This window comes from Streptomyces zhihengii (assembly GCF_016919245.1).
Taxonomy (GTDB): domain Bacteria; phylum Actinomycetota; class Actinomycetes; order Streptomycetales; family Streptomycetaceae; genus Streptomyces; species Streptomyces zhihengii.
Map to the genome: position 1 here is coordinate 2563015 of NZ_JAFEJA010000001.1, position 57671 is coordinate 2620685.

Genomic DNA, 57671 nt, shown 5'->3' on the forward strand with positions numbered 1-57671 from the left:
GACGCGTTCGCGCGGGACCTCGCGGCACATCCGGCCGATGACCACGGCCAGCTCGGCCTCGTGGTGGAGCTCCTCGGAGAACGAGGGGTACTCGATGGCGTCGCCGGAGCCGATCACCGAGGTGGTCGGCTTGAAGAAGGCGACCGGGACCTCGGGGACCTCGTTGCCGAGCTCCGCCGCGTGCTCCGCGTAGTTGCGGCCGATGGCCACGACCTTGTTGGGGAGCACGGGGGGCAGCAGACGGACCTTGCTCAGCGGGACCTTGGTGCCGGAGAGCTCGAAGTCGGCGTACGGAATGCCCTTGATGATGTCGAGGAGGAGGCCGTCGGGGCCTTCCTCGACCGCGCCGAAGGCGACATTGCCGTCGATGGAGAACCTGGCGATGCGCACGGGATGCTGTCGCCCCTCACTTCTTCTTCGCTCGCTGAGCTGGCCTGGAGACTGACGCTCCAGGCTAACGCGACGCGGGGGGCGCGCACGGCGCATCACCCTCCGTGCGACCTCGCGGGGCGGGGTGCGGGCGGTGGCGGATGCGTGGCGATGCCCGGGGGCGCGTGCTCCGGGAGCCCTGCCGTGCCCCCGTGGCGAGTGAGCCGAAGGGGCGCGGGCGGTGTCGAAAGGGAGAGCGCGCGGAGGTCCCGAGGAACGAGGGATCGAGCACGGTCGACCGTCGACACCGTCTTGAGCGCCCCGGAGGCGAACCGAGCCCTAAGAAACGGGCGCGTCCATGAGGACGGTGCGGCGGGGGTTGGCCGTCTGGGCCGGGAGTTCGATGGTGTGTTCCGGCTGGTCCGGCGTCCGCAGCTCGTCGGCGTCCTTGAGGTGCGCGAGCGTGGTGCGGCGGGGGTTGGCGGTGCTGCGGAACATCATCGTCGTCTTCATCGGTGGTTTCAGACCCTGTCGGCGTAGGAACGCTCTGTCGAGCGTGGTTGACGGTTCGGTCATCCCTGTAAAGCGTCAGGCTAAACATCGGATTCCCGTCGAAAGCCAGAACGAGACAGGCTTGATCGTGTGAGTTTGCTCACGAGATGAGCCCCAATGCCGACATTGCGGACAGTGGATCTCTGTCGCGAGAACGGACATTACGCCACTGAACCAGTCATTCCGCTCCTGATCATGGCGACTGGGACACCCCTCACCCGCCTGGGACTCGTACCACTACGCCCGATTTCTCCGCCATCACTTCCCACAGCTCGTGACACCGCGCTCACAAAGTGTCACTCACGTCACAGGGCGGTACGCGGCCCTTGTTGGAGATCCTGCACTGTGCTGGAATTCCACGCACCGCCGCGGGTTTCAATCCGGCGCGCAAGGGCGCAACGCAGCGCCGGGGTGGCGGCGGAGAAGGGGGAGCAGCGCCGGTCACTCAAGACCACCAGGGGTAAACGACTCATTACCCCGAGACGCCGACACCGTCCCGCCGTGACAGCGGAGGGACGCCTGGTCCAGAGGTTGCGACGCTAGTGCAGGGACGTTTCAAGAGGGATGGCGTGGGGCGTCCCCAGGCCCGCCAGGGCCAAGGGGACGCTACGGCGGAACAGGAGCCGCGCGGCACGGACCGCGGTTCCTCGCCCCAGCGCACCCACACCCAGGGACCGGCCGCGTCCGGTGACAGCGGCGACCGCTCCGCGCGCTCCGGCGTGTCCGCCCCCGCGCCCGACGGCGCCAAGGGCGCGCCGGCCGCGGCCGCGAACCCCACGGAGACCGGATCGCGAATAGCGCTGCGCAACTGGCGCATCAGCACGCGTCTGGTCTCCCTGCTGACCCTCCCCGTCGTCGCGGCGACCACGCTGGGCGGACTCCGTATCCAGGAGTCCATGGACGACATGCGGCAGCTCGACCACATGCAGCTGCTGACGGAGATGACCCGGGCGGCGACCGACCTCGCCCAGGCGCTCCAGTCCGAGCGTGACCTCTCCGCCGGACCGCTGGCCAACGGCTCCCCCGTCACGGACTTCAAGGTCTCCGGGCCCCGTACGCAGACCGACCGCGTCAAGAAGGCGTTCCTCGACGCGACGCGCAACATCCCCAACACGGACGACGACGAGGCGCTGGAGAGCATCCGCGCCAACGCCAACCAGATCGCCGTGCAGGTCAACGGTCTGAACAAGATCCGTTCGACCGCCTACGCCCCCGGTGCGCCGAACTCCCAGACCGTGGAGAGCTACAGCCGGCTCATCGAGTCGCTGCTGAGCCTCTCCCAGGACATGGCGCAGGCCACCAGCAACCCCGACATGATCAAGCGCACGCGTGCGCTGGCGGCGTTCTCGTCCGCCAAGGAGTACGCGTCGATCCAGCGCGCGATCATCGCCGCCGCCCTCCCCGGCGGCGACGACGCCAAGGCGCCCGGCCTGACCGAGCCCGACCGCCTGTACGGCAAGGCCGCCGTGGAGAACGGCGACTCCGAGCTGAAGGCGTTCAAGGCGCTCTACGAGTCCACCGGCGGCGACGCCGAGGAGCTCACCGCCTCCCTGGACGGCGGCACCGACCCGACGATCGCGGCCTCGGAGCTGTACGCCAAGCGCGTGCTCGACAACCCGAACGGCTTCGAGCGCCGCGCGGAGCGTTCGCACCTGGACTGGACCGACGACTACTCGGTCCGCATCAACGCGATGAAGCGTGTCGAGGCCTCGCTGCTCGGCGAGATGGAGGCCAAGGCGCGTGAGCTGCGCGAGGAGTCGCAGCAGGACGCCATCATCAACGGTGCGCTGATCCTCGTCGTCCTGGGCGTGTCCCTGGTCGGCGCCTTCGTCGTCGCCCGGTCCATGATCCGCTCGCTGCGCCGACTCCAGGACACGGCCACCAAGGTCGCCCAGACCCGTCTGCCCGAGCTGGTCAAGCAGCTCTCGGAGTCGGACCCGCAGGACGTCGACACCTCCGTCGAGTCCGTCGGTGTGCACTCGCGCGACGAGATCGGCCAGGTGGCCGCGGCCTTCGACGACGTGCACCGCGAGGCGGTCCGCCTCGCCGCCGAGCAGGCCCTCCTGCGGGGCAACGTCAACGCGATGTTCACCAACCTCTCGCGGCGTTCGCAGGGCCTCATCCAGCGTCAGCTCTCGCTGATCTCCGAACTGGAGTCCCGCGAGGCCGACCCGGACCAGCTCTCCTCGCTGTTCAAGCTGGACCACCTCGCGACCCGTATGCGCCGGAACGGCGAGAACCTCCTCGTCCTCGCCGGTGAGGAGCCGGGCCGCCGCTGGACGCGTCCCGTCCCGCTCGTCGACGTGCTGCGCGCCGCGGCGTCCGAGGTGGAGCAGTACGAGCGGATCGAACTGGCCGCCGTGCCCGCGACCGAGGTCGCCGGCCGCGTGGTCAACGACCTCGTGCACCTCCTCGCCGAGCTGCTGGAGAACGCGACGTCGTTCTCCTCGCCGCAGACGAAGGTCCGGGTCACCGGTCACGCGCTGCCCGACGGGCGGGTGCTCGTCGAGATCCACGACACCGGCATCGGCCTCTCCCCCGAGGACCTCGCCGCGATCAACGAGCGGCTCGCCTCGCCGCCCACCGTGGACGTCTCGGTCTCGCGCCGCATGGGTCTGTTCGTGGTCGGCCGGCTGTCCCTGCGACACGGCATCCGCATCCAGCTCCGTCCGTCGGACTCCGGCGGCACCACCGCGCTCGTCATGCTGCCCGTCGACGTCGCCCACGGCGGCAAGAAGGCCCCGGGCAAGCCCGGTCAGCCGGGCGGCGGCCAGGGCGGTCCGCAGAAGCCCGGCGCGGGTGCGCCCGGCGGTCTGCCGGGCCGGCCGGCGGGTCAGGGCGGCGGCCGTCCCGGTCTCGCGGGCGGTCCCGGCGGCGGCGCCGGCCAGGGCGGTCTGCTCGGCGCCGGTGCGCCGCGCGGCCAGGTCGGGGCGGCACGGCCCCGCGTGCCGCGCTGCCGGGACGCGACGGCGGACCGCAGCAGGGCAACGGCGGCCAGCCGTCGGGCGGCGGCAGCCTCTTCGACTCCGGCCGCGGCCAGCAGGGGGCTCCGGCTCCCGTCCGCGGTGACGCGGGGCAGGGCGGACGCCGCTCCGCGCCGCAGCAGCAGCCCGGCGCGGGCGACCGTGCGCGGCAGCTGCCGCCCACCGGCGGTCCGCGGGCCGAGCTGCCCGGCGGTCCCGCCCGGCCGGAGGAGCCCCGCCAGCAGCGTCCGGGGACCACGAGCTGGGGCAACGACCAGGGGGTCCCGCAGCAGCGTCCGGCCTCCGACGCACCGCGCGGCCACGACGACCACGACGCCTCGCGCGGCATGACGGGCACGGCCGAGTTCGCCCGGCCCGACTTCGGCGCCCCGCAGGGCGGCGGCCGGCCCGGCCAGTTCACCCGCCAGGACGTCTTCGGCGGCCAGGGCGGTCCGTCCGGCGCGGGCCAGTACGGCCGGCCGGAGCAGGGCGGGCAGCAGGACCCGGCGTCGACCTCGCAGTTCGCGCGGCCCGACTTCCAGGCACCGCAGCAGCCCGCACCGCACCAGGCACCGCAGCAGGACCCGGCGTCCACCGCGCAGTTCGCACGGCCGGACTTCCAGGCCCCGCAGCAGGACCCGGCGTCGACGTCGCAGTTCGCGCGGCCCGACTTCCAGGCTCCGCAGCAGCCCGCACCGCAGCGCCGGGACGAGAACTTCGCCCCGCCGCTGCCCGCGGCGCCGCTGCCCGCACCGCAGCAGCCCGAGGCGCTGCCGCCGGCGTCCGGTCCGGGGGACGGCCGTACGCCGCTGTACGACACGCTGGAGACCAACTGGTTCCACGGGGCCGGCGCGCAGGGCGGCGAGAGCCGTCCGGCGGCACCGCAGCCCGAGCGGCCGATGCCGCAGCGTGCTCCCGCGTCCGGCGCGGCGGCCCCGGGCGGGGCTCCCGCGGCGTCCGGCGCGGCGAACGGCGCCGCCACGTGGCGCTCCTCGCCCAACGACGAGCTGGTGCGCCAGGCCGAGCGGGTGCGCAAGCCCGCCGCGGGCGGCATCACCACCTCGGGTCTGCCCCGCCGGGTCCCGCGAGCCAACCTCGTACCGGGCACCGCGCAGGAGCAGAACCACCAGTCCGGTCCGCAGGTCTCGCGAGCCCCCGACGACGTGCGCGGGCGGCTGACGAATCTGCGCCGGGGCATCCAGCAGGGCCGGCAGCAGAACGGCACGACCGGCAGCTTCGACCTCGGCCCCACTCACCAGCAGGAGCGTTAGTTGAGCCCGATGAGCCAGGCGGCCCAGAACCTGAACTGGTTGATCACGAACTTCGTGGACAACACCCCCGGGGTGTCGCACACGGTGGTCGTGTCGGCCGACGGTCTGCTGCTCGCCATGTCCGAGGGGTTCCCGCGGGACCGGGCCGACCAGCTCGCCGCCGTGGCGTCCGGACTGACCTCGCTGACCGCCGGGGCGTCCCGGATCTTCGAGGGCGGCCCGGTGAGCCAGACGGTCGTCGAGATGGAGCGCGGGTTCCTCTTCCTGATGTCGGTGTCCGACGGCTCCTCGCTGGCCGTCCTCGCCCACCCGGACTGCGACATCGGCCTGGTGGGCTACGAGATGGCGCTGCTGGTCGACCGCGCGGGCAGTGTGCTCACGCCGGACCTGCGCGCGGAGCTCCAGGGAAGTCTTCTGCACTGACGGGAGGGACCGGTGACCCCACTCGCCGGTCCGCCGAAGCCACCCGACCGACAACCGAACGGCCGCCCCAAGGCCCCCCACCGGCCCCATCAGACGGCACAGCCGACCACTTGCTGTCACGCCCGGAGGATTCATGACCCCGCCCCCCGCCTCTCACGATCCGTACGGAGCGTCAGTCGACGCGTACGGGGACGAGGGCGACCAGCCGCTGGTGCGTCCGTACGCGATGACCGGCGGCCGGACCCGGCCGCGCTACCAGCTCGCCATCGAGGCGCTGGTCAGCACGACCGCCGACCCGGCCATGCTGGCCGGGCTGCTCCCCGAGCACCAGCGGATCTGCCACCTGTGCCGGGAGGTCAAGTCGGTCGCCGAGATCTCGGCGCTGCTGTCGATGCCGCTCGGTGTGGCGCGGATCCTCGTCGCCGACCTGGCGGAGGCCGGCATGGTGGCGATCCATCAGCCCGGCGGCGACGATGCCGCGGGCGGCCAGCCGGCCGTGACACTGCTCGAAAGGGTGCTCAGTGGACTTCGCAAGCTCTAGCGGCGGTGCGGCCCGGTCGACCACCAGCGCGAAGATCGTGGTGGCGGGCGGCTTCGGCGTGGGCAAGACCACGTTCGTCGGCGCCGTCTCGGAGATCAACCCGCTGCGTACCGAAGCCGTCATGACGTCCGCCTCCGCGGGCATCGACGACCTCACCCACACCGGCGGCAAGACGACGACGACCGTCGCCATGGACTTCGGCCGCATCACCCTCGACCAGGACCTGATCCTCTACCTGTTCGGCACCCCCGGACAGGACCGCTTCTGGTTCATGTGGGACGACCTCGTACGCGGCGCCATCGGCGCCGTCGTCCTCGTCGACACCCGCCGCCTCGCCGACTGCTTCCCCGCCGTCGACTACTTCGAGAACTCCGGGCTCCCCTTCGTCATCGCCCTCAACGGCTTCGACGGACACCAGCCCTACAACCCCGAAGAGGTCCGCGAAGCACTCCAGATCGGACCCGACACCCCCATCATCACCACCGACGCCCGCCACCGCGCGGACGCCAAGAGCGCACTGATCACCCTGGTCGAGCACGCCCTCATGGCCCGGCTCAAGTAGACGACGCCATACGGTAGTTGTCGTAACTTGCGGAGTGGCGGGCTGTGTCGTTCGACACGGCCCGCCCGCCTGTTCATAACATTTCGACAGAGAATTCCCGCCCGGCGGCCACCCGGTGCGCACGATCGGTGCCACTGCGCTCACCTGAGCCTCGCCTTTTGACGGGGCTCGTTCTTTATGCCCGTTTTATCGGCGGGTACGATCACCCGGAACCGGGGATTCCAGGTGTTTGGAATGGGGCGGCTCGGCATGCTGCAATTCGTCGAACTGCCGAGTAGTACGGCTATGAACGAATCACGGCACAGCGTAGGTGCCGACGCCGAGAGGTTGTTGGTCGAGTGAGGCGAAGCAATACGAGCTCCGCAGAGCACCAGGCGCGGGGCAACTTCACCCCGCCGCGCACAGCGGCATCGCCTGCGGATGCGTCGGGTGCTTCGAGCGGTCCCCCGGCCCCGGGCAACTCCAGCAGGATGTCCCCGCGCAACTGGCGGGTGCCGACGCGTCTGAACGCGATCCTGCTCATACCCGTGCTCGTCGGCCTGGTCATGGGCGGCTTCCAGGTGAAGCAGTCCATCGACACCTGGAGCGAGGCGCAGGATGCCGAGAAGACCGCGCTCATCGTGCGGGCCGCCGCCGAGTACGGGCAGGCCCTCCTCAACGAGCGCGACCTCACGGCCCAGACCCTGCTGCTCGCGACCAGCGAGGCCGACCGCAAGGGCCCGCAGGTCACCGAGGCCTACGAGACCACCGACGCCGCCGCGGACAAGTTCCGCGAGTCCGTCCGGGACATGCCGCCCGGCCAGGGCCTGGAGCGGCGTCTGGAGCTCTTCGACAAGGAGGAGCCCAGCCTGGAGAAGCTGCGCGAGGCGGCGTACTCCAGGGCCCTCGACCCGGTGAAGACCGAAGAGGGCTACGTCAAGGTCCAGCACGTGCTGATGGAGTTCGCCAACGAGCTCGGCCTCGGCACCGGCAACGTCACCAGCTACGGCCGGACCGTCTACGCGATCCAGCTCTCCAAGGCGGCGGCCTCCCTCCAGCGCTCGATCGGCACCCACCTGCTGGTCCGTCCCGGCTCCGGCGAGGTGCTGGCGCAGCAGAAGATCGCCTTCAACTCGTACAACTACCTGGAGCAGATCGCGCTCGCCGAGTACGTCTCCGGCGGCACCGAGGCCGACACCGCCCGTCTCCAGCAGGTGATGGCCGGCAAGGCCGCCGAGGGCGAGAAGCGCCTGAAGGCGGCGGGCCTGAACCCGCCGGTGGGCCCGGACAAGTCGGTCTTCACCGGTATGGCCACCGCCATCGGCTCCGGCTCCACCCCCGCCCAGCTCCGCCGCCAGGACATCACGGCCGAGACCTGGATGGGCGCCGCGACCGCCAAGTTCGACGGCTACTCCGAGATCGAGAAGGACCTCGTCGACCGCGCCGTGTCCGAGGCCGCCGCGATCTCCGACGACGCCCGCAACGACGCCATCACCACCGGCGCCATCGTGCTGGTGGCCCTGCTGGCCGCCTTCGTGCTGGCCGGCCTCATGGCCCGCCAGATGAGCCGCTCGATGCGCGAGCTGCGCACCGCCGCGTTCGGCATCGCCGAGCAGCGCCTGCCGATGCTGGTCGACCAGCTCTCGCGCACCGAGCCCGGCCGGGTCGACACCCGCGTCCAGCCCATCCCGATCGACTCCCAGGACGAGATCGGCGAGGTCGCCCGCGCCTTCGACCAGGTCCACCGCGAGGCCGTGCGCCTCGCCGCCGAGCAGGCCATGCTCCGGGGCAACGTCAACGCGATCTTCACCAACCTGTCGCGCCGCAACCAGTCGCTGATCGAGGGCCAGCTCACCCTGATCACCGACCTGGAGAACAACGAGGCCGACCCGGACCAGCTCGAGAACCTCTTCAAGCTGGACCACCTGGCCACCCGTATGCGCCGCAACGGCGAGAACCTCCTGGTCCTCGCCGGCGAGGAGCCGGGCCGCCGCTGGAACCAGCCGGTGCCGCTGGTGGACGTCATGCGCGCCGCCTCCTCCGAGGTGGAGTCCTACGAGCGCATCGAGCTCACCGGTGTCCCCGAGACCGAGATCCACGGCCAGGCCGTGACCGACCTCGTGCACCTGCTCGCCGAGCTGCTGGAGAACGCCACCACGTTCTCCTCCCCGCAGACCAAGGTGCGCGTCACCGCCACCCGGCTGCCCGACGGCCGCGTGATGATCGAGATCCACGACAAGGGCATCGGCCTCACCGCCGAGGACTTCGCCGACATCAACCACAAGCTGGCCAACCCGCCGACGGTGGACGCCGCCGTCTCGCAGCGCATGGGCCTCTTCGTGGTCGGCCGCCTCTCCGACCGGCACGGCATCCGCGTCCAGCTCCGCCCCTCGGGCGAGCAGGCCGGGACCACCTCGCTGGTCATGCTCCCCGACGCCATCACCCACGGTGGCGGTGGCGAGGCGCTGCCCGAGGACGACTTCACGGTCTCGCAGATGATCCCGCAGCAGCAGTCCTTCGACAGCAGCCCGATGCGCACGGCCGCCGAGCTCGGCTTCGACGACTCCCGCTACGACGCCGAGCAGGACGCGCCCACGCAGCTCGACCCGGTCAACCGCTCGCTGATGCGCGGTGAGCGCCGTGCCGCGCTGGAGGCCCAGACCCACGGCGGGGAGCGCCCGCTCTTCCGTGACGAGGCCGGCTACCAGCAGGACACGCAGGACCAGCAGCAGGAGTACACCGGCGAGTACGAGCAGGGCTACGCGGCCCAGGGCTACGCGCAGGACCAGCAGGGCTACGACGGACAGCAGTACGACGGGCAGCAGCAGGGCGCGGCCTACGACGGGCAGGGCTACGGCGACTACCCGCAGCAGGGCGGCGGCTATGCCGGCGACCAGGAGCAGCAGCACCTTCACGGCGCATATGCGGAGGGCGACTACCAGGCCGCCCAGGCCGCCGCGGCGCAGTTCGACGGTTCGTACGACAACAGCTCCCACCAGGCTGCCTGGCCGGATCAGAGCGGCTACCAGGCCGGATACGAGCCCGAGTTCCGTCCTGAAGCGGAATCTGCCCAGGGCGCTCCCGCGAACGGCTCCGACCGCGTAGGCTTCGATCGTCCGGGTCCGGCTCCCAGCGCCAGCCACGAGCTGACCGCCTCCGGCCTCCCGCGTCGCGGCGGCGGCCAGCAGCAGGCGCCCGGCCGGCAGCAGCCCCAGCAGCAGTCCGGGTGGCAGCAGCAGCCCGCCGAGCAGCAGGCCGCGGCGGCTCCACAGGGCGGCCAGGGCGCAGACAGCGGTCAGGCCGGCGGTTCCGAGGGTTCCACCGAGGACTGGCGCTCGGCCAACGACGAACGCTGGCAGCGGGCGGAGAAGCTTCGCGACCCGAAGGCCGGCGGGGTGACCTCCTCCGGTCTCCCCCGGCGCGTGCCCAAGGCCAACCTGATCGAGGGCACGGCAGAGCAGACTCCTCAGGGAGGCCCACAGGTCTCTCGCGCCCCCGAGGACGTGCGCGGCAGGTTGAGCAACCTGCGCCGCGGTGTCCAGCAGGGACGCACCGCGGGGTCGGACACGAACGGACCGGCCACTTACGATCGACACAGTGGCCCGGGTAGTACCTACAACCAGGAGCGTTAGTGTGAGCCCGATGAGCCAGGCGGCGCAGAATCTGAACTGGTTGATCACCAACTTCGTGGACAACACCCCCGGGGTGTCGCACACGGTGGTGGTCTCCGCCGACGGACTCCTGCTGGCGATGTCCGAAGGTTTCCCGCGGGACCGAGCCGATCAGCTCGCGGCGGTCGCCTCAGGGCTGACCTCGCTGACCGCGGGAGCGTCCCGGATCTTCGAAGGCGGCGCCGTCAACCAGACGGTGGTGGAGATGGAGCGCGGCTTCCTCTTCATCATGTCGATCTCCGACGGATCGTCCCTGGCCGTCCTGGCCCACCCGGAGGCCGACATCGGTCTGGTGGGCTACGAGATGGCCCTGCTGGTGGACCGTGCGGGCAGCGTGCTGACGCCGGACCTCCGCGCGGAACTCCAGGGAAGTCTTCTCAACTGACAAACGGACAGTGCATTTCCCGCCACCGCACCATAAGGTGCGGTGGCGCGACCCCACAGGGACAGGGACCGGTGACCGGCGGTCGGAGGAGGAAACGTGGCAACACCCCCAGGCGGACACCCGTATGACGGTGCTCACCAGCCCCAGGGTGAGCACTCTCAGAACCGCTTCAACTTCCCCTCGACGCCGAGCGGAGGGGGCGGCGCCCAGCCGTACCAGCAGCCGCAGCCCTCGGGGACGTCGTCCTACGACCCGTCGTACCAGCCGTACGACCAGCCGTCGTACGACCGGCCCCAGGCACCGCGCGTCCAGCCGGTGGCACCCCGGCGGGCACCCGAGCCCCAGGCGGCTCCGGAGCAGAACCGGCACAACCCCCTGGTACGTCCCTACGCGATGACCGGCGGCCGGACCCGGCCGCGTTACCAGCTCGCCATCGAGGCGCTGGTCAGCACCACCGCGGATCCCTCGCGGCTGCAAGGGCAGTTGCCCGAGCACCAGCGGATCTGCAGGCTGTGCTTCGAGATCAAGTCGGTCGCCGAGATCTCGGCACTGCTCTCCATCCCCCTCGGCGTTGCCCGGATCCTCGTCGCCGACCTGGCGGAGGCCGGCCTCGTCGCCATCCATCAGCCCGGCGGCGACGATGCCGCGGGCGGCCAGCCAGCCGTGACACTGCTCGAAAGGGTGCTCAGTGGACTTCGCAAGCTCTAGCGGCGGTGCAGCCCGCTCAACCACCAGCGCGAAGATCGTGGTGGCGGGCGGCTTCGGCGTGGGCAAGACCACGTTCGTCGGCGCCGTCTCGGAGATCAACCCGCTGCGTACCGAAGCCGTCATGACGTCCGCCTCCGCGGGCATCGACGACCTCACCCACACCGGCGACAAGACGACGACGACCGTCGCCATGGACTTCGGCCGCATCACCCTCGACCAGGACCTGATCCTCTACCTGTTCGGCACCCCCGGACAGGACCGCTTCTGGTTCATGTGGGACGACCTCGTACGCGGCGCCATCGGCGCCGTCGTCCTCGTCGACACCCGCCGCCTCGCCGACTGCTTCCCCGCCGTCGACTACTTCGAGAACTCCGGGCTCCCCTTCGTCATCGCCCTCAACGGCTTCGACGGACACCAGCCCTACAACCCCGAAGAGGTCCGCGAAGCACTCCAGATCGGACCCGACACCCCCATCATCACCACCGACGCCCGCCACCGCGCGGACGCCAAGAGCGCACTGATCACCCTGGTCGAGCACGCCCTCATGGCGCGTCTGCGGTAGCGCTTCGCCGGGTGGGGGTCCCTGCCCGCCCGGCCGGCCCCGTGCCCCGCTCCTGCCGGAGCGGGGTGCGGGGCCTTCGCGCGTTCCGGGGGGGCGCCGGTGGGCGGGCGCGGGGTCGCTGCCGGTGGGCAGGTGCGGGGCCGCTGCCGGTCGGCCGGTGCGGGCCGTCGTGTCCCGCACCACGCTGCGCGCGGTGTCCTCAAACGCCGGACCGGCTGGAAAGGCGGCCAGGCCTCCGACGCAAGGTGCGGGGACCTCAGAGGAGCGAGGGGAACGCCGAGGCCCCGCACACGGGCGTGTGCGGGGCCTCGGTGGCGTCGTGGGTCAGCCCTGCCAGCTGTGGGAGGGCTGGAAGCCGCGCTGGCGCTCCAGGCGGCGCCAGCCGGCCGTGGTGCGGCCGCGGTGCGGGGCGGGGGCGGCGTCCTGGCGGGAGGCGGCGCGGGCCATCAGGATCGCGGTGATGGCCGCGAGCTCCTCGGGGTCGGCGTGGCCCTTCTCCACCCGGAGGAGGGAGAAGGGGTCGGAGGGAGTGCTCATCGGTGGTCTCCAGTCCTTCGCAGGGTCACTGCGGGGGGTTGCCGTGCTTGCGGGACGGCAGGTCTGCGTGCTTGGTGCGGAGCATGGCGAGGGACCGGATGAGGACCTCGCGGGTCTCCGCCGGGTCGATGACGTCGTCGACCAGGCCGCGCTCCGCGGCGTAGTAGGGGTGCATCAGCTCGGCCTTGTACTCCTTGACCATGCGGGTGCGCATGGCCTCGGAGTCCTCGGCGTCGGCGATCTGGCGGCGGAAGATGACGTTCGCCGCGCCCTCGGCGCCCATGACGGCGATCTCGTTGGTGGGCCAGGCGTAGGTGAGGTCGGCGCCGATGGACTGCGAGTCCATGACGATGTACGCGCCGCCGTAGGCCTTGCGCAGGATCAGCGAGATCCGGGGCACGGTGGCGTTGCAGTAGGCGTAGAGCAGCTTGGCGCCGTGGCGGATGATGCCGCCGTGCTCCTGGTCCACACCCGGCAGGAAGCCCGGCACGTCGAGGAGGGTGACGATCGGGATGTTGAAGGCGTCGCACATCTGCACGAAGCGCGCGGCCTTCTCGGACGCCTCGATGTCGAGGACGCCGGCGAGGGACTGCGGCTGGTTGGCGACGATGCCGACGACCTGGCCGTCGAGGCGGGCGAGCGCGCAGATGATGTTGCGGGCCCAGCGCTCGTGGATCTCCAGGTAGTCGCCGTCGTCGACGAGCTCCTCGATGACCTTGTGCATGTCGTACGGGCGGTTGCCGTCGGCGGGGACCAGGTCGAGGAGGACGTCCGAGCGCCGGTCGGCGGGGTCGTCGCCGGTGGTGGTCGGCGGGTTCTCGCGGTTGTTGGAGGGGAGCATGGACAGGAGGTAGCGGACCTCCGCGATGCAGGTCTCCTCGTCGTCGTACGCGAAGTGCGCGACGCCCGAGGTCTCGGCGTGCACGTCCGCGCCGCCCAGACCGTTCTGCGTGATCTCCTCGCCGGTCACCGCCTTCACCACGTCCGGACCGGTGATGAACATCTGCGAGGTCTCACGGACCATGAACACGAAGTCCGTCAGCGCCGGACTGTAGGCCGCACCGCCCGCGCACGGACCCAGCATCACCGAGATCTGCGGGATCACACCCGACGCCCTCGTGTTCCGCTGGAAGATCCCCCCGTACCCGGCCAGAGCGCTCACGCCCTCCTGGATCCGCGCACCCGCACCGTCGTTCAGCGACACCAGCGGAGCACCCGCCGAGATCGCCATGTCCATGATCTTGTGGATCTTCGTCGCGTGCGCCTCGCCCAGCGCACCCCCGAAGATCCGGAAATCGTGCGCGTACACGAAGACCGTCCGGCCCTCCACCGTGCCCCAGCCGGTCACCACACCGTCCGTGTACGGCTTCTTCGCCTCCAGACCGAACCCCGACGCCCGATGCCGCCGCAACTGCTCGACCTCACGGAACGACCCCTCGTCCAGCAGCAGGGCGATCCGCTCACGCGCCGTCAGCTTGCCCTTGGCATGCTGCGCCTCCGTCGCCCGGTCACTCGGGCCACGCTCCGCCTGCTCCCGCAGGGCATGCAGCTCGGCCACCCGGCCACGTGCGTCGGCCGGCTCGCTGCTGGTGGTCTGGTCCAAAACGGTCATGCATCGACCCTAAGGAGCCGACCACGTAAACCGTGCCGTTGACTCCGTACAGTCTCGCGACCGTTCTCCTGTCGGGCTTTCACAGAACCATTCCGTGTCGAGCGCCAACCACCAGCTCACGACCGCCGAGGATTGTGCGAGTCCCACAACACGCGCGGATGAGAGGCCGCTCACAGCAGGATGTCGTCCGTGGGCCGGCCGGGTTACGAACGGGGGCCGGGGGGCCGGATTCAGCCGCCGCAGTGGAAGCGGGCGGAGCCCCAGTCCGCGTGGTCGTTGCCGTTCCCGTCGCCGCCGTCGCCGACGACCAGCTCGACGTAGCGGGCCCCGGTCACGTCGGCGGTCAGCGGCCGGGCCGCGTCGGCGGCGGTCAGCACCGGTGACGCCGCCTTCTCGGCGCCGTCCGCGAGCACCGAGAAGCGCACGCTGCCGCGGGTGGGCTGGGCGTCGTCCACACCGACCTGGGCCGTGAAGGAGGTGCACCGGCCGCCGAGGTAGTAGCGGACGCGCGAGGGCGCGTGGGCGCCGATGCCCTTCTCGTACGCCACTCCCCCGATCCGCAGCGGCGATCCGTCGCCCGCGCCGGTGCCGCCGTTGGACATGTCGCGTTCCACGGGCCCCCAGCCGTTCTCGGCCGACGCCCAGTCGTGGTCGCTCGCCCAGGTGTCCGCGGCCGGCGGGGGCGGCAGGGTGCGCACCGTGGTCGCGGCCGTCACCTCGCGGGGCGTGCCGCCGGCCGTGTAGGCGGCGGCCGCCCCGATCGGATGGCCGCGGTAGGGGGCGTCGGCCGGCGGGGTCACCTGCCAGACGGCGGTGACCTCGGCCCCGGGCGCGACGGCGGCGAAGGAGACCGGGCCCGCGGGTGCGGCCGTCCAGCCGTCGGGCAGCGTGAGGCCGACGGAGACGTCGCGGGCCGGGGCCGTCTCGTCGTTGCCGAAGACGGCCCGGACGGTGTGGGGGCGGCCCGGCTCCAGGGCGTCGGCCGGGGCGGTGACGGACAGGGTGCCGCAGGCGGCCCGCCGCTCTGCCGGACCCAGGTCGGTGACGGTGAAGCCGTCCATCACGAAGTCCGCGCCGTCGGGGGCGCCGGCCCGCTTGCGCAGCCCCGTCCAGGTGTCGCCGCAGCCCGCGGTGACGGTCTCGGAGAAGTGCCCGGTGGTCCGCTGGGCGGGGAGGGGGGTCCGGCGCCGCTCCACGGCGCCGCCCGCGGCGCGGTCGTAGCCGGTGACCCACTCGTAGGCGTCCGCGTGGCTCGACTGGTAGGCGTACTCGACGCGGTAGCTGTGCCCGTCCTCCATGGGCACCGTCCAGGGGGCGGTGCGGTAGACGAGGCCGGTGTTCTCCTCGTGGGACTTGAGGGACTCCCGGCCGGCGAGCACGTCGTCGACCGCCTTCCCGTTCCACCCGGCCTGGGTGTAGGGGGCGTGGAGCTGGGCGATGTGGGTGCGGGGGTCGTTGGTGCCGCCCGCGTCGCCCTTGACGAAGGGGCCCCAGCCCTGGTCGACGGCCTCGAAGTCCTCGTGGACGACGGTGCCCGCCGTCGGTTCGGGCGCCCCGGCGACCACGCGGACGTCGTCCAGGCGCACCCGGGCGGGGCTGCCCGCCGCCGCCCCGATCGTCAGGGTCGCGGTGCGCGCGGGCGCGGTGAACGCCACCGCGGCGCGCTGGAGGCGGGTGCCGTGCCAGTCGGAGGCGGCGATCGTGTTGCGGACCGGGGAGCGTTCCACGGAGACCGACCGCCCGGCCACCGACAGCGTGGTGCGGCGTGCGGCGCCCGGCTCGACCTCGATCCAGGCGGAGGCGGTGTAGCGCCTGCCCGGGGTCAGTCCGGTGATCCGCTGGGAGACGGAGGCGGCGGCGGTGCCGGTCAGGGCGGCGCTGTTGCGGCCGTGGTCGTCGGTGTCGCGGGCCACGGCGCCGCGGGTGGTCCAGTCGCCCAGCGCGGCGTCGTTGAAGCCGGGGTCGGCGACCGGCCCGCCCTCGCCCCAGCGCGGCGCACGCGGCTCGGGGGCGCGGGAGGGGTAGAGCACGTACGGCTGTCCGGCCTCGGCCGTCAGCGTGATCCGTCCGTCGACGGGACGGACGGTGCCGGTCCTGACGCGTCCGTTGTCGGTGAGCCGGTGGACGGTGTACGCGCGGTCGCCGTCGACGGCCCAGCTGGTCGTGCCGCCGGCCTTGTTGTAGTGGTACAGCTTCTTCCCGCCGTCCCAGGGGAGCAGATAGCGGTCGCCGTCGAGCACGGTGCGGCCGTGGTCGAGGAAGGTGCGGCGGCCGTCCACCACGGTGCCGCGCAGGCCGCCGGTGAAGGTGATGTCGTCGCCGTTCCAGCGGGTGATCCGCTCGTGCTGGAGGTACTTGGCGGGCAGGTCGCGCTGCCAGACGTTGTCGTAGAAGGCGTTCCAGTCGTTCTCGCCGGTCCAGCCCTCGAAGTCCTCCAGGGCGCTCTGGCCGAGCACCGGGTGGTCGTTCCAGACGTCCTTCTCGCCGTTGCGGATGAAGCGGACGATCTGCGAGTTGAGGCCCTTGTTGGTGGCGCCGCCGTAGTCGAGGTCGTTGGCCCAGTGGGACCAGAGCGAGGCGCGCTCGAACTTGTCCGCCCACTCGGTGCCGACGTTCCAGCCCTGCTTCCGCACCGTCCGGAGCGTCTCGTCGGCGATCCAGCCGTGGGTGTAGTAGACGTCGATGTAGAGGAAGTTCAGATTCGGGTGGGTCTCGTCGCGGAGCTGCTGGAAGCGGCGGGCGAGGCCGCCGCCGTTCAGGTCGCGGCGCTGGTCGATGTAGTAGCTCTGGCCCAGCCAGTTCCAGCCCGGCTTCGTGCGGTCGACGAGGTCCTCGTCGAAGGCGCGGGCCTCCGCGTACGACTCGGTGGCGTTGACGTGGACGCCGAACTCCGCGCCCCACTTCTCGCCGGCCGCGAGGAGCTTGTTGAGGTCCGCGAGGCCGCCGGCGCGCTTGTTGTAGTTGTCGCCGTAGTCGGGGTGGGCCGAGTCGTGGCCCTCGGAGCCGTAGCCCTTGAGGACGGCGAGCTGGCCGAGGCCGTCGGTGGCCAGCGAGATGCGCTTCACGTCGTCGAGGGTGCGCAGGAAGGGGTGGGTGGCCTGGCTGGCGAAGTTGAACGGGATGTGGGTGATCACCCGGTCCGGGGTGTCCTCGCCGCCGGGCGCGGTGACGCCGATGGAGCGGAAGGCGACCGCGCCGTCCTGCCAGTCCACCCGGCCGTCCCCGTTGGCGTCGGGGGTGACGACCACCTTCGCCCAGGGCAGGTCCTCGCCGCTCTCCGGCGCGGGCGCGCCCTCGCCCCGGTAGGTCCACTGGCCGGAGGAGACGCCGACGCGCACGGAGCCGTCCGCAGTCCTGCGCGCCTGGTGCCAGAAGCGGGCGTCGTCGCCGCCGGTCGGGCCGCTGGGCTTGTCGTACGACGAGTTCGACTCGACGGCGGCGGCGAGCGACGCGGTGCTGACGATGGCGTACGAGGCGCCGACGGGCGCGGCGTCGGCCGGGGTGTCCGCGGTGACCCCGGCGAAGACGTCGGCGGTGCGGGTGGAGTCCGGGTCGAGCCGGGTGAAGGCGGTGGCCGCGCCCTGCTCGGCGCTGCCCACCGACACCAGGTCGTGGCCGGGCACGTCGATGGTGCCCACCCGGAAGGCCGCGGTGTCACGGACGGCGGTCACCGCGAAGGTCACCGCGCGTCCGCCGACCGAGAGGGCGGCGTCGATCTCCACACCGGGCAGGCCGTCGAAGCCGAGGGTGTAGCGGACGGCGGTCGTCGTGGTGCGGGGCGGGGCGGTGAGCCGTACCGGGTACGCGGTGCCGTTGAGGGTGACCTCGGTGACCGGCCGGGTGCTGCCGAGCAGGGTGGCTCCGCTCGCGCGGTCGGTGTAGGCGAGGACCCGCGGGAAGTCGTCGGCGACGCGCACCGAGAGCGCGGCGGAGCCGATGACGGGCCCGGCGCCGGCGGCGCTCACGGCGGCGGGCCCGCCGGTCCGGGCGGTGGCCGGACCGGCGGGCCCGGCCAGGGCGAACACTGCGCTGGAGGCGGCGGCGAGGGCGCACGCCGCACGGAATCTACGAGGCATGGGGACCTGGGTAGTGCCCGGCCCCCGAGGGGTCAACGACGGCGGACGCGGAGGGGCCCGGCAGTCCAACAACCCCGTCCGTTCCGTCCAAGTGGGGCTGCCTGCCGTCGACTTGTGAAGCCGGAGCAATTTCTGAGAGCGCTCTCAGTCATAACTCTTGACGCGAGCGCGGCGGCTCGCGAGAGTAGGCGCTCCCCACACAACTCCCCCCACAGCACCAGGAGTCGACTCGTGATATCCCGACGTCTCTTCCTCACCGGCGCCGCCGCGACCGCCGGCGCGCTCACCTACCCCGCCTGGGGAAGCGCTCTCAGCCCCTCCGCGGAGGCCGCTCCGGCCACCTGTGAGCTGGCCCTGGAGAACCGCTCCCTGCCCGGCACCGTCCACGCGTACGTCACCGGCCACGAGGACGGCACCGGCGACTGGGTCCTGCTGCGCCCCGACGGCGGGGTGTACAAGCCGGCGAACCCGGGCGCGCCGATGACCCCGCTGGCCGTCGACTGCGCGATCCCGCTGAAGCCCGCCGGCGCGGGCCCGGTCGTGCTCACGCTGCCGCGGATGTTCGGCGCGCGGGTGTACTTCGTGCGCGACGGGAAGCTGGACTTCTTCGTGAACCCGGGCCCCTCCCTGGTGGAGCCGGCGTTCGCCACGGCCGCGGACCCCAACTACGGCCGCGTGTGGTCGTTCTGCGAGTTCACCTTCAACGCGCAGCAGCTCTTCGCCAACATCAGCTACGTCGACCTGGTCACGGCGCTGCCCATCGGCCTGACCCTCGCCGGCGACGCCACCCACACGGTCGCCCCGCTGCCCGACGGCGCGCTGGAGCGGATCGCCTCCGACCTCGCCGCGCAGGCGGCGCGGGACGGGCAGCCGTGGGACAAGCTGGTGATCCGGGGCGGCGACGGCAGGGTGCTGCGGGCGATCTCCCCGCAGGTGCTGATGGCGCCGTACTTCGACCGCCCCGCCGAGATGCCCTTCCGGGACGCCTTCAGCGGCTACATCGACCAGGTGTGGGAGAAGTACCGCTCGACCGACCTGCGGGTGGACCTCCAGGGCGGGCGGGGCGTGCTGACCGGCCGGGTCAGCGGCGACACCCTGACCTTCACCGGCGGGCACACCTTCCCCAAGCCCGTCTCTCGGGACGTCTTCACCTGCAACCACGGGCCGTTCACCAACAACCCGTCGGACTCCGACGACAAGAAGGCGCTGCTCGCCAGGATCGCGGCCGGCTTCAACCGGAGCACCATGCTCAGCCACCCGGACCAGCCGAACGGCGCGACCGCGGCCGACTACTACCGGGACCCGGCCACCAACCACTGGTCGCGGATCGTCCACGCCAACTCCCCGATCGGCTACGCCTTCCCGTACGACGACGTCCGCCCGGACGGGCAGCCGGACGTCTCGGGCGCGGCGCACGACGGCAACCCCCGGCGGTTCACCGTGAGCGTCGGCTCCTGACCGGCGCCGGGCGCCAGGCCCGGCCGCGTACGAAGGGCGCCCGTCCGGGGGGACGGGCGCCCTTCGGCGTGCGGGTGCGGCGCGGGTCAGCAGCCGCCGCAGTTGTAGTAGGTCACGTCCCAGTGGTTGCCCTCGTCCGCGTAGACGTTGCCGGAGCCCGACTTCCACTGCGGGGCGCCGTCACCGCGGACCCCGATGTAGGTGAAGGTGTTCTTGATGTAGTTCCCGACGCACGTGCCCTTGCTGTAGTCGAGCTTGTAGCCGTTCCAGTGCGAGTAGGTGCCGCCGGCGTGGCCCGTCTCCGTGCCGCCGGTGATGTTGAGCGCGCAGCCGCTGGCGCTCCTGAGGGTCTGGGCTCCCTGCGCGCTGGCGAGGTTGAGCTGCTCGAAGGAGGTGCACGTCGGGGTGTTGCGGTCCGAGCAGCCGCCCGACGACGACCAGGTGATGCCCGAGGAACGGAACATCGAGGTCGCGGTGGCGTGGCTGATCTTGGTGGCGGCGTGGGCGTCGGTCGCGGCGCCGAGCACGCCGAACCCGGGCGCGAACAGGGCGCCGAGGACGAGTGCGAGCGCGGTGACGGCGGACCGGAGCCTGGGGCCGGCTGTCGTACGGGCTTCCATGGGGGGATTCCCTCCTGCTGATGACCGTGGTGGACCTGTGAGGGGCGGGACGGCTGTGCAGGTGGAGCAGTCAGATGGTGCCCGAGTTCTACGCGCGTCCGCCAGAGGGCGGAACAGATACGTCCGGCCGGATCCGCGGATCCCTCCGGACAGGATGTTGAAAGTTGAACGGAATGGGGTTACAGTCGATTTCGTTGAAGCTTAAACAAGCTTTCGCGCCACCCCGCCGGGACCCCCTCCGGCGCCCGTCCCCGAGGAGCACGTCATGGGTATCTTCAGCCGCAAGTCCGACACCGCCACCGCCGTCGCCACGCTGCCCGCACAGGTCGACCCGGCGCTCGCCGCGCTGACCGGCGAGTACACGATCGACCCCGCCCACAGCAGCATCGGCTTCACCGTGCGGCACGCGATGGTCACCAACGTCCGCGGCACCTTCGGCTCCCACGAGGGCACCCTGAAGCTGGACGGCTCCGAGCCGGCGAACTCCTCCGCCTCGATCGACGTGGACATCGCCTCCGTGGACACCGGCATCGCCGACCGTGACGGCCACCTGCGCAGCGGTGACTTCTTCGACGCCGAGGCGTTCCCGAAGATGACCTTCCGCTCCACCCGCATCGAGCAGCTCGGCGGCGAGGCCTACCGCATCACCGGCGACCTGACGATCAAGGACGTCACGCGTCCGCTCGCCATCGACCTGGAGTTCCAGGGCTCGGCCACCGACGTCTACGGCAACGAGCGCGTGGGCTTCGAGGGCGGCACCGAGATCCTGCGGTCCGACTGGGGCCTGACCTGGAACGCCGCGCTGGAGGCCGGTGGCGTCATGGTGAGCGACAAGGTCAAGCTGACCTTCGACATCTCCGCGATCAAGGCCGCCGCCTGACCCGCACCGCCCCACGAGCGCGCCCGCCCTGCCGGCTTCCGGCACGGCGGGCGCTCGTGCGTCCGCGTCGGACGCCGCCGGGTCACAGGCCCCCGGTGTTCACCAGCCGGTTCGGCGAGCCGGCGTCCACGGTCAGGGTGTCCTTGACCGAGGCGTCCAGCAGCCAGTCCTCGATCGCCTCGGCGTTGGCGGCCGGAGCGGCCTGGCGGGCCAGCAGGGCGACACCGGCCACGTGCGGCGCGGCCATCGAGGTGCCGTTGTGGGCGGCGCTGCCCCCGCCCAGCTTCGCCGAGACGATCGCGGTGCCCGGGGCGTAGAGCGCGAGGCACTCGCCGTGGTTGGAGAAGCCCGCCTCCCGGTCCTGGGTGTCGCTCGCGCCGACGGTGAAGGCGCGCGGCGCGGAGGCCGGGGAGACGTCGCAGGCGTCGATGTCGTCGTTGCCGGCCGCGACGACCGGCACGACCCCGCTGGCGGCGACCCGGTCGAGGGCGTCGTTCACCATGCGGGAGTAGGCCCCGCCGAGCGAGGCGTTCATCACCGCGGGCTGCTCGGCGTCGAGGGCGATCCAGTCGAGACCGGCGATGATGCCGGACCAGGTGCCGCTGCCCTCGCAGTTGAGGACCCGCACGCTCACCAGGTCCGCCTGGCGCGCCACACCGTAGGTGGCGCCGCCGACCGTGCCCGCGACATGGGTGCCGTGACCGTTGCAGTCTGCCCCGGCCCGCCCGTCGCCGACGGCGTCGTAGCCGTAGCGCGCGCGGCCGCCGAACTCGCTGTGCCCGTACTCGATGCCGGTGTCGAGGATGTACCCGGTGGTGCCCTCGCCCGTCCCGCTCACCGTGAACTCCTGGTCGAGCGGCAGGTCCGTCTGGTCGAGCCGGTCGATGCCCCAGGAGGCGGCGGGCGCCTTGCCGGCCCGCTGCGCGCCGGTGGCGGTGACCACGGCGTCCTGCTCCACGGCGGCCACGCCGGCGGTGGAGCGGACGGTGTTGAGCTGCTCGGGCGTCAGCTTGGCGGCGAAGCCGCTGATCACCGACGAGTAGGTGAAGAGGGACTTCAGCCCCATCTGCTTCGCCAGGGTCTCGGCGTCGACGGCGCCGGGGGCGAGGGAGACGATGTACTGGCCCTCGACCGGCGCACTCGACCGGTAGAGGGGTGCCGGGGTGGCCCGGGTGGGGGCGGGGTCGGCGGTCGCGGAGGCGGTCGTGAGACCGGTGGACACGAGCATCGCGGCAGCGGCCGCGGCACAGGCGCTGAGCCTGGTTCTGTTGCGCATGCGCACGAGACAAGCACGCAGCGTAAGTGATTACTACTCTCGGTAGCTGTTTCGAATCGCGTCCCCACGGTTGGTGTACATGCGCGTGCGGACGCCCGAGGACACGGGCGGGAGCACGACGTGAGGCGGATGCCGGGGGCGGGGCGGGCACCCGGGAGCCGGGAGCGGGGGGCAGCCGGGGCGGGGCTCAGAAGCCGCCGCCGCCGAAGTCACCGCCACCGAAGCCGCCACCGCCGAAGTCACCGCCGCCGAAGCCCCCGCCGACGTCTCCTCCGCCGCCGAAGTCGCCGCTGTCGAAGTCGGAGCCCGAGAAGTCACCGCCCCCGTAGTCGCCGCCGCCGTAGTCGGCCGCGTAGGCGGGGGTCGCGAGCATGTGGCCCAGCATGGTGCCCATCAGCAGCCCCGGCAGCAGCCCGCCGCCGAAGTAGCCGCCCGCCCAGGGGCCGTAGGCCGGGCCCGCCTCCCAGTACGGGCGGCGTCCCGAGCCGGTGTCCACCGTCCGGGCGTCCGGCTCGCCGCCGGACTCGACGCGGGCCTTGTCGGCCGCGCAGACGGGCACCTCGCGGGCGGTGCCCGCGGTGGGCGCCCAGGAGACGTCGGCGACCGAGGGGCCGTGGCGCGGGTCGAAGAAGCAGGGGGCCCGGCGCTCGGGCACGGGCCGGCCCGTGCGCCGGGCGGCGAGGGACGCCAGGGACCAGCGGCCGTCCTCCAGCGACTCGGTCACCGGGCGCACGTCCGCGGGCCGCTCGGCCCGGTCCATCCGGGACTTGGCGGTGTCGTAGGAGTCGAGCGCGCGCTCGTAGTCGGCGCGCATGGCGTCGTCGGCGCCCTTCTCCGAGGGGTGGAAGTCCAGGCGTTCGAGCTCCTCGCCGAAGGCGGTGATGTCCTCGTCGACGACCACGCGCAGCCGGTCGAGGTTGGCCCGGTCCTCGGCCTCCCGGCGGCGGCGCCGGGTGCGGCCCACCGTGAACGCGGCGAGGCCGCCGGCCGCGGCGAGGATGCCGACGCTGATCAGGAAGCCGGCGCCGCCGCGCCCGGGCCCGGTGCCGTCCTGGCCGGACGACCAGGAGGAGGGAGCGGAGCCGGAGGTCTGGGGCAGGGCCTGCCCGACGAAGTCGTCGAGCTGGGTGGCGGCGTCGACGGGGGCGCCGCCCTTCACGGAGGCGACGAGGTTGTCGACCGCGCGGTTCGGCATCACGGAGGCGTCCGCCCCCGCGTCGAAGCCGTCGCCGAGACGGACGGCGTAGAGCCCGGTGATCCCGGTCTGCGCGCGCAGGTCGGCGAGGAGGGTGTCGGGCGGGAAGGCGTCGGTGGCCGGCAGCACGGCGACGAGGACCGGCTTGTCGGCCTCCTCGATCTGCGCGGCGAGCGACTGCGCCTCGGCCCGGGAGATCTCGTCGGTCATGGACGGATGGACGTACACCGGGCCCTGTCTCAGGGCGGCGGCGGCGTCGGACAGTCCCGGGGCCCCGGCGGCGGACGAGGCCGGCGCCAGGGCCAGAAGCAGTGCGATCGTCAGCCCCGCGAGGGCCGACACCAGGGTGAGCGGCCGAATCCTCATATGTCGACGCTACCCGAACGGAGGACAAAGGGGACAGAAGAGGGTTGACGTCCGTCCGGCGACCGGGGACACCGCGGCGGTGTCCCCCCATCGCCGGACGGACCGGGAACGGGTCCTCGTCCGGTGGCGGCCCCGGCCGGGACCGCCACCGGACGAGCGGAGGTCAGGCCGCCCGGTAGGCGGTGGTGAGCGCGGCGATCGCGCCCGTCAGGTCTCCCGAGAGGAGGCGGTGGTCGGCGTCGGCGAAGGGCTTGGCCGTCGCCTCGGTGATGTTCCGGCCGATGCGCTGCTGGACGAGCAGTCGCGCGGTGCCGGCCAGCTCGTCGGCCTCGGCGGACCGGGCGCGGCCCGCGGCCTGGAGGATCTTCGCGGCGAGGCCGATCGCCTTGAGGGTGAGCTCACCGCCGCCGGGGGCCCGCTTCAGGGTGGTCAGGCCCCAGCCGTACGGGAACTGCGGGTCGTAGGACCGGTCCCCGACGTTGATGGGGAGCTGGGCCTCGGACTTCGGCCAGGTGACGGGCAGCCGGCCGGTGAAGGGCCGGGTGCCGTACAGGACGTCGGCCACACCGTCGCCCTCGGTGCCCGGCAGCCAGGAGGCGACCAGGGAGTCGATGGCGCCGAGGCGGTCGCCGATGAGCTGCGGGCGGCCGGACACGACGAGGACCGCGCAGGTCATCGCGGCGCAGACCGTGTCCACGGCTGCCTTGTCCGCCGCGCTCAGCTCCAGGTCGTGGCCGTTGCCGACGTCCCCGATGCCCTCGGCGTACGGGGTCTCGCCGACCACCACCACACCGACGTCGTAGCCGTCGGTCGCGGCGGACGCGTCCTTCGAGTAGTCGATGACCGCGCCGGGGGCCGCCTTGCGCATGCCCTCCAGGATCGTCGTGCCGGTGGTGGTCCGGCCCGGGGCGCCCTGCCAGCTCACCGTCCAGCCGCCGGCCTGGTTGCCGATGTCGTCCGCGTTGGAGCCGGCGACGTACACCTTCTGGGACTTCTTCAGCGGCAGCACCGCGCCGTCGTTCTTCAGCAGCACCTGGGACTTGGCGACCGCCTCGCGGGCGACCGCGCGGTGCGCGGCCGAGCCGACGGCGCCGATGTGGGTGGTGTCGGCGTAGGGCTGCTCGAACAGACCGAGGCGGAACTTCTGGGTCAGGATGCGCGAGACCGCGTCGTCGATCCGCTCCTCGGTGATCCGGCCCGCGGTCACCTCGTCGCGCAGCGTGCGGGTGAACTCCTGGTAGTTCGTCGGCACCATGATCATGTCGAGTCCGGCGTTGACCGAGGTGCGGACGTCGCTCGGGTAGTCGCCGGGGATCTGGTCGATGGCCTGCCAGTCGCTGATGACGAAGCCCTCGAAGCCCATCCGGTCCTTGAGCACCCCGTTGATCATCTCGGCGTTGGCGTGCATCTTCACCGGGCCGGCGTCGTCGCCGATGACGTCCAGCGAGGAGTACGACGGCATGACCGTGCCGGCGCCGCGCTTCACCGCCTCCGCGAACGGCGCCAGGTGCACCGCCTCCAGCTCCTCGCGGGTGACCCGGGTGATGCCCTGGTCGATCGTGTAGGACCCGGTCGTCGAGGAGCCGAACTCGGTGCCGCCGTCGCCGACGAAGTGCTTGGCGCTGGTGAGGACCTTGTCGTTGCGGTCGAGGTCCCGGCCGTCAGGGGCGCCCTGCATGCCCTGGATCACCGTCTCCATGGCGGTCACCAGCGCGGGGTCCTCGCCGAACGCCTCGTAGGAGCGGCCCCAGCGCTCGTCGCGGGTGACGCACACACAGGGGGCGAAGTCCCACGGGACGCCGGTGGCGCGCACCTCCTTCGCGGTGACCGCGCCGGTGCGCCGGGCGAGTTCGGGGTCACGGCCGGCGCCGATGCCGATGTTGTGCGGCATGATCGTCGAGCCGACGACGTTGTTGTGCCCGTGGACGGCGTCCACGCCGTAGATCAGCGGGATCTGGAAGCGGGTGGCCTGCGCGCGGAGCTGGTAGGCGTCCACCATCTTCGCCCATGCCTCGGGCGTGTTCGGGGCGGGCACCGAGCCGCCGCCGGAGAGCAGCGAGCCGAGGTCGTAGGCGGCGATGTCGCCCGGGGAGCGCAGGGCGTTGCGCTCGGCCTGCGTCATCTGGCCGGTCTTCTCCGCGAGGGACATCCGCGCGAGCAGGTCGGCGACCCGCCGGTGCACCGGCAGCTTCGGGTCGAGGTACGGCAGGCCGTGGGCGTCGATGACGACCTGCGGGTTCTCGGCGGGGGGCTTGGCGCCGGTGACGGTCAGGTTCAGCGGCACGGTCTCGGCAGCCTCGGCCGTGCGGTCGCCCCGGGTGACGACGGAGACGGTGCGGGTGGTGCCGGAGGGCGTGCCCGCCGGGAAGGTGTGGGTGCCGGAGACGGGGGTGTAGTCGGCGCCCGGCTCGGCGCCGCCTCCGGTGCCGGTGGTCCAGTCGACGGTGACGGGCTCGTCGAGGGGCACGGAGCCGGTGGTGGCGACGGATATCGCGACGCGCGCGGTGCCGCCCTCCCCGACGGGGTACACGGCTGCGTCGGTCAGCACCTTGGCCTTGAGGGCGGGGTCGGCCTTCCCGTAGAGCTCCATGCCGTCGACGGCGAAGGAGCCGGGGGCGCCGGGCGGCAGGGTGAGCGCCCAGCCCCACATCCGGTCGAGGCCGAGGACCTGGTCGATCCCGCCGACCGGCTGGTAGTCGGCGCGGTAGACGAAGTCGGCGAAGGGGATCTCGACGAGGTGCCAGCCCTCCCAGTCGTCGGTGAAGGAGGTGGTCCAGAGCTCGGACGCGCCGCCGTGGGCGCCGCCGTCCTTGATCTCGAAGTTGATCCGCTTGCCCGAACCGGGCGGCAGGGGGGCGGTGTTCTGCCCGTACCACCAGAAGCGCAGGCCCTTGGAGGCCGTCCAGTCGCGGGGCGTGCTGTCGACGGCGTACTCGTGGCTGAGGCCGCCCCAGCCGCTGATGTCGTAGTCGCCCGCCAGGACCTTCTCGCCCTCGGGGGCGTCGTCCCGCGCGGCGAACCGCAGCCGGGGGTGGTCGTCGGCGTCGCTGCCCCAGGTGAAGATCCCGTCGGCCGGCGGTTCGGCGAGCGGGACCTCGCCCTCGAAGCGGTCGACCGGTACGGGTGCGGGCTCGTCGGCGGGAGCCGCGGCGCTGGGCAGGGCGCCCGCGAGCAGCGAGCCGAGCACGGCTGTCGCGGCTATCAGCGCGGTGGCGCCGGTGCGGGACCGGCTGCGCCGCCGGGTGCGCGGCCAGGGGGACGGCAGGGGCATGTACGGCTCCTTCGAGGTGCGGGGGGTGGTGCTGGGGCAGGCGGACGGCGCCCGGCGGGAACCGGGCGGCGCGGGTCGGGGGCGTCGGGCGCGCTCGGGGGCGCGGGACGCGGTCGGAGTGGGGCGTGGGTGCGGGCCGGGGCGGCTCAGGGGGCCGAGCCGCGGACGACCAGTTCGGTGGGGAGCACGAGCGGCCCGGCGGGCGGGTCCTCGCCGGCGAGGCGGGCGAGCAGCAGCCGGGCGGCCGACTCCCCCATGGCGCGCATCGGCTGACGCACGGTGGTCAGCGGCGGTTCGGTGTGCCGGGCCGTCGGGATGTCGTCGAAGCCGACGACGGCGACGTCCTCGGGGACCCGCAGACCGGCCGCGCGCAGCGCCCGGAGCGCGCCCGCGGCCATCAGGTCGTTGTGGGCGAAGACGGAGTCGATCCGCGCGCCGCCGGCCAGGGCCCGCTCGACCGCGGCCCGGCCGGACTCCTCGGAGAAGTCGCCCTCGGCGATCAGCCCGGTGGGCAGGACGCCCAGGAAGCCGTCGAGCCGGTCGCGCACGCAGCCGAAGGCGGTGGGGCCGGCGACGACCAGCGGGCGGCCCCGCCCGGAGTCCCGCAGATGCCGGGCGGCCGAGGCGCCGCCCTCCCGGTCGGTGGTGCCCACGGAGGGGAAGTCGGGGTGGTGGCCGCGGTCGTCGACGAGGACGACGGGCAGGCCCCGCCGGTACATCGCGGTGATGGTCTCCAGGGTGCCCTCGGGCTCGACGACCAGCAGCCCGTCGAAGGCGCGCGCGGAGACCTGGCCGGTGAAGTGGGCGACGGACTCGGCGCCGCGGTTGCAGGTGTAGAGCAGGAGGCCGTATCCGGCGGCCTCGACGGTGTCCACGACGCCCTGGAGCACCTCGCCCATCCAGGGCCAGGTGAGCGGGGGCGTCAGCATGGCCACCGTACGGCTGCGGCCCCGGGCCAGCCCGACCGCGCCGGAGCTCGGGACGTAGCCGAGGGCACCGATCACTTCACGAACACGGGCCGCGGTCACGGAGTCCACGTCGGCACGGTCGTTGAGCACCCGGGAGACGGTGGTCTTGCTGACCCCCGCCTCCCGTGCGACATCGGCGATCGTGACACGCATCGGGCGCCTCCGCGTCGAGTCCCGCACCGGGTCCCGGAACCGGTTCCGGCGGTGGTGCGGTGAGTCAACAGCCCACCCCTGATGCCGTCAAGACTTCACACCGAAATCGGCTGATGTCCAACTGCGGCGGCCTGGAGGGGTGTTGTCCGTTCAGGAAGTGAAAACGGAGGTGCGGTGTGCGCCGTACCGGGGTTCCGGCGCACGTCCGGCTACTCGGTGGGCTCCACGCCCGCGCGCAGCAGGCCGTAGGTGTAGGCGTCCTCCAGGGCCTGCCAGGAGGCGGCGATGATGTTGTCGGCGACGCCGACGGTGGACCAGTCCCCCGTGCCGTCGCCGGTGGAGATCAGCACCCGGGTGGTGGAGCCGGTGCCGTGCCGGCCCTCCAGGATGCGCACCTTGTAGTCGATCAGCTCCAGCTTGGCGAGCTGCGGGTAGATCTTCTCCAGGCCGACGCGCAGTGCCTGGTCCAGGGCGTTGACGGGGCCGTTGCCCTCGGCCGCGGCGAGGATGCGCTCGCCCTTGGCCCAGAGCTTGACGACGGCCTCGTTGGCGTGGGTGCCGTCGGGGCGGTCCTCGACGATGACCCGCCAGGACTCGGTGCGGAAGTAGCGGCGGGCACGGCCCTCCGCCTCCTCGCGCAGCAGCAGTTCGAAGGAGGCGTCGGCGGCCTCGTAGGTGTAGCCCTTGAGCTCCCGCTCCTTCACCCGCTCGACGACCCGGCCGACCAGTTCGCGGTCGCCCCCGAGGTCGATGCCGAGCTCCTTGCCCTTGAGCTCGATGGAGGCGCGGCCGGCCATGTCCGACACCAGCATGCGCATCGTGTTGCCGACCAGTTCGGGGTCGATGTGCTGGTAGAGGTCGGGGTCGACCTTGATCGCGGACGCGTGCAGACCGGCCTTGTGCGCGAAGGCGGAGACACCCACATAGGGCTGGTGGGTGGAGGGCGTCAGGTTGACGACCTCGGCGATGGCGTGCGAGACCCGGGTCATGTCGGCCAGCGCGCCGTCGGGGAGCACCTTGCGGCCGTACTTGAGCTCCAGCGCGGCGACGACGGGGAAGAGGTTGGCGTTGCCGACCCGCTCGCCGTAGCCGTTGGCCGTGCACTGGACGTGGGTGGCGCCGGCGTCGACGGCGGCGAGGGTGTTGGCGACGGCGCAGCCGGTGTCGTCCTGGGCGTGGATGCCCAGGCGGGCGCCGGTGTCGGCGAGCACGGTGGAGACGACGGCCTGGATCTGGGCGGGCAGCATCCCGCCGTTGGTGTCGCAGAGGATGACGACGTCGGCACCGGCCTCGTACGCCGCGCTCACGACCGCCTTGGCGTAGCCGGGGTTGGCCTTGTAGCCGTCGAAGAAGTGCTCGCAGTCGACGAAGACGCGGCGGCCCTGCTCGCGCAGGTGGGTGACGGTGTCGCGGACCATCTCCAGGTTCTCGTCGAGCGTGGTGCGCAGGGCGAGTTCGACGTGCCGGTCGTGGGACTTGGCGACCAGGGTGATCACCGGTGCGCCGGAGTCCAGGAGCGCCTTGACCTGCGGGTCCTCCGAGGCCTTGCCGCCGGCCCTGCGGGTGGCCCCGAAGGCGACGAGCTGGGCGTTGCGGAAGGTGATCTCGCGCTGGGCGCGGGCGAAGAACTCGGTGTCCCGGGGGTTGGCGCCGGGCCAGCCGCCCTCGATGAAGCCCACGCCGAAGTCGTCCAGGTGCCGGGCGATGGTCAGCTTGTCCGCGACGGTGAGGTTGATGCCCTCGCGCTGAGCGCCGTCGCGCAGGGTCGTGTCGAAGACGTGGAAACTGTCGTCGACCTGCGTGTCCTGGCCGTTGGTGGTCATGCTGTCCTGACTCCTGTCGGATGAGTGGCTCCGGAATGTCTGGCTCCACTTGCCCCCATCATCGCGCGCGGCTCGTTCCCGGCCGCGGGTGAGGCCGTAAAACGAAAAAACCCCTCGCGGGTGCGAGAGGTCTGCGCGCGGGTCTGAGGCACGGTGCCGCTGTCCGCGGGGGTGCTGCCACGGGTTCAGCGGTCACTGCGGACCGGCGCGCTGCTGCCGATAATCATGGCGAACGAGAGCACGGGGGCAGTGTGCCACAGGCCGGGGGTCCCCCGACCGGGGGTCTCACGATGCGAACCGGGCGCTGTCTGCGTGTCGGGGGGCTCGGGTGCGGGCAGCCTCCTCCGCCCGTCCGGAGGCAGCCTCTTCAGCCCGTCCGGGGGCTTGGGCGGGGGCAGCCTCTTCAGCCCGTCCGGGGGCTCGGGCGGGGGCAGCCTCTTCAGCCCGTCCGGGGGCTCGGGCGGGGGCAGCCTCTTCAGCCCGTCCGGCGATTGAGGACACCGTGCGCAGCGCGGTGCTGCGACCACCGGGGGTCCGCGGGGCGATGCGCGGCGGACCGAGACGGTGGGTGCCACAGGCCCGGCCACGGCCGCGGGCCGGTGGTCGCGGCACGGCCTGCGGCCGTGGCCTCAAACGCCGGACGGGCTGGAAAGGCAACGCCGCACGAGCGGCGGAGACCAGGCGGCGGCCCGACCCGGCCCCGGCCGCGAGCCGGTGGACGCGGCACGGCCTGCGGCCGTGTCCTCAAACGCCGGACGGGCTGGAAAGGCAACGCCGCACGAGCGGCGGAGACCAGGCAGGCGGAGGCCAAGCCGCCGGCCGCGTCCTCACGCTGCGGGACGGCTGGGAAGCAAGGTCTCCGTGATGAAGTCCGCTACGTGGGAGAGGACCTGGGGGCGGCCCGTGCCCGGTATGCCGACCGCGACGTGGACGCTGAACCCGTCCAGCAGCGCGCGCATCCGCGCGGCGGTGCGGGCCGGGTCGACGGGGCGGAACTCGTCGCGGGAGATGCCCTCGGCGAGCAGGGCGACCAGGTCCCGGTGCCAGGCGCCCTCGATCGCGGCCTGGCGGGCGCGGGCGTCGTCGTCGGCGTACTGCGAGCGGTTCCAGACCTCCAGCCAGAGCGTCCAGTGCGGGTCGCGCGGGCCGTCGGGGACGTAGAGGTCGACGTAGGCGTCCAGGCGCTCGCGCACCGGGCCCTCGCGGGAGAGCAGCGCCCCGCGTTCGGCCCCGAGGCGGCCCTCGCTCCACTCCAGGGTCTGGAGCAGCAGTTCGTCCTTCGTGCGGAAGTAGTAGAGGAGGTGGCCGCTGCTCATGCCGACCTCGCGCCCCAGCCCGGCCATCGTCAGCCCGTCGAGCCCGCGCGCGGCGATGGTCTCCATCGCCGCGGCGAGCACGTCCTCGCGCGGCGGGGCCGCGTTGCGGCGGCGGGACGGGGCGGGGGTCATGCGGCGGCTGCCGCGTGCGTGGCGTTCACCCGTACGTTCTACCTGATCAGCCGCGGACGGCGGGCTGCTGCTGGGTGATGCAGTGGATGCCGCCGCCGCCCGCGAAGATCTCGCGCGCGTCGACGAGCGTCACCGTCCGGTCCGGGTACAGGCGCCGGAAGATGCCGGCCGCGATCTCGTCGCGCGGGTCGTCGAAGGCGCACAGCACCACGCCGCCGTTGCAGACGTAGTGGTTGATGTACGAGTAGTCGGCCCACTCGCCGTCCTCGTCGCGCAGCACGGTGGGGGCGGGCACCTCGACGACCTCCAGCCGGCGGCCCCGGGCGTCGGTGGCGTCGCGCAGCAGGTCGGCGTTGGCCCGGCCGATCGCGTGGTCGGGGTGGGCGGGGTCGGGCTGGGTGTGGCAGACGACGACGCCGGGGCCGGCGAACGCGGCGACGATGTCGACATGGCCGCGGGTGCCGTACCGGCCGTAGTCGCCGGTGAGCCCGCGCGGCAGCCAGATGGCCTTCGTCGTGCCGAGTCGCGCGTGGATCTCCTGCTCGACCTCCTCGCGGGTCCAGCCGGGGTTGCGTTCGGGGCCGAGCTGGACGGTGTCGGTGAGCAGTACAGTGCCCTCGCCGTCGACATGGAGGCCGCCGCCCTCGTTGACGAGCGGCGAGGAGTGCACGGGCACCCCGGCGAGGCCGGCGACATGGCGGGCGATCAGGGCGTCGTGGTCCCAGCGTGCCCAGTCGGCGGCGCCCCAGCCGTTGAACACCCAGTCGACGGCGGCGAGCTGGGAGCCGTCGGTCACGAAGGTGGGGCCGATGTCGCGCATCCAGGCGTCGTCGAGGTCGTGCTCGACGACCTCGACGTCCGGGCCGAGGAGGGCGCGGGCGCCGTCCGACTGGCCCCGGCCGGCGACGACGGTCACGGGTTCGAAGCGGCGCACGGCCCGGGCGACCGAGGCCCAGGCGGCGCGGGCCCCGGCCAGTTCCGCGTCGTCGGCGAAGGTCGGGTTGGGGCCCGGCCAGGCCATCCAGGTGCGCTCGTGGGGGGCCCACTCGGCGGGCATGCGGAAGGTCACGGCGAGGGCTCCTAGAGGAAGTAGAGGCGGTTGAGGGAGACGGACTCGGCGGGTGCGGAGCGCAGCGGGGCCCCGTCGAGGGTGACCAGTCCCGTACGGCCGTCCACCGCGACCTCGCCGGTGCGGGAGTTGAGCAGCAGGTCGCGCGGGCCGATGCCGCGGGTGCCGCGCACCGCGACGCGGCGCCGGCGGGTGGGCATCGAGTCGGAGCCGAGGTCGACGGCCGCCCGGGCGACAAAGGCGACGGAGATGTCGGCGGGTGTCGCGCCGTACGCGCCGAACTGCGGTCCGAGCACGAGGGGTTCGCAGGTGTCGGTGGCCGCGTTGGGGTCGCCCGTCACTCCGTACGCGGGGAAGCCGGACTTGAGCACGAGCTGCGGCTTGGCGCCGAAGAACTCCGGGCGCCACAGCACGATGTCGGCCATCTTGCCGGTCTCGATGGAGCCGATCTCGTGGGAGAGCCCGTGGGCGACGGCCGGGTTGACGGTCAGCTTCGCGAGGTAGCGCAGGACGCGGGCGTTGTCGTCGTGCTCGCCGTCGCCGGGCAGCGGGCCGAGTTCGGCCTTCATCTTGCCCGCCATGGCGAACGTGCGGCGCACGGTCTCCCCGGCGCGCCCCATGCCCTGGGCGTCGGAGGAGGTGATGCCGATGGCCCCGAGGTCGTGCAGCACGTCCTCGGCGCCCATGGTCCCCTCCCGGATGCGGTCGCGGGCCATGGCCGCGTCGCCGGGCAGGTCGGTCTTGAGCTGGTGGACGGAGACGATCATGCCGTAGTGCTCGGCGACGGCGTCCCGGCCGAAGGGCAGGGTGGGATTGGTGGAGGAGCCGATGACGTTGGGCACCCCGGCCATCCGCAGCACGTCGGGGACGTGCCCGCCGCCGCAGCCCTCGATGTGGAAGGCGTGGATGGTGCGTCCGTCGAGCACGCTCAGGGTGTCCTCCACCGAGAGGCACTCGTTGAGTCCGTCGCTGTGCAGGGCGACCTGGACGTCGTGCTCCTCGGCGACGCGCAGGGCGGTGTCCAGGGCCCGGGTGTGCGCGCCCATGTCCTCGTGCACCTTGAAGCCGGAGGCGCCGCCCTCGGCCAGCGCCTCGACGAGCGGGGCGGGATCGGACGACGAACCCCGCGCGAGGAAGCCGATGTTGACGGGCCAGGCGTCGAAGGCGCCGAAGGCGTGCCGCAGCGCCCAGGGCGAGTTGACGCCGACGCCCCAGACGGGGCCGAACTCCTGGCCGATGACGGTGGTGACGCCGGACGCCAGGGACGCCTCCATGATCCGCGGCGACAGCAGGTGCACATGGGTGTCGACGGCGCCGGCCGTGGCGATCAGGCCCTCGCCGGAGACGATCGAGGTGCCGGTGCCGACGACGACGTCCACGCCGTCGAGGGTGTCCGGGTTGCCCGCCCGCCCGATGGCGTGGATGCGGCCCTCCCGGATGCCGATCGAGACCTTGCGGATGCCCAGCACCGCGTCGATCACCAGGACGTTGCTGATGACGACGTCGCAGGTCTCGCGGACGGCGGCGGCCTTGAGGTGGAGGCCGTCGCGCGCGGTCTTGCCGAAGCCGGCGAGGAACTCGTCGCCGGGCCGCTGGCTGTCGGACTCGACGCGCACCACGAGACCGGTGTCGCCGAGCACGACCCGGTCGCCGGCCCTGGGGCCGTGCACGGAGGCGTACTCGTAGGGGTCCGTCCGGCGGGCGGCCGGGCGGCTGTGGTCGTGGTGGCGGGTGGGCCTGCTCATGGTGCCGTTCCTTCCGTGCCTTCCGTGCCTTCCGTGCCGTGCGCGTCGCCGTCGTCGGCGTCGGCGTCGGCCGTGCCCAGGTAGCCGCAGGCGGCGGCCCGGCGCAGGGCCTCCTCCTTCGCTCCCGGGGCATCCAGCGGGCCGTCGACGAGCCCGGCGAAGCCGATGGCGACGCGGTCGCCGCCGATGGGCAGCAGCCCGACCTCCTCGGTGGCGCCCGCGTCGAAGCGCACGGACGACCCGGCGGGCACGGCGAGCCGCATGCCGTAGGCGGCCGACCGGTCGAAGGAGAGCCGCGGATTGGCCTCGAAGAAGTGGAAGTGCGAGGTGACGCTGACGGGTACGGACGCGGTGTTGCGCACGGTCAGGGTGCGGGCGGGGCCGGGCTCGTCCTGGCCGGGGCCGGGCAGCAGGGCGCCGGGGGCCGCCGCGCCGAGACCGCCGCCGCCGATCGGGTCGGTGACGACCGCCAGCCGGGAGCCGTCGTCGAACACGGCCTCGACGTGCACCTCGGTGACGATGTCGGCGACACCCGGCAGCACGTCGTCGGGGCCGAGCACGGCCCGGGCCGCCTCGATCGCCTCCGTGAGCCGCCGCCCGTCGCGCGCCGCCTCGCAGACGGTGTCCGCGACGAGCGCGGTGGCCTCGGGGACGTTGAGCCGCAGTCCGCGGGCGCGCCGGGCCCGGGCGAGCTCGGCGGCGCCGAACAGCAGCAGCCGGTCCCGCTCGGTCGGGGTCAGTCTCATGCCGGCACCTCCACACGCGCCTGAACTTTGAGCACCACTCTAACAATGCCCGTCAAGACTCCCACGGGCCCACCGAAACCCTTGCCCAGCAGTGCACACCACCGGATACACATTGGAGCGTCACTCGAACATGACTCCCGGAAACGACAGCGGCCCCGCGACCTGCGGTGCAGGTCGCGGGGCCGGTGCGGGTGCCGGGGGGCCGTCAGCCGAGTTCGTGCGTCCAGCCGTGGACGTCCTCGGCACGGCCGGTCTGGATGTCGAGCAGCGCCTTGCGCAGCTTCATGGTGACCTCGCCCGGCCGGCCGCCGGACTGCTCCCACTCGCCGTCCCTGGTCTTGACCGTGCCGACCGGGGTGATCACGGCGGCGGTGCCGCAGGCGAAGACCTCCTTGAGGGCGCCGCTCTCCGTGTCGGCCCTCCACTGCTCGATGGAGATCCGGCCCTCCCGCGACGGGTGGCCGAGGTCCTCGGCGAGCCGCAGGAGCGAGTCGCGGGTGATGCCCGCGAGGAGGGAGCCGGTGAGCGCCGGGGTGACGATGTGGTCCTCGTAGACGAAGTACAGGTTCATCCCGCCGAGCTCCTCGACCCACCGGTGCTCGACGGCGTCGAGGTAGGCGACCTGGGCGCAGCCGTGGGTGGCGGCCTCGGCCTGGGCGAGCAGGGAGGCGGCGTAGTTGCCGCCGGTCTTGGCGTCGCCCATGCCGCCGGGGACCGCGCGCACCCGGTCCTCGGAGAGCCAGATGGAGACGGGCTCGACGCCGCCGGGGAAGTAGGCGCCGGCCGGCGAGGCGATGACGATGAAGAGGTACTCGTTGGCCGGCCGCACGCCCAGGCCGACCTCCGCGGCGATCATGAAGGGGCGCAGGTAGAGCGAGGACTCCCCGCCGTGCTCCGGGACCCACGCCTTGTCCTGCTGGACGAGCGCGTCGCAGGCGCCGATGAACAGCTCGACGGGCAGCTCGGGCATGGCCAGCCGGCGGGCGGACGCCTGGAAGCGGCGCGCGTTGGCGTCGGGGCGGAAGGTGACGACCGAGCCGTCGGGACGGCGGTACGCCTTGAGCCCCTCGAAGATCTCCTGCGCGTAGTGCAGGGTCATGTTCGCCGGGTCGATCGACAGCGGCGCGTACGGGACGAGCTCGGCGTCGTGCCAGCCTCGGCCCTCGGTCCACTTGATCGTCACCATGTGATCGGTGAAGTGGCGGCCGAAGCCGGGGTCGGTCAGGATCGCCTCGCGCTCGGCGTCGGACAGCGGGTGCGAGGAGGGCTTGAGCTCGATCGTGGGCGTCGTCATGAGTGGATGTCCTTCACCGGTTGTCAGTGGCGGACCGCGCTCACGCCGGGCCGATGCTCGGACGTCCGAGCATCGGCGTGCGCCACGGCCCACGTTCGATTATCGCGCGCGGAGGACCGGGCAGGGAACAGCGTGGAGGCGGCCCCGGGATCGATGGTTGCACCCGGGGCCGTGCAGGAGAAGCCACCGGGCGCGGAGGGGATGCGACCCGGCGGCTTCTGGGGGTGTCGGGGGACAGCCCCCGGATGTGTGAGTCCGGCGGGTCAGCTCGCTACGCGTACCGCGAGCGCGTCGCCGATCTCGTCCGTCGTGCGGACGGTGCCGGCGGTGCGTTCCGCCAGGTCGGCGGCGACCGCGTCCTCGATGCGGACGGCCTCGGCCTCGTAGCCCAGGTGCCGCAGGAGCAGGGCGACGGACAGGATGGTGGCCGTGGGGTCGGCCTTTCCGGTGCCGGCGATGTCGGGCGCCGAGCCGTGGACGGGCTCGAACATCGACGGGAAGGCGCCGGTCGGGTTGATGTTGCCGGACGCGGCCAGGCCGATGCCGCCGGTCACGGCGGCGGCGAGATCGGTCAGGATGTCGCCGAAGAGGTTGTCGGTGACGATGACGTCGAAGCGCTCGGGCTGCGTGACGAAGAAGATCGTCGCGGCGTCCACGTGCAGGTAGTCGGTGGTGACCTCGGGGTACTCCTGGCCGACGCGGTCGAAGATGTTCTTCCACATGTGGCCCGCGTACACCAGGACGTTGTTCTTGTGCACGAGCGTGAGCTTCTTGCGGGGACGCGCCGCGGCCCGCGCGTAGGCGTCGCGCACCACGCGCTCCACGCCGTACGCCGTGTTGAGGCTGACCTCGGTGGCGACCTCGTGCTCGGTGCCGGTGCGCAGGGAGCCGCCGTTGCCCGTGTAGGGGCCCTCGGTGCCCTCGCGGACGACGACGAAGTCGATGTCCGGGCGGCCGGCGAGCGGGGTCGCCGTGTTGGGGAACAGCTTCGACGGCCGCAGGTTGACGAAGTGGTCGAAGGCGAAGCGCAGCTTCAGCAGCAGCCCGCGCTCCAGGACGCCGGACGGGACCGAGGGGTCGCCGATGGCGCCGAGCAGGATCGCGTCGTGACCCTTGAGGGATTCGAGTTCGGCATCCGGCAGGGTCTCCCCCGTGCGGTGCCAGCGCTGGGCGCCGAGGTCGTACTCCCGGGTCTCCAGCTTCACATCCTGCGGGAGGACGGCGGCGAGGACTTTCAGGCCCTGGGCCACGACTTCCTTGCCGATGCCGTCACCGGGGACCACTGCGAGATCGATGCTGCGAGACATGTCGGCACCCTACTCCCGCGTCCCATTCGGTGACATTCGGCGTCCGGCATGTGGACTCCGTGTCGCCGTGCGGGACGGTTGCGGGAGGAGAAGGGGCAGCTCAGTGGCCGGTCTCGCCACCGTTGTCACGGCGGTCGAGGGCGCGCTGCAGGGCGGCGGCCGCGTTCCTGCGGTCGGCCTCGGAGGCGCGGGAGGTACGGCGGGCGCGGCGGGCGGTCTCAGCGGACATGATGATCGACTCCTCGGAGATCGGAATGATTTCGAAGGCGCCGGAAGGGGCGGGGAGCGTGCCGCAGGGGTTGCCTGCGCGGGGGCACTGGCTCACGACCGCCATTCGCTGGATCGAGCGAGACGTTCGGCTCCTACAAAACTAGGGCAGCCGGACACTTCTGTCTCCACAATTACTCGGACTTCCTACTATCTGAGACGGCACCCCTCCCCACCTGCACCGGCGCTCCCGCCCCCCGCGGCGGCCCCGGCCTCCCGGCGCGCGCCGTTTCGCCACCGGTTCCGGGGGCAGCCGCGTCCGGGGAGGTTGACATGAACGCTCATGTACTGGGGGCCCGCGGGTCCGCGAAGGCCCGCAAGGCGGCGAACAGCAAGGCCGTCGGCTACGGCGCCCGGTGGGGCCTGGCGGCCCGCGGGGTGCTCTACATCCTGATCGGTGTGCTCGCGCTGCAGATCGCCGTCGGCGACGGCGGCGAGCAGGCCGACCGGGGCGGGGCGCTCGCGACGCTCGCGGAGCAGCCCTTCGGCTCGGTGATGCTCTGGGTCGTCGGCATCGGACTCGTCGGCATGGCGCTGTGGCGCCTGTCGGAGGCGGCCTTCGGCGCCGCGGGGCCGGACGGGCACAAGGCGTCCAAGCGGGCGCTCTCCGGAGCGCGGGCGGTCTTCTACGCGTTCGTCGCCTACTCGGTGCTCTCCTTCGCGGCGGGCGAGAGCGGCAGCGGCTCCAGCGACCAGCAGTCCAAGGACGTCACCTCGCGCGCCCTGGAGCTGCCCGCCGGTCAGTGGCTGGTGGGTCTGGCCGGCGCCGGGATCGTGGTGGCCGGTGTGGTGGTCGCGGCGCGTGCCGCGATGCGCAAGTACCACAAGCACCTGAAGCGCGGTGAGATGTCGCGCGGCGCCCGCCGCTTCACCGACGTCACCGGCGTGGGCGGCGGCGTCGCCCGCGGTGCGGTCTTCGCGGTGATCGGCTTCTTCGTGGCACGTGCCGCGATCCAGTACGACCCGGACGAGGCCAAGGGCTTCGACGACGCCCTGCGGACCTTCGCCGGTACGCCCGCCGGGCCCTGGCTGCTCGGTCTGATCGCGGCCGGTCTCGCGCTCTTCGGGATCTTCTCGTTCGCGATGGCGCGGTGGCGCAAGGTGTGAGCCGCGGCTGACGCGCGAGGGCGGGGACGGCACCCGGGTGCCGTCCCCGCCCTTTCGCGTTCAGTCCGCGACGGCCGCCTCCAGGCGCCCGGCCACCCGCTCCATCCAGGCGGTGAACTCCGCGCGTTCGCGGGCTCCGCCGCCGCACAGCGCGGCCGCCTGGGCGTCCGTGATCCGGTTCGGACCGTCCTCCGACAGCAGCCGGTGCAGTTCGCGGGTGAGCGCCGCGAGCCGGGTCGCGTCGGGGTGGTCGATCGCGTCGGCCCCGTGGCCGGGACCGAGGGTCGTGGAACCGGGCATGGCGTCTCCTCCTCGGCGCTTCCCCCTGCCGCCAGCGTAAGCCCGCCCCACGCGAGCCGCCCCCGGCCGGTCTGGGGGGACCGGCGGGGGGCGGTGTTCTCGGGCGTACCCGGGCCTCAGCCCATGTGCGGGTACGTGTAGTCGGTCGGCGGGACCAGCGTCTCCTTGATGGCGCGGGTCAGCGTCCAGCGCATCAGGTTCTGCGGGGCGCCGGCCTTGTCGTTGGTGCCGGAGGCGCGGCCGCCGCCGAAGGGCTGCTGGCCGACGACGGCGCCGGTCGACTTGTCGTTGATGTAGAAGTTGCCCGCGGCGTAGCGCAGCTTCTCCATCGTGTGCGCGGCGGCGGCGCGGTCGCCCGCGATGACCGAGCCGGTGAGGGCGTACGCCGAGACCGACTCCATCTGCTCCAGCATCGCGTCGTAGGCGTCGTCCTCGTAGACGTGCACGGCGAGGATCGGGCCGAAGTACTCGGTCGTGAAGACCTCGTTCTCCGGGTCGGAGCACTCGATGACGGTGGGGCGCACGAAGTAGCCGACCGAGTCGTCGTAGGTGCCGCCCGCGACGACGGTGCAGCTCGGGTCCTCGTGGGCGCGGTCGATGGCGGCCTTGTTCTTGGCGAAGGACCGCTCGTCGATGACGGCGCCGATGAAGTTCGTCAGGTCGGTGACGTCGCCCATGGCGATGGCGTCGACCTCGGCGGCGAACTCCTCCTTGAAGCCGGAGTTCCAGATGGACGCCGGGACGTAGGCGCGGGAGGACGCCGAGCACTTCTGGCCCTGGAACTCGAACGAGCCGCGGGTCAGGGCGGTCTTCAGGACGGCGCGGTCGGCGCTCGGGTGGGCGACGACGAAGTCCTTGCCGCCGGTCTCGCCGACGATGCGCGGGTAGGAGCGGTACTTCTCGATGTTGTTGCCGACCGTCTTCCACAGGTGCTGGAAGGTGCGGGTCGAGCCGGTGAAGTGGATGCCGGCGAGCATCGGGTGCTCCAGCGCCACCTCGGAGACGGCGATGCCGTCACCGGTCACCAGGTTGATGACGCCCTTCGGCAGACCGGCCTCCTCCAGCAGCCGCATCAGCAGCACGGCGGCGTGGGTCTGGGTCGGGGACGGCTTCCAGACGACCACGTTGCCCATGAGGGCGGGGGCGGTCGGCAGGTTGCCCGCGATGGCGGTGAAGTTGAACGGGGTGATCGCGTAGACGAAGCCCTCCAGCGGGCGGTGGTCCATGCGGTTCCAGACGCCCGGGGAGTTGGCCGGGGGCTGCTCGGCCAGGATGTCGCGGGCGTACTTGACGTTGAAGCGCCAGAAGTCGACGAGCTCGCAGGGGGTGTCGATCTCGGCCTGCTGCGCGGTCTTGGACTGGCCCAGCATGGTGGAGGCGGCCAGCGTCTCGCGCCAGGGGCCGGCCAGCAGCTCGGCGGCGCGCAGGATGATCGCGGCGCGGTCGTCGAACGACATGGCGCGCCAGGCCGGCGCCGCCGCGAGGGCGGCGTCGATCGCGTCCTGGGCGTCCTGGGTGGTGGCACCGGCGAAGGTGCCGATGACGGCCTTGTGGTTGTGCGGCTGCACGACGTCGACGCGCTCGCCGCCGCCCATCCGGCGCACGCCGCCGATCGTCATCGGCAGCTCGATCGGGTTCTCGGCAAGCTCCTTGAGCTTGACCTCCAGGCGGGCGCGCTCGGGCGAACCGGGGGCGTAGCCGTGGACCGGCTCGTTGACGGGCGCGGGGACCTGGGTGACGGCGTCCATGGTTGCCATGACTCCTTCTTCGGGGGTGTAAAGGGCCCTGGTTCGGGTCAGTTCTTGGTGATCATCGAGCGCACGAAGAACAGGAGGTTGGCCGGCTTCTCCGCGAGGCGGCGCATGAAGTAGCCGTACCAGTCGGTGCCGTACGCGGTGTAGACGCGCATCCGGTGTCCCTCGGCGGCGAGCCGGACCTGCTCGTCGCTGCGGATCCCGTACAGCATCTGGAACTCGTACTCGTCGAGCTTGCGCCCGGCACTGCGGGCGAGCTCCTGGGTGATGGCGATGAGCCGCGGGTCGTGGGACCCGATCATCGGGTACCCCTCGCCCTCCATGAGGATCCGCAGGATCCGCACGTACGCCTTGTCGATCTCCGCCTTGTCCTGGATGGCGACGGAGGCGGGCTCCTTGTAGGCGCCCTTGACGATGCGGACCCGGCTGCCGGCGGCGGCGAGCCGGCGGGCGTCGTCCTCGGTGCGGAAGAGGTACGCCTGGATGACGCAGCCGGTCCGGGGGAAGTCCTTCCGGAGCTCCTCGTGGATGGCGAACATCGAGTCCAGGGTGGTGTGGTCCTCGGCGTCCAGGGTGACCGTGGTGCCGATGGCGGCGGCGGCCTCCACGACCGGGCGGACGTTGGCGAGCGCGAGCTCGTGACCGCCCTCCAGCGCCTGGCCGAACATCGAGAGCTTCACCGACATCTCGGCCCGCTCGCCGAGACCGAGCCCGGCGAGGCGCTCGACGAGCTCCAGGTACGCGTCGCGCGCGGCGTACGCCTGCTCGCGGGTGGTGATGTCCTCGCCCACGACGTCGAGGGTGACCTCCAGGCCCCTGTCGGCGGCGTCCACGACGATCGGGACGACCTCGTCGACGGTCTCGCCGGCGATGAACCGGGCGACGACCTGCTTGGTCCCCGGGGCGGCCGAGACGAAGCGGCGCATCTTGTCGCTGCGCGAGGCGGCGAGGATCACGGGACCCAGCACGGGGCACCTCCATGGAACACGTGTGAGGGGGCTGAACCCGGCTCGGTGGACAAACCGGGAACGGCACGAAGAACCACCGTGAAATCTAAGGATCGCTCCGATCGTGTGCCATCGACAGCTGTCACGCATCCGTGGCCGCGATCTCAGACATCTGTCTGAACGGATGCGAGAATGTCCGCGTGAAGGGCGACTACCAGGATCTGGTCGACGAGATCTCCGCACTGCTGAACGCGCCGGCGACCCTGGAGAACCGGGACTTCGGACTGATCGCGTTCGGGGCCCACGAGGGCGACGACGCGGCCATGGATCCGGTCCGCACCCGTTCCATCCTGACGCGCAGGTCCACGCCCGCCGTCCGCGCCTGGTTCGAGGACTTCGGCATCGCGCGGGCCACCGGTCCGCTGCGCATCCCCGCCGCACCGGAGGCCGGCGTCAACCGGGACCGCATCTGCCTGCCGGTACGCCATCGGGGCGTGGTGCTCGGCTACGTCTGGCTGCTCGACACCGACCCGGGCCCCGGCCCGGAGCAGCTCGCCGCGGCCATGGAGGTGACGGAGCGGATCGGCGGCCTGCTCGCCGACGAGGAGCGGGCCGGCGCCGACCTCTCCCGGGAGCTGCGCGCGGTGCTCACCGCCCCGCGGGGCGGACCGTACGACACGGCGGCCACCGCACTCGGCAACGCCCTGGGCGAGGACGCCGACGGCCTCCACATGCTGGTGTGCGTGACGCCGTGGCGGGCGGGGGACGCTCCGTCGGCCCGGTCGCTGCCGGGCGCGGCGGCGCTGTGCACCCTCCGGCTCCGGGCGGGCGCCGCGCCCGGCGAGGCGCTGGCGGCGCTCGTGCGGGTGCGGGCGGCGGACACGGCGGCACCCGCCGCGGCGGTCGCCGCGCGGCTGCGGGGCCCGGTCCCGGAGGCCGGGCCGGCGGTGGGCTGCGGGATCTCGGACGCGCGGCGCGGGCTCGCCGAGCTGGACACGGCCTGGCGCGAGGCGGCGTCGGCCGCCCGGGCCGTGCTGGCGGAGGCCCGCTTCGGCCCGGTGGCCCGCTGGTCGGAGATCGGCGCCTACCGGCTGCTGACGGCGCTGCCCGCGGACACCGCCGGGGACCGGTCGGTGCGGGGGCTGCTGGCTCCGGCTCACCGGGAACTGGCCCGCACCGCCGAGGTGTTCCTCGACCACGCGGGGCAGGCCGGGCGGACGGCGGCGGCCCTCGGGATCCACCGGCAGACGCTGTACTACCGGCTGTCCCGCGTGGAGCAGCTCACCGGCCTCGACCTCGACGACGGCGAGCACCGGCTGCTGCTCCACATGGCGCTCAAGGGCCACCGGCTGTGACGGCCGCCCCGCACGGGGACGGCGCCGGGACGGCCGGGCTCCCGCCGGGGCGACGCCGAGGCGGCCCGCGCCCCCGGCCGGGCCGGCGTCAGGACGGCCGCGCGCCTTCGGCGGCCGCCTTCATGACGAGGCGCAGCCCCTCGGTGAGCTCACCCGCCCGGGTGGCCGTCGCGGGGTCGAACTGCCACTGGGCGATGAGGCCCATCATCAGCGTCGTGTAGAACTTGCCGAGCGTGTCGACGTCGGGGTGGTCGGCCGCCGGCTCCTCACCGCCCTGGAACATCGGGATGAGGCCGCGCGCAGCTTCGCGCTGTTCCCTGGCCAGGTAGTCGCGCACCTCCGGCACCAGGTCGCCCATGGCCACGATCTCCATGCTCAGGTGCCAGAGGCTGTCCGGCCCGCGCATGGTGCCGATGATGTTGGACCAGACCTCCTCGAAGCGCTCCAGGGATCCGGGGGCCGCGCCGTTCCGCGCGCGCCCGGCGCCGTCGAACTGGTCGGAGACCTCTTCGACCAGGGCGAGGTACGCCTGCCCGAGCAGCTTGTCCTTCGAGCCGTAGTGGTAGCCGATCGACGCGAGGTTGGTCCCCGACGCCTTGACGATGTCGCGCGCGGTGGTGCGCACGAACCCCTTCTCCAGGAGGCAGCGCTTCGCGCCGTCGAGCAGATCCTCGCGATGTCCCATGGCAGCAGCGTAGCCCGGGCTGTACGGGCGTCCTACACAGATGTATTACACAGCCGTTCTATACAACCGTTTAAGACGGCCGTACATTGCTCTGCATGACGCACTCCGCCGCATCGCCGCGCGCCGGCCGCCGGGAATGGACCGCCTTCGGCGTCCTGCTGCTGCCGCTCCTGCTCGTCTCCATGGACATCTCCGTCCTCTACTTCGCGATCCCCGCCATCACCCGGGAGCTGGACCCCGGCTCCACCCAGCAGCTCTGGATCTTCGACGTCTACGCCTTCGCGCTCGCCGGGCTGCTGATCACCATGGGCTCGATCGGCGACCGGATCGGACGCCGCAGACTGCTGATGCTGGGCGCCGTCGCCTTCGGCGTCGCCTCGGTCTGCGCGGCGTACGCGCAGAGCGCCGAGATGCTGATCGCCGCCCGGGCGCTGCTCGGCATCGGCGGGGCGACGCTCATGCCCTCGACCATGGCGCTGGTGCGCAACATGTTCCGCGACGACGCCCAGCGCACCACCGCGATCGGCATCTGGTCCGGCGCGATGGCCGGCGGCATCGCCCTCGGCTCCGTGCTCGGCGGGGTGCTGCTGGAGCACTTCTGGTGGGGTTCGGTGTTCCTGATCAACGTGCCCGCGATGGTGCTGCTGCTGATCCTCGTCCCGTTGCTGGTCCCGGAGTTCAAGGACCCCTCCCCCGGCCGCTTCGACCTGCTGAGCGTCCCGCTGTCGATGGGCGCGGTGCTCCCCGTCGTCTACGGGCTCAAGGAGATCGCAGCCGACGGCTACCACACCGTCTCCGCGCTGTGCGTCACCGCGGGCCTGGCCGTCGGACACCTCTTCGTGCGCCGTCAGCGGAGCCGGCAGGACGCCATGATCAGCCGGGACCTGTTCCGCGGGCGCGGATTCGGGACCGGGGTGGTCCTCAACGGACTGGCGATGTTCGCGATGATGGGGTCCGCGTACTTCACCACCCAGTACCTCCAGTCGGTCCTCGGGATGGGCTCGCTGGAGGCCGCCCTGTGGAGCCTCGTCCCCTCCCTCGCCGTCGGCGGGGCCGCGCCCGCGGCCGGTGCGGCCGCGGGGCGCTTCGGCCGGCCCGCCGTCGTCACAGGGGGATTCCTGGTGGGCGCCGGCGGCTACGCGATCCTCGCGGCGGCCGGCACCGACTCCCTGGTCGTCCTGCTCACGGGAGCCGCCGTCATCGGCTGCGGCATCGTCACCGTGGCCGCCACCGTCTCCGACATGGCGCTCGCCGCCGCTCCGCCGGAGAAGGCGGGCTCGGCCGCCTCGGTCCTGGAGACGGGGCAGGAGTTCGGCGGCGCGCTGGGCATGGCGTTCCTCGGCAGCGTGGGCACGGCCGTCTACCGCCGGGAGATGGACGACTCGGCGCCGGCGGGCCTGCCCGCCGAGGCGCTGGACACCGCGCGCGAGACGCTGGGCGGAGCGGCCGCGGTCGCCGGGCGGCTGCCGGAGGCGGCCGGGGGCGCGCTGCTGGACGCGGCGCAGCGGGCCTTCGTCCAGGGCATGGGGACCGCCGCGATCGGCGGCGGGGCCGTCCTGGTCGGCGCGGCCGTGCTCGCCGCGGTGGTGCTGCGCCGCACGGAGCGGCCGGCGGACCGCCCGGCCGGGGAGCCGGAGGCGGCCGTGACGGCAGGACGCTGACCCCGGTCACGGATGTGCCCCGGCCCGGCTGCGCCGAGCAGCCGGGCCGGGGCACTTCACGGGCGCGGTACGCCCGTGCGGCGGACGTCAGTCCGCGAGGTTCACCGAGCGGGCCGAGGCCGCGCCGATCTCCTCGGCGATCTCCGCGACCACCGCGGGCGGGACGGTGTCGTCGACGGTGAGCACGACGAGCGCCTCGCCGCCCTCCTCCGCGCGGGAGACCTGCATACCGGCGATGTTCAGACCGGCCTCGCCGAGGATGCGGCCGACCGTGCCCACGACACCCGGACGGTCGTCGTACCGCAGCACCAGCATGTGGTCGGCGAGCGCCAGGTCGATGTCGTGGTCGCCGATGGCGACGATCTTCTGGAGGTGCTTGGGGCCGGCCAGCGTGCCGGAGACCGCGACCTCCTCGCCGCCGGAGAGCGTGCCGCGCACCGTGACCACGTTGCGGTGGTCGGGCGACTCGGAGCTCGTGGTCAGCCGCACCTCGACACCGCGCTCCTGCGCGAACAGCGGGGCGTTGACGTAGGAGACCGTCTCGTCCACGACGTCCTCGAACACGCCCTTGAGCGCGGAGAGTTCGAGCACCTTGACGTCGTGCTGGGTGATCTCGCCGTAGACCTCGACGTCGAGGCGGACGGCGACCTCGCCGGCGAGGGCGGTGAAGATGCGGCCGAGCTTCTCGGCGAGCGGCAGGCCGGGGCGCACGTCCTCGGCGATCACACCGCCCTGGACGTTGACCGCGTCCGGGACCAGCTCGCCGGCGAGCGCCAGGCGCACCGAACGGGCGACGGCGATACCGGCCTTCTCCTGCGCCTCGTCGGTGGACGCGCCGAGGTGCGGGGTGCAGACGACCTGGTCGAGCTCGAACAGCGGGGAGTCCGTGCAGGGCTCCTTCGCGTACACGTCGAGGCCGGCGCCGGCGACGCGGCCCTCCTTGAGCGCCGTGTACAGCGCGGCCTCGTCGACGATGCCGCCGCGCGCGGCGTTCACGATGCGGACGGCCGGCTTCACCTTGTGCAGCGCCTCGTCGCCGATGAGGCCGAGGGTCTCGGGCGTCTTCGGCAGGTGGACGGTGATGAAGTCGGAGACCTCCAGCAGCTCGTCGAGCGAGAGCAGCTTGACGCCCATCTGCGCGGCGCGGGCCGGCTGGACGTAGGGGTCGTAGGCGACGATCTTCATGCCGAAGGCGGACATCCGCTGGGCGACCAGCACGCCGATGCGGCCGAGGCCGACGACGCCGAGGGTCTTCTCGCTCAGCTCGACACCGGTGTACTTCGAGCGCTTCCACTCGCCGTTCTTCAGGGCGGTGTTGGCCTGCGGGATGTTGCGCGCGGTGGCGACGAGCAGACCGCACGCGAGTTCGGCGGCGGTGACGATGTTGGACGTCGGGGCGTTGACCACCATGACGCCGGCCTTGGTGGCGGCGGAGACGTCCACGTTGTCCAGGCCCACACCGGCGCGGGCGACGACACGCAGCTTCTTGGCGGCGGCGATGGCCTCCGCGTCGACCTTGGTCGCGGAGCGGACGAGGATGGCGTCCACATCGGCGATGGCGGGGATGAGCTCCGCGCGATCGGCGCCGTTGCAGTGGCGGATCTCGAAGTCCGGGCCGAGTGCGTCGACGGTGGCGGGCGAAAGCTCTTCAGCGATGAGTACGACAGGTTTCGAGCTCACGTGAGTCCTCACATGTCCGGTGCAGACGGCCGTCCCGACGGCCGCAGCGGTGGAGGGGGCTAGCCGCGTGGAAGACGCACGACACTGTGGGCCTGACGCGTATGTAGGGATGAGTGTAGTGGTGCACCGGGGTGGTTCTTGCGCCTCGGTGGAAGGATCACCCGTCCGTGGCTGGACGAAGTGGCGGGGCGGGGGGACCGGTTGCCGGTCCCCCCGCCGGCGGCTCACGCCTCGTCGTTGTCGACCCAGCTCATGAGCTTGCGCAGCTCCTTGCCGGTGGTCTCCAGCAGGTGCTCGGAGTCCTGGGTCTTGTACTCGTTGTACTTCTTCAGACCACCGTGGTACTCGTCCATCCAGTTCTTGGCGAACGTGCCGTCCTGGATCTCCGCGAGGACCTTCTTCATCTCGGCCTTGGTGGCGTCGGTGATGATGCGCGGCCCGGTGACGTAGTCGCCCCACTCGGCGGTCTCGGAGACCGACCAGCGCATCTTCTCCAGGCCGCCCTCGTACATGAGGTCCACGATCAGCTTCAGCTCGTGGAGGCACTCGAAGTAGGCGATCTCCGGCTGGTAGCCGGCCTCGGTGAGGGTCTCGAAGCCCGCCTTGACCAGCGCGGCGGTGCCACCGCAGAGGACGGCCTGCTCACCGAACAGGTCGGTCTCCGTCTCCTCCTTGAAGGTGGTCTTGATGACGCCGGCGCGGGTGCCGCCGATGCCCTTGGCGTAGGACAGCGCCAGCTCGAAGGCCTTGCCGGTGGCGTCCTGCTCGACGGCGGCGATGCAGGGAACGCCGCGGCCCTCCTCGTACTGACGGCGGACCAGGTGGCCCGGGCCCTTGGGGGCGACCATCGCGACGTCGACACCGGCCGGCGGCTTGATGAAGTCGAAGCGGATGTTGAGGCCGTGACCGAAGAACAGGGCGTCGCCGTCCTTCAGGTTGTCCTTGATCGACTCCTCGTAGACCTGGGCCTGGATCGGGTCCGGGACGAGGATCATGATGACGTCGGCCTCGGCGGCGGCCTCGGCCGGGGTCACCACGCGCAGGCCCTGCTCCTCGGCCTTGGCCTTGGACTTGGAGCCCTCGTGCAGACCGACGCGGACGTCGACACCCGAGTCACGCAGCGACAGCGCGTGGGCGTGGCCCTGGCTGCCGTAGCCGATCACCGCGACCTTGCGGTTCTGGATGATGGACAGGTCGGCGTCGTCGTCGTAGAACAGCTCGGCCACTGGGAATCTCCTTGGAGTGCTGGTGTTGCGTCCCACCGTACGGCGGGAGGGGGCGGGGAGGTTTCGGGGTCTCGCCTGGCGAGAAGGCCCGGGGCGTTCCGTTACGCGGAACGGTCCAGGGCGCGCAGCGAGCGGTCGGTGATGGACCGGGCGCCGCGCCCTATGGCGATCGTGCCGGACTGGACGAGCTCCTTGATGCCGAACTGCTCCAGCATCTTGAGCATCGCCTCCAGCTTGTCACTCGAACCGGTGGCCTCGATGGTGACGGCCTCGGGCGAGACGTCCACGGTCTTGGCGCGGAAGAGCTGGACGATCTCGACGATCTGCGAGCGGGTCTCGTTGTCGGCGCGGACCTTCACCAGGACCAGCTCGCGCTGGATCGCGGCGGCCGGCTCCAGCTCGACGATCTTCAGGACGTTGACCAGCTTGTTGAGCTGCTTGGTCACCTGCTCCAGGGGCAGGCTCTCGACGTTCACCACGATGGTGATGCGGGAGATGTCCGGGTGCTCGGTGACGCCGACCGCGAGCGAGTCGATGTTGAAGCCGCGGCGGGAGAAGAGCGCGGCGATCCGGGCGAGGATGCCGGGGGTGTTCTCGACCAGGACCGAGAGCGTGTGCTTGGACATGTTTCTGATCGCTCTCTCTCAGTCGTCTTCGTTGTCGCCGAAGTCGGGACGGACGCCGCGGGCGGCCATGACCTCGTCGTTGGAGGTGCCGGCGGCGACCATCGGCCACACCATGGCGTCCTCGTGGACGATGAAGTCGACGACGACCGGGCGGTCGTTGATCGCGTTGGCCTCGGCGATGACCTTGTCCAGGTCCTCGGGGGACTCGCAGCGGATCGCGTGGCAGCCCATCGCCTCGGACAGCATCACGAAGTCCGGGACGCGGGTGCCCTTCGAGGGCTGCTTGCCGTCCGCGTCGGGGCCCGAGTGCAGGACGGTGTTGGAGTAGCGCTGGTTGTAGAAGAGGGTCTGCCACTGGCGGACCATCCCGAGGGCGCCGTTGTTGATGATCGCGACCTTGATCGGGATGTTGTTCAGCGCGCAGGTGACCAGCTCCTGGTTGGTCATCTGGAAGCAGCCGTCGCCGTCGATCGCCCAGACCGCGCGGTCCGGGCGCCCGGCCTTGGCGCCCATGGCGGCCGGGACCGCGTACCCCATCGTCCCGGCGCCGCCCGAGTTGAGCCAGGTGGCGGGCTTCTCGTAGTCGATGAAGTGGGCGGCCCACATCTGGTGCTGGCCGACGCCCGCGGCGAAGATCGTGCCCTCCGGGGCGAGTTCGCCGATGCGCTGGATCACCTGCTGGGGGGCGAGGCTGCCGTCGGCGGGCTGCTCGAAGCCGAGCGGGTAGGTCTCGCGCCAGCGGTTGAGGTCCTTCCACCAGGCGGTGTAGTCGCCGGTGTGCCCGTCGTTGTGCTCCGCCTGGACCGCCTGCACCAGGTCGGCGATGACCTCGCGGGCGTCGCCCACGATCGGCACGTCGGCGGTGCGGTTCTTGCCGATCTCCGCCGGGTCGATGTCGGCGTGGACGATCTTGGCGTACGGCGCGAAGCTGTCCAGCTTGCCGGTGACGCGGTCGTCGAAACGGGCTCCGAGGGCGACGATCAGGTCGGCCTTCTGCAGCGCGGTGACGGCGGTGACCGCACCGTGCATGCCCGGCATTCCCACGTGCAGCGGGTGGCTGTCGGGGAACGCGCCCAGCGCCATCAGGGTGGTGGTGACGGGGGCTCCGGTGAGCTCGGCGAGCACCTTCAGCTCGGCCGTGGCGCCGGCCTTGATGACGCCGCCGCCGACGTACAGGACCGGGCGGCGGGCCGCGGTGATCAGCTTGGCGGCCTCGCGGATCTGCTTGGCGTGCGGCTTGGTGACCGGGCGGTAGCCGGGCAGGTCCGTCTGCGGCGGCCAGCTGAAGGTCGTCTTCGCCTGGAGGGCGTCCTTGGCGATGTCGACGAGGACGGGCCCGGGGCGGCCGGTGGCCGCGATGTGGAACGCCTCGGCGATGGTGCGCGGGATGTCCTCGGCCTTGGTGACCAGGAAGTTGTGCTTGGTGATCGGCATGGTGATGCCGCAGATGTCCGCCTCCTGGAAGGCGTCCGTGCCGATGGCCTTGGAGGCGACCTGGCCGGTGATCGCGACGAGCGGCACGGAGTCCATGTGCGCGTCGGCGATCGGGGTGACCAGGTTGGTGGCGCCGGGGCCGGAGGTCGCCATGCAGACGCCGACCTTGCCGGTGGCCTGCGCGTAGCCGGTGGCGGCGTGGCCCGCGCCCTGCTCGTGGCGCACCAGCACGTGGCGGACCTTCGAGGAGTCCATCATCGGGTCGTACGCCGGGAGGATGGCGCCGCCCGGAATGCCGAAGACCGTCTCGGCCCCCACTTCCTCGAGAGAGCGAATGAGGGACTGCGCGCCCGTGACGTGTTCCACGGTGGCGGCGGGCTGTCCGCCGCTACGGGCCCGCGGCTGAGGATGGTGGGCCCCGGAGGCCTGCTCGGTCATCGGCATTCTCTTCTCGATGCTGAGGGTTTTTGCGAGGGTTTGGTGCGACTTCTGTCTGTGCCGGTGCAACAAAAAACCCCTCGTGCCGTGAGGCAAGCGAGGGGAGCGCGTCGGAGGTGTCCGCGGAGCTGTTCGAGCAGCTCCGCTCAGCCGACGCGCTTTCCAAGTACGAGAATTCGGGTGCGCATGGCACTGACCCTCCCCCCGACGCGCCGTCACTGTCAAGTGGGTGGGACGCGCGTCTCACTATTCGAGCCGTTGCGTGCCTGCGGAATCCCGGCGGTGAGCAGCGGCAGGGCCATCCCGGCGGGCACCGGGTACTCGTCCCTGACCAGGGCCCGGCGCAGCCGGTACTCGTCCAGCGGCCCCGAGAAGGCCATGCCCTGGCCGTGGGTGCAGCCCATCGCGCGCAGCGCGAGGACCTGCTCCGGCACGTCCACCCCGTCGGCCACCGAGTGCATGCCGAGGTCGCGGGCGATGCGCAGCAGGCCGCTGGTGATCTTGTGCAGCCTGGCCGACTCGACGACCCCCTCGACCAGGCCCCGGTCGAGCTTGAGCACGTCCACCGGGAGCCGGCGCAGTGCGTTGATCGCCGCGTAGCCGCTGCCGAAGCCGTCCAGCGCGATCCGCACGCCGAGTCTGCGCAGGGCGACGAGACGCTGCTCCAGCTCGTCGAAGGAGATCCGCGGATCGCTGTCGGCGAGCTCGATGATCAGCGCCCCGGAGGGGAGCTGGTGGCGGGTGAGCAGGGCCTCGATCGACCCCAGCGGCAGCGACCGGTCGAGCAGGAGCCGGGCCGAGAGCCGCACGGACACCGGGGTCGGGTGGCCGAGCCTGCCGCGCTCGGCGGCCTGCTCGACGGCCTCCTCCAGCAGCCAGCGGCCCAGTTCGGCGGCGCGGTTGCCCTCGTCGGCGACGCGCAGGAACTCGGCCGGGGTGAACAGGATGCCCTGGGCGGATCTCCAGCGCGCCTGGGCCGAGACGGCGGAGATCCGGCCGGTGGTCAGGCTCACCACCGGCTGGTGGAGCAGGGCGAACTCGCCGTCGTGCAGGGCGGTGCGCAGCCGGGTGGCCAGCTCGGTGCGGCGCACGACGTCGGCCTGCATCTGGGGCGCGTACAGCTCCACCCGGTCCTTGCCGCCGGCCTTGGCCCGGTACATGGCCAGGTCCGCGTTGCGCATGAGGTCGGTGGGGCTGATGGAGGGCTCGGCGAAGGCGACGCCGATCGAGGCGGCCACCCGCACCTCGGCGCCGTCGATGGTGTACGGCTGGGAGAGCATCAGGCGCAGCCGGTCGGCGATCTCGTGGACCTGGAGCTCGCGGGCGCTCTGGTCGCAGCCGCCGTCGCCGGTGATCAGCGCGGCGAACTCGTCGCCGCCGAGACGGGCCGCGGTGTCCCCCGCCCGTACGGATTCGGCCAGTCTTCGGGCGGCCTGGATCAGCAGCTCGTCGCCCGCCTGATGGCCGAGACGGTCGTTGACGCCCTTGAATCCGTCGAGGTCGATGAAGAGCACCGCGGTGCCCTGGTCGCCCGATCTGCGGCCCGCCAGGGCCCCGCGCACCCTGGCGGTGAACAGGGCCCTGTTGGGCAGGTCGGTGAGCGGGTCGTGCTCCGCGTTGTGCTGGAGCTGCGCCTGGAGGCGCACCCGCTCGGTGACGTCCCTGCTGTTGAAGATCAGCCCGCCCTGGTGGCGGCTGACGGTGGACTCCACATTCAGCCAGGTGCCGGTCCCGGAGCGGAAGCGGCACTCCATCCTGGTGGTGGGCTCGTCGGCGGGCTGGGCGGCGAGGAATCTGCGCAGCTCGTGGACGACGCGTCCGAGGTCCTCGGGGTGGATCAGCGAGGCCAGTTCGGAGCCGACCAGTTCCTCCGCGTCCCGGCCGTAGACCTTGGTCGCCGCGGGCGACACGTAGCGCAGCACACCGGAGGGGGCGGCGATCATGATGACGTCGCTGGAGCCCTGGACCAGGGAGCGGAAGTGGTTCTCCTTCTGGGCCAGTTCCTGGGCGAGGGCGATGTTGTCGAGGAGCATGATGCCCTGGCGGACCACGAGCGCGAGGACGACCGTACAGGCGGTGATGACGACGACCCGGTCGACCCGGCGGTCCTGGGTGACGCTGTAGAGGATGCCCAGCGTGCACACGGCCGCGGCGAGGTACGGGGTCAGGGCGGCGAGCGAGCCGCCCAGCGGGCGCCCCGGGCGCCGTGGGCCGCTCGGACGTCCGCCGGCGGCCCGGCTCGCGTGGCGGGCGCCCCAGGGGGCGTAGGCGAGCAGCAGGGAGCCGGCGAACCAGCCGGCGTCCAGCAGCTGGCCGGAGCGGTAGCTCTCGCGCAGCAGCGGTGAGGTGAACAGCGCGTCGCAGACGACGGTGAGGGCGAGCCCGGCGATCGCCGTGTTCACCGCCGAGCGGTTGGCGGGCGAGCGTCTGAAGTGCAGCGCGAGCACCATGCTGACGAGCACGATGTCCAGCAGCGGGTAGGCGAGCGCGAGGGCCGCGGGAGCCACGCTCTCGCCCTGGGCGTGCGCGGTGTGCGCGAGGGCGAGGCTCCACGACAGCGTCAGCAGCGATCCGCCGATCAGCCAGGCGTCGAGCCCGAGGCAGACCCAGCCGGCGCGGGAGACCGGGCGCTTGGCGAGCACCAGCAGGCCCACGATGGCCGGCGGCGCGAAGCACATGAAGAACAGGTCGGCGGCGGACGGAGTGGGCACGGGTGCGGCGAGCACCACCTCGTACCAGCCCCAGACGGCGTTGCCCGCGCAGGCCATGAACGAGGAGAGCGAGAACAGCAGCCAGGCGGAGCGGAAGCGGCACTCCTCGGTGCGGGCGTAGAGCAGACAGGAGACCGCCGCGACCAGGGCGGCGGCGCTCAGCCCGAAGTCGCCCATGATCAGGGCGAGTTGCTCCGACCCCCAGCCGAGGCCCGCGCCCACGCCGTAGCCGGCACAGAGAGCGGCGAGCACGAGCTGATGGCGCAGCACCGCGGAACCGGTCGCGACGGTGTCCCGGGCCATGAGGGCCCCCGGCGCGCTCACCGGACCGCCTCCCCTCGCGCCGTGGGGGGCTGCGGCCGTGCAGGGTGGGCCACCGGCCGGTGCCCTGTGGTGCGGGGCGGATGCCCCGGTGCCGGCGCCGGGGCGCCGGGCAGTCGTCGTCGGCGGCCCCGCCGCGTCGGTTCGTCCGTCCTTCGGCCCTGCATCGCCCGTCGCCCCCCTCAGGTGTGATCGGCATTCGGTGCCCGGCAGTGCGCGCAGCGGCACCGCCCCTCGCATCCGGTGCACCCCCAGGTCGGGACGATACACCAATATCGTCACTCAGGGACATAGCGCATCTACTCTCCGTGACGACCTGCGACAATGAGGGCACGCGGCGCATTCGGGTGACTCCGCAGGGTGTTCGCGCGGGTGCCCGGCGCGGTCAGGCGCCGGTGGTCGCCACCACGTTCCGCAGCTCCTCTCCGGCAGCGAAGCGGGTCACCTGATCGGCGATCAGCTGGGTCGCCCGGGGCATGAACGCCGAGGTGGAGCCGCCGACATGAGGGCTGATCAGCACGCCGGGCGCGTGCCAGAGCGGATGCCCGGCGGGCAGCGGCTCGGGGTCGGTGACGTCGAGCGCGGCCCTCAGCCGGCCGCTCTCCACCTCCGCGAGCAGCGCCTTCGTGTCGACGACGGGCCCGCGGGCGACGTTCACCAGCAGTGCCCCGTCCTTCATCCGGGCCAGGAAACCGGCCCCGGCCAGGCCCTTCGTCGCCGCGGTGAGCGGCGTGGAGAGAATCACGACGTCGGCCTCGGGCAGCAGCGCGGGCAGATCGGCGAGTGCGCGCACTTCGCCGCGCTCCGTTGTCCGTGCGGAGCGCGCGACGCGCGCCACCCGCGCGCACTCGAAGGGTGCGAGCCGGTCCTCGATGGCGGCGCCGATCGAGCCGTAGCCCACGATGAGCACCGACTTGTCGGCGAGCGCCGGGTAGAAGCCGGAGCGCCACTCCTCGGCGCGCTGTCCCTCCACGAAGGACGGGATACCCCGGAGCGAGGCGAGGATCAGCGCCAGGGTGAGCTCGGCCGTCGACGCCTCGTGGACACCCTTGGCGTTGCACAGGCGCACCCCGGACGGCAGTCCGGCGAGGCCGGGCTGCACATGGTCGGTGCCCGCCGACAGGGTCTGGACGACGCGGACCGAGCGCATGGCGCCCAGCGGCCGCACGGCGACCTCGGCGCCCCGCATGTACGGGACGGTGTAGAAGACGCAACGCGCGGGATCCGCGGGGAAGTCGGGGCCGCCGTCCCAGAACCGGTAGACGAGGCCCGAAGCGGAGGTCGGGGGCAGGCCGTCGATCGCGTCGGCCGCTATGGGGAGCCACACATCGGAAGTCATGGTCAGGAGGCTATGCGAAGGCCGCCCGTACGCATTGGTTACCTTCAGGGGGCGGCCGAACGGAAGGTACGGGGAGTTGGAGCGCAGGACGATCGGTGCGGCGGCCCTCGGCGTGGGCGCCGTGGGGCTCGGCTGCATGCCGATGAGCTGGGCGTACACGGGCTCGCAGCAGCGCGGGGAGCGCTCGCTGCGCGCGGTGCACGCCGCGCTGGACGCGGGGTCGACGCTGCTGGACACGGCGGACATGTACGGGCCGTTCACCAACGAGCTGCTGCTCGGACGGGCGCTGCGGGAGCGGCGGGCGGACGCCTTCGTCTCGACCAAGGTGGGACTGCTCCTCGGCGACCAGCACATGGTCGCCAACGGCCGCCCCGGGTACGTGAGACGGGCCTGCGACGCCTCGCTGCGGCGGTTGCAGACGGATGTGATCGATCTCTACCAGCTCCACCGGGCCGACCCGGAGATACCGGTGGAGGAGACCTGGGGCGCCATGGCCGACCTGGTGTCGGCGGGCAAGGTGCGGGCGCTCGGGCTGTGCGCGGTCGGGGCCCGCGCCCGGCGGCGGTCCGGCGGCGATCCGCATGAACAGACGATCCGGCAGCTGGAACGGGTGCAGCAGGTCTTCCCGGTGAGCGCCGTGCAGGCCGAGCTGTCGGTGTGGGCGCCCGACGCGCTGCGCACGCTGGTGCCGTGGTGCGAGGCCCGGGGCGTGGGCTTCCTGGCGGCGATGCCGCTGGGCAGCGGCTTCCTCACCGGCACCCTCACACCGGGCCAGGGCTTCGAGGCCGACGACGCCCGGGCCCGGCACCCCCGCTTCACCGCCGAGATGATGGCCGCGAACCAGCCGGTCGTCGCCGGGCTGCGCAGGGTCGCCGCCCGCCACGGCGAGGGCGCCACCCCGGCGGCGGTGGCGCTCGCCTGGGTGCTCCGGCAGGGCCGCCACGTCGTGCCGGTGCCGGGGACGAAGCGCCCCGAGTGGGCGGTGCAGAACGCGGGCGCCGCCGCGCTGTCCCTGACGGAGGCGGACCTCGCCGAGATCGCGGCGCTCCCGGCGGCTCTGGGATCCTGGGACTGAGACGCGGCGGGCGGCCCCGGGGCGGCCGATTTCCAAGATCGGGAACCTTGCGGCGGGCCCGGGTGTATGAACAACAGACAGGCGTGCCGTCCCGTCCGCCGGGCGACGCCAGCAGCCGTCGAAGGGATTCCACCGTGCACCGTCCAGCTCTGCCGGCCGCCCTGGCCGCCGCCGTGCTCGTCCTCGCGGCCGGCTGCTCCTCGGGCGGCGACACCTCGGGGCGCGGCTCGGCCGGCCCCTCCTCCTCGTCCCCGGCGGCCTCCCCGTCCGGCGGCTCCGGGAGTCCGTCCCCGTCCCCCTCGGGGCCTCCGGCGAAGGGGTCGGTGACCGTGGCCGCGACGCTGACCGGGGAGCTGGAGTCCCCCTGGGGGGTGGCCGCGCTGCCCGGCGGGGACCTGCTGGTCTCCTCCCGGGACGGCGGCACGATCACCCGGGTGTCCGCGGACGGCGGCCGCAAGACGGAGATCGGGTCGGTGCCGGGCGTCGCCCCCGCCGGCGAGGGCGGGCTGCTGGGTCTCGCGATCTCCCCGTCGTTCGCCTCCGACCAGATGGTCTACGCGTACTTCACCACCGCGTCCGACAACCGCATCGCCCGCATGCTGTACGACGAGAGCAAGCCCGCCGGGCAGCAGCTCGGGGCCCCGGACACGGTGCTGCGCGGGATCCCCAAGGGGGTGACGCACAACGGCGGCAGGATCGCGTTCGGCCCGGACAAGATGCTCTACGCGGGCACCGGCGAGGCCGGGGACACCGGGCTCTCCCAGGACAAGGAGTCGCTGGGCGGCAAGATCCTGCGGATGACGCCGGACGGACAGCCCGTGCACGGCAACCCGGACGCCGACTCCGTCGTCTACTCGTACGGCCACCGCAATGTGCAGGGGCTCGCCTGGGACGCCGACAAGCGCCTGTGGGCTG

The 57671-nt window shown here is 72.4% G+C and carries 42 protein-coding genes and 1 pseudogene (2 of these 43 only partly in view); 15 read left to right on the top strand and 28 right to left on the bottom strand.

The genetic code is table 11. From position 1 onward, the window contains the following. Both JE024_RS10490 and JE024_RS10495 read right to left on the bottom strand, forming a co-directional pair. Window positions 1-390, bottom strand: the 5' portion of a protein-coding gene (locus JE024_RS10490) for a fumarylacetoacetate hydrolase family protein (RefSeq protein ID WP_205373323.1). It extends 384 nt beyond the left edge of the window; 390 of the gene's 774 nt are visible here — the first part of the coding sequence; it begins with the start codon at window positions 388-390; its stop codon lies beyond the left edge, outside the window. 318 nt (window positions 391-708) lie between these two features. After that, the gene (locus JE024_RS10495; protein WP_205373324.1) at window positions 709-882 is read right to left on the bottom strand and encodes a hypothetical protein; all 174 of its coding nucleotides are present in this window, start codon (window positions 880-882) and stop codon (window positions 709-711) included. Window positions 883-1463: 581 nt separating this feature from the next. On the opposite strand from JE024_RS10495, the pseudogene JE024_RS10500 reads away from it, so the two are divergent. The 8 genes and pseudogenes from JE024_RS10500 (at window position 1464) to JE024_RS10535 (ending at window position 11986) form a co-directional block, all read left to right on the top strand. Next, window positions 1464-5155, top strand: a pseudogene (locus JE024_RS10500) (sensor histidine kinase). Window positions 5156-5164: 9 nt separating this feature from the next. After that, window positions 5165-5578, top strand: a complete 414-nt coding sequence (locus JE024_RS10505) for a roadblock/LC7 domain-containing protein (RefSeq protein ID WP_005311457.1) — start codon at window positions 5165-5167, stop codon at window positions 5576-5578. A gap of 133 nt (window positions 5579-5711) precedes the next feature. After that, entirely contained in the window at window positions 5712-6119 is a 408-nt protein-coding gene (locus tag JE024_RS10510) for a DUF742 domain-containing protein (protein WP_205373325.1), read from the top strand. Beyond that, a complete protein-coding gene (locus tag JE024_RS10515) occupies window positions 6100-6681 on the top strand; it encodes a GTP-binding protein (RefSeq protein ID WP_205373326.1) in 582 nt (193 codons plus the stop codon). The genes JE024_RS10510 and JE024_RS10515 overlap by 20 nt, the downstream gene beginning before the upstream one ends. Window positions 6682-7019: 338 nt before the next feature. After that, entirely contained in the window at window positions 7020-10292 is a 3273-nt protein-coding gene (locus JE024_RS10520) for a sensor histidine kinase (protein ID WP_205373327.1), read from the top strand. Between the two features lie 10 nt (window positions 10293-10302). Beyond that, a complete protein-coding gene (locus JE024_RS10525) occupies window positions 10303-10716 on the top strand; it encodes a roadblock/LC7 domain-containing protein (protein WP_005311461.1) in 414 nt (137 codons plus the stop codon). 96 nt (window positions 10717-10812) lie between these two features. Further along, entirely contained in the window at window positions 10813-11424 is a 612-nt protein-coding gene (locus JE024_RS10530; protein WP_205373328.1) for a DUF742 domain-containing protein, read from the top strand. Continuing rightward, the gene (locus JE024_RS10535) at window positions 11405-11986 is read left to right on the top strand and encodes a GTP-binding protein (RefSeq protein WP_050791473.1); all 582 of its coding nucleotides are present in this window, start codon (window positions 11405-11407) and stop codon (window positions 11984-11986) included. Before JE024_RS10530 ends, JE024_RS10535 begins: the two co-directional genes overlap by 20 nt. Before the next feature lie 324 nt (window positions 11987-12310). On the opposite strand, the gene JE024_RS10540 is transcribed toward JE024_RS10535, so the two are convergent. From JE024_RS10540 to JE024_RS10550, 3 genes are all read right to left on the bottom strand, one after another. Further along, window positions 12311-12523 (bottom strand): acyl-CoA carboxylase subunit epsilon, encoded by a 213-nt coding sequence (locus JE024_RS10540; protein ID WP_205373329.1) that lies wholly within the window; start codon window positions 12521-12523, stop codon window positions 12311-12313. Between the two features lie 25 nt (window positions 12524-12548). Beyond that, on the bottom strand, window positions 12549-14135 hold the full coding sequence (locus JE024_RS10545) for an acyl-CoA carboxylase subunit beta (protein ID WP_205373330.1): 1587 nt from the start codon (window positions 14133-14135) through the stop codon (window positions 12549-12551). 230 nt (window positions 14136-14365) lie between these two features. After that, entirely contained in the window at window positions 14366-18211 is a 3846-nt protein-coding gene (locus JE024_RS10550; RefSeq protein WP_205373331.1) for an endo-alpha-N-acetylgalactosaminidase family protein, read from the bottom strand. 231 nt (window positions 18212-18442) lie between these two features. Here JE024_RS10550 and JE024_RS10555 point away from each other — a divergent pair, with 231 nt between their 5' ends. Next, window positions 18443-19669, top strand: coding sequence for a glycoside hydrolase family 64 protein (locus JE024_RS10555; RefSeq protein WP_205373332.1), 1227 nt, complete (start codon window positions 18443-18445; stop codon window positions 19667-19669). An 86-nt stretch (window positions 19670-19755) separates the two neighbouring features. On the opposite strand, the gene JE024_RS10560 is transcribed toward JE024_RS10555, so the two are convergent. Beyond that, window positions 19756-20289 (bottom strand): hypothetical protein, encoded by a 534-nt coding sequence (locus JE024_RS10560; protein ID WP_205373333.1) that lies wholly within the window; start codon window positions 20287-20289, stop codon window positions 19756-19758. A 265-nt stretch (window positions 20290-20554) separates the two neighbouring features. Here JE024_RS10560 and JE024_RS10565 point away from each other — a divergent pair, with 265 nt between their 5' ends. Continuing rightward, on the top strand, window positions 20555-21169 hold the full coding sequence (locus JE024_RS10565; RefSeq protein WP_205373334.1) for a YceI family protein: 615 nt from the start codon (window positions 20555-20557) through the stop codon (window positions 21167-21169). An 82-nt stretch (window positions 21170-21251) separates the two neighbouring features. Here JE024_RS10565 and JE024_RS10570 read toward each other — a convergent pair whose 3' ends face one another. From JE024_RS10570 to JE024_RS41915, 12 genes are all read right to left on the bottom strand, one after another. Next, on the bottom strand, window positions 21252-22445 hold the full coding sequence (locus JE024_RS10570) for a S8 family peptidase (protein WP_205373335.1): 1194 nt from the start codon (window positions 22443-22445) through the stop codon (window positions 21252-21254). A 187-nt stretch (window positions 22446-22632) separates the two neighbouring features. After that, window positions 22633-24006, bottom strand: coding sequence for a hypothetical protein (locus JE024_RS10575; protein WP_205373336.1), 1374 nt, complete (start codon window positions 24004-24006; stop codon window positions 22633-22635). Between the two features lie 163 nt (window positions 24007-24169). Continuing rightward, window positions 24170-27277 (bottom strand): glycoside hydrolase family 3 N-terminal domain-containing protein, encoded by a 3108-nt coding sequence (locus tag JE024_RS10580; protein ID WP_205373337.1) that lies wholly within the window; start codon window positions 27275-27277, stop codon window positions 24170-24172. Between the two features lie 146 nt (window positions 27278-27423). Beyond that, a complete protein-coding gene (locus JE024_RS10585) occupies window positions 27424-28398 on the bottom strand; it encodes a LacI family DNA-binding transcriptional regulator (protein ID WP_205373338.1) in 975 nt (324 codons plus the stop codon). A gap of 209 nt (window positions 28399-28607) precedes the next feature. Then, window positions 28608-30221 (bottom strand): citramalate synthase, encoded by a 1614-nt coding sequence (cimA, locus tag JE024_RS10590; protein ID WP_205373339.1) that lies wholly within the window; start codon window positions 30219-30221, stop codon window positions 28608-28610. An 827-nt stretch (window positions 30222-31048) separates the two neighbouring features. Continuing rightward, window positions 31049-31669, bottom strand: a complete 621-nt coding sequence (locus JE024_RS10595; protein WP_205373340.1) for a TetR/AcrR family transcriptional regulator — start codon at window positions 31667-31669, stop codon at window positions 31049-31051. 46 nt (window positions 31670-31715) lie between these two features. Further along, window positions 31716-32738 carry an agmatine deiminase family protein gene (locus JE024_RS10600; RefSeq protein WP_205373341.1) on the bottom strand — a complete coding sequence of 341 codons (1023 nt, stop codon included), beginning with the start codon at window positions 32736-32738 and terminating at the stop codon, window positions 31716-31718. 11 nt (window positions 32739-32749) lie between these two features. After that, entirely contained in the window at window positions 32750-34483 is a 1734-nt protein-coding gene (locus tag JE024_RS10605; RefSeq protein ID WP_205373342.1) for an urease subunit alpha, read from the bottom strand. Next, entirely contained in the window at window positions 34480-35229 is a 750-nt protein-coding gene (ureA, locus tag JE024_RS10610; RefSeq protein WP_205373343.1) for an urease subunit gamma, read from the bottom strand. The genes JE024_RS10605 and ureA overlap by 4 nt, the downstream gene beginning before the upstream one ends. A gap of 205 nt (window positions 35230-35434) precedes the next feature. Then, complete coding sequence (locus JE024_RS10615; protein WP_205373344.1) at window positions 35435-36523, bottom strand: branched-chain amino acid aminotransferase; 1089 nt, start codon at window positions 36521-36523, stop codon at window positions 35435-35437. A 263-nt stretch (window positions 36524-36786) separates the two neighbouring features. Beyond that, entirely contained in the window at window positions 36787-37830 is a 1044-nt protein-coding gene (locus tag JE024_RS10620; RefSeq protein ID WP_205373345.1) for a 3-isopropylmalate dehydrogenase, read from the bottom strand. A gap of 100 nt (window positions 37831-37930) precedes the next feature. Then, entirely contained in the window at window positions 37931-38059 is a 129-nt protein-coding gene (locus JE024_RS41915; protein ID WP_280521553.1) for a hypothetical protein, read from the bottom strand. A 311-nt stretch (window positions 38060-38370) separates the two neighbouring features. On the opposite strand from JE024_RS41915, the gene JE024_RS10625 reads away from it, so the two are divergent. Further along, entirely contained in the window at window positions 38371-39204 is an 834-nt protein-coding gene (locus JE024_RS10625; RefSeq protein ID WP_205373346.1) for a DUF1206 domain-containing protein, read from the top strand. Window positions 39205-39264: 60 nt separating this feature from the next. Here JE024_RS10625 and JE024_RS10630 read toward each other — a convergent pair whose 3' ends face one another. The 3 genes from JE024_RS10630 to JE024_RS10640 all read right to left on the bottom strand — a co-directional run bounded on the left by JE024_RS10630 (window position 39265) and on the right by JE024_RS10640 (window position 42226). Beyond that, window positions 39265-39504: a hypothetical protein gene (locus JE024_RS10630; RefSeq protein ID WP_205373347.1), complete on the bottom strand. Its 240-nt coding sequence runs from the start codon at window positions 39502-39504 to the stop codon at window positions 39265-39267. Window positions 39505-39620: 116 nt separating this feature from the next. Further along, window positions 39621-41252 carry an L-glutamate gamma-semialdehyde dehydrogenase gene (pruA, locus tag JE024_RS10635; protein ID WP_205376484.1) on the bottom strand — a complete coding sequence of 544 codons (1632 nt, stop codon included), beginning with the start codon at window positions 41250-41252 and terminating at the stop codon, window positions 39621-39623. A gap of 47 nt (window positions 41253-41299) precedes the next feature. Next, entirely contained in the window at window positions 41300-42226 is a 927-nt protein-coding gene (locus tag JE024_RS10640; protein WP_205373348.1) for a proline dehydrogenase family protein, read from the bottom strand. A gap of 179 nt (window positions 42227-42405) precedes the next feature. Here JE024_RS10640 and JE024_RS10645 point away from each other — a divergent pair, with 179 nt between their 5' ends. After that, the gene (locus tag JE024_RS10645) at window positions 42406-43560 is read left to right on the top strand and encodes a PucR family transcriptional regulator (protein ID WP_205373349.1); all 1155 of its coding nucleotides are present in this window, start codon (window positions 42406-42408) and stop codon (window positions 43558-43560) included. A gap of 88 nt (window positions 43561-43648) precedes the next feature. Here the strand turns inward: JE024_RS10645 and JE024_RS10650 are convergent, their stop codons facing one another. Next, window positions 43649-44245 (bottom strand): TetR/AcrR family transcriptional regulator, encoded by a 597-nt coding sequence (locus tag JE024_RS10650; protein ID WP_205373350.1) that lies wholly within the window; start codon window positions 44243-44245, stop codon window positions 43649-43651. A 95-nt stretch (window positions 44246-44340) separates the two neighbouring features. On the opposite strand from JE024_RS10650, the gene JE024_RS10655 reads away from it, so the two are divergent. Further along, entirely contained in the window at window positions 44341-45906 is a 1566-nt protein-coding gene (locus JE024_RS10655) for an MFS transporter (RefSeq protein ID WP_205373351.1), read from the top strand. A gap of 87 nt (window positions 45907-45993) precedes the next feature. Here JE024_RS10655 and serA read toward each other — a convergent pair whose 3' ends face one another. From serA to JE024_RS10685, 6 genes are all read right to left on the bottom strand, one after another. Then, the gene (gene serA / locus JE024_RS10660) at window positions 45994-47586 is read right to left on the bottom strand and encodes a phosphoglycerate dehydrogenase (protein WP_205373352.1); all 1593 of its coding nucleotides are present in this window, start codon (window positions 47584-47586) and stop codon (window positions 45994-45996) included. A gap of 224 nt (window positions 47587-47810) precedes the next feature. Continuing rightward, the gene (ilvC, locus tag JE024_RS10665; RefSeq protein WP_205373353.1) at window positions 47811-48812 is read right to left on the bottom strand and encodes a ketol-acid reductoisomerase; all 1002 of its coding nucleotides are present in this window, start codon (window positions 48810-48812) and stop codon (window positions 47811-47813) included. A gap of 101 nt (window positions 48813-48913) precedes the next feature. After that, window positions 48914-49438, bottom strand: a complete 525-nt coding sequence (ilvN, locus tag JE024_RS10670) for an acetolactate synthase small subunit (RefSeq protein ID WP_147988273.1) — start codon at window positions 49436-49438, stop codon at window positions 48914-48916. An 18-nt stretch (window positions 49439-49456) separates the two neighbouring features. Beyond that, on the bottom strand, window positions 49457-51316 hold the full coding sequence (locus tag JE024_RS10675) for an acetolactate synthase large subunit (RefSeq protein WP_205373354.1): 1860 nt from the start codon (window positions 51314-51316) through the stop codon (window positions 49457-49459). A 215-nt stretch (window positions 51317-51531) separates the two neighbouring features. Then, complete coding sequence (locus tag JE024_RS10680) at window positions 51532-54345, bottom strand: putative bifunctional diguanylate cyclase/phosphodiesterase (protein ID WP_205373355.1); 2814 nt, start codon at window positions 54343-54345, stop codon at window positions 51532-51534. A gap of 382 nt (window positions 54346-54727) precedes the next feature. Further along, on the bottom strand, window positions 54728-55681 hold the full coding sequence (locus tag JE024_RS10685; protein WP_205373356.1) for a 2-hydroxyacid dehydrogenase: 954 nt from the start codon (window positions 55679-55681) through the stop codon (window positions 54728-54730). 76 nt (window positions 55682-55757) lie between these two features. On the opposite strand from JE024_RS10685, the gene JE024_RS10690 reads away from it, so the two are divergent. Both JE024_RS10690 and JE024_RS10695 read left to right on the top strand, forming a co-directional pair. Further along, a complete protein-coding gene (locus JE024_RS10690) occupies window positions 55758-56756 on the top strand; it encodes an aldo/keto reductase (protein WP_205373357.1) in 999 nt (332 codons plus the stop codon). Window positions 56757-56905: 149 nt separating this feature from the next. Continuing rightward, a protein-coding gene (locus JE024_RS10695) for a PQQ-dependent sugar dehydrogenase (protein WP_205376485.1) crosses the window boundary here: on the top strand, window positions 56906-57671 show its 5' portion. 392 nt of this gene lie beyond the right edge of the window; only the first 766 of its 1158 coding nucleotides appear in the window; the start codon lies at window positions 56906-56908; its stop codon lies off the right edge, out of view.

Bases quoted from the DNA above. Each gene is read 5' to 3' on its own strand.
- JE024_RS10505 (WP_005311457.1), top strand. From the start codon at position 5,165: ATGAGCCAGGCGGCCCAGAACCTGAACTGGTTGATCACGAACTTCGTG.
- JE024_RS10615 (WP_205373344.1), bottom strand. From the start codon at position 36,523: ATGACGACGCCCACGATCGAGCTCAAGCCCTCCTCGCACCCGCTGTCC.
- cimA (WP_205373339.1), bottom strand. From the start codon at position 30,221: ATGACCACCAACGGCCAGGACACGCAGGTCGACGACAGTTTCCACGTC.
- ilvN (WP_147988273.1), bottom strand. From the start codon at position 49,438: ATGTCCAAGCACACGCTCTCGGTCCTGGTCGAGAACACCCCCGGCATC.
- pruA (WP_205376484.1), bottom strand. From the start codon at position 41,252: ATGGACGCCGTCACCCAGGTCCCCGCGCCCGTCAACGAGCCGGTCCAC.
- JE024_RS10685 (WP_205373356.1), bottom strand. From the start codon at position 55,681: ATGACTTCCGATGTGTGGCTCCCCATAGCGGCCGACGCGATCGACGGC.
- JE024_RS10605 (WP_205373342.1), bottom strand. From the start codon at position 34,483: ATGAGCAGGCCCACCCGCCACCACGACCACAGCCGCCCGGCCGCCCGC.
- JE024_RS10625 (WP_205373346.1), top strand. From the start codon at position 38,371: ATGAACGCTCATGTACTGGGGGCCCGCGGGTCCGCGAAGGCCCGCAAG.
- JE024_RS10560 (WP_205373333.1), bottom strand. From the start codon at position 20,289: ATGGAAGCCCGTACGACAGCCGGCCCCAGGCTCCGGTCCGCCGTCACC.
- JE024_RS10630 (WP_205373347.1), bottom strand. From the start codon at position 39,504: ATGCCCGGTTCCACGACCCTCGGTCCCGGCCACGGGGCCGACGCGATC.
- JE024_RS10650 (WP_205373350.1), bottom strand. From the start codon at position 44,245: ATGGGACATCGCGAGGATCTGCTCGACGGCGCGAAGCGCTGCCTCCTG.
- JE024_RS41915 (WP_280521553.1), bottom strand. From the start codon at position 38,059: ATGTCCGCTGAGACCGCCCGCCGCGCCCGCCGTACCTCCCGCGCCTCC.
- JE024_RS10550 (WP_205373331.1), bottom strand. From the start codon at position 18,211: ATGCCTCGTAGATTCCGTGCGGCGTGCGCCCTCGCCGCCGCCTCCAGC.
- JE024_RS10655 (WP_205373351.1), top strand. From the start codon at position 44,341: ATGACGCACTCCGCCGCATCGCCGCGCGCCGGCCGCCGGGAATGGACC.
- JE024_RS10675 (WP_205373354.1), bottom strand. From the start codon at position 51,316: ATGCCGATGACCGAGCAGGCCTCCGGGGCCCACCATCCTCAGCCGCGG.
- JE024_RS10510 (WP_205373325.1), top strand. From the start codon at position 5,712: ATGACCCCGCCCCCCGCCTCTCACGATCCGTACGGAGCGTCAGTCGAC.
- JE024_RS10540 (WP_205373329.1), bottom strand. From the start codon at position 12,523: ATGAGCACTCCCTCCGACCCCTTCTCCCTCCTCCGGGTGGAGAAGGGC.
- JE024_RS10585 (WP_205373338.1), bottom strand. From the start codon at position 28,398: ATGCGTGTCACGATCGCCGATGTCGCACGGGAGGCGGGGGTCAGCAAG.
- JE024_RS10565 (WP_205373334.1), top strand. From the start codon at position 20,555: ATGGGTATCTTCAGCCGCAAGTCCGACACCGCCACCGCCGTCGCCACG.
- JE024_RS10580 (WP_205373337.1), bottom strand. From the start codon at position 27,277: ATGCCCCTGCCGTCCCCCTGGCCGCGCACCCGGCGGCGCAGCCGGTCC.
- JE024_RS10525 (WP_005311461.1), top strand. From the start codon at position 10,303: ATGAGCCAGGCGGCGCAGAATCTGAACTGGTTGATCACCAACTTCGTG.
- JE024_RS10495 (WP_205373324.1), bottom strand. From the start codon at position 882: ATGAAGACGACGATGATGTTCCGCAGCACCGCCAACCCCCGCCGCACC.
- JE024_RS10570 (WP_205373335.1), bottom strand. From the start codon at position 22,445: ATGCGCAACAGAACCAGGCTCAGCGCCTGTGCCGCGGCCGCTGCCGCG.
- JE024_RS10575 (WP_205373336.1), bottom strand. From the start codon at position 24,006: ATGAGGATTCGGCCGCTCACCCTGGTGTCGGCCCTCGCGGGGCTGACG.
- JE024_RS10545 (WP_205373330.1), bottom strand. From the start codon at position 14,135: ATGACCGTTTTGGACCAGACCACCAGCAGCGAGCCGGCCGACGCACGT.
- ureA (WP_205373343.1), bottom strand. From the start codon at position 35,229: ATGAGACTGACCCCGACCGAGCGGGACCGGCTGCTGCTGTTCGGCGCC.
- JE024_RS10595 (WP_205373340.1), bottom strand. From the start codon at position 31,669: ATGACCCCCGCCCCGTCCCGCCGCCGCAACGCGGCCCCGCCGCGCGAG.
- JE024_RS10620 (WP_205373345.1), bottom strand. From the start codon at position 37,830: ATGTCTCGCAGCATCGATCTCGCAGTGGTCCCCGGTGACGGCATCGGC.